Genomic DNA, 57671 nt, shown 5'->3' with positions numbered 1-57671 from the left:
TGTGCATGATGGCCTTTCACAAAATATTCCGATGCTTCAGCCATTTTCTTTTCTGCTTCATTGTACTTTCCTTTTCTGGCATCTCTTAATGCTTCAACGGCCAATGATTTGGCCATTCCAACATTACTGATTATACTAAAAGCAGTTAATTCAATTCCTTCCATGTGTAAATCTCCTATCTTGAATCTTTCGGTTTGTTCTCAGCGTAATGCAGCTTTTTTAAATCGCTTCTACTACTTCTTGTTGCTGTATTTCATTCTCCATTTCATTCTCCATTTCATCTTCAATAATCGCTGCTTTATTCGCTGCGATTACAAACGGCGAGTAAATTAATACACTCACCGCAAGACAGATGAATCCGACAAACAGTGCGACGATATTTCCGCCTGTACCCAAGAAAGGCATCAATGGTCCTGGTGTTGTCCAAGGAATACCAATCGTTACCGGTGGCATAATCTTAAGAATCATAACTGCGGTATAACCAATCATAATGTTAACCAGTGGCGCAATAATAAATGGAATAATATAAATCGGATTCAGAACAATCGGTAAACCAAAGATAACCATTTCGTTTATATTGAACAAACCGGGTGCCAAAGAAAGTTTGGCAATACTTTTCGATTCCTTATTTTTCGAGAAAATCAATATAGCAATGATTAGACCCAATGTCGCTCCTGAACCGCCATATTCAGCGAAAGCAGTAGCTAAACCACTGTACGTTATCGGATAAGGCGATCCCCATGTAGTACCGCTTTCAGCATAATGTAAGAGGTTTGCGTTTCCGGCTTCCGAGAACATGGTATCTCGAATAGCTGCAATCGTATTTGGTCCGTGTATTCCCATAGCCCATAGCGATTGAGATAAGAATGCTAAAATAAGCACTGAGAATAAACTTTGACTCATTCTGGTCAATGGTGTTTGAAGGATGTTATAAATTAATTCATGTAATCCGCCTGGTGCAGCCATTTTTACAAAGTAGTTGAGGACGGAGAAGAAAATCGTCGTGATGATAATCGGGATCAACACTTTGAAGGATCTTGCAACTGCTGAAGGTACTTGTTCTGGCATTTTAATTTCTAACTTATCTGATTTTGCTAATCTAGACATTAGTTCGCCGACCAAGAGCCCAACCAAAATTGCTACAAACAACCCTTGTGCGCCCATATATTGATTTGTTAGATAATTTACTCCTTCATTATTGAAATAATCAGGATAGATGATGAAATAAACAGAGATTGCGGTCAAACCTGTCAACAAATCATCGCCTTCCATTAGTTTCGCAAGGTTTCTGGCTATCAAAAACACAATCAAAATCGAGAAAATATCAGCTGAACCTTTAACAACTGGAGCGAACACTGCTTGGAATTTAACAATACCCGGAAAAAGTTTATCGAATTGCAAGATTTTAAACATGAATCCATCTGGTGACAAGAAAACATTATTCAATAACACCATCAATGATCCTGCCATCGTTAATGGGAATGATAAAATAAAAGCATCTCTTACTGCGCATATGTGTCTTTGAGCGTTCAACTTTGTAGATAAAGGCACTAACAATCTTTCTATAGCACTTTGAAATTTGTCCATAAAACTCATTTTTTTTAACCTCTTTTCCTAGTTTATTTTTTGTAAAGCGTCTTCTAAAATCGCTTTTCCATTCATCATTCCATACAGCCGCATGTCCATCACTTCTACGGGAATTCTGCCTTTTACAAGTTTTTCAACGTTCCCTTTCTGGAAACGCACTTGTGGTCCTAAAAGAACGATATCGACATTATCAACGACCGTACTTGCCTCTGCAACTGGAAGGGCATCTATTTCTACTTCAATTCCTTTTTCCTTTGCGGCGTTTCTCATTTTGCTCACAAGCAAACTTGTGGACATTCCTGCTGAACATACTAGTAAAATTTTTTTCATGGTCTATCTCTCCTTGTTTTTTCATATTCATTGATTGTGAACGATTCTTATAACTCTTCTCCATTGGTGCGAATAACATTTTTGTACCAATAGAAGCTGTTCTTTTTGATTCTTCTCAAATCTTTTTGATCATTTTCATCTCTGTCAACATACACAAATCCATAGCGTTTTTGATAACCATTCAACCAGCTTAACAAATCTGTAAATGACCACGTGCAGTAGCCTAGAAGATCAACACCATCTGTTATTGCTTCTTTACAAGCCTTGATATGTGCGCTCAAGTAATCGATTCTGTAAGCATCATTGACAGTGTCGTCTTCTTCAAGCTTGTCGAATTCTCCAAGCCCGTTTTCTGTAATAAGTATTGGAAGATTATATTTGCTGGTCAATCTTCTTAGTCCAATTCTTAAACCAGTAGGATCAATTGCCCAGTCCCAATTTGTTGTTTCCAGATGTGCATTTTTTGCATTTTTATAAACTCCGGGTAATCCACTTTCTTTAGTGGTGCCTTTTTTACCTGTGTTATTGATACTTTCAGATTGCCCTACTCCATCAAGCGGATTGAATGCAACTGTGCTTGTTTGGTAATAATTTATTCCGATAAAATCTGGTTTTACTCTTTCCAACAATTCAAGATCTCCATCTTCAATAGTGGGTGCGATTCCAAGTCTTTCGTAATATTTAAAAGCGAATACTGGATATTTACCTTTGCAATAAACATCGAGCCACCAATTGCAATTTAAATCCTCTGCATTTTCTGCGGATAAAACATCTTTTGGATCGCAACTGAATGGATAAACTGGTCCAAATGCAAAGCTTGGTCCAATCATACCGTCTGGAACATATTTTTTGAAGGATTCAATTACGGTAGCATTAGCTAAGTTCGCTATATGATTCGCCTCAAGCATTCTCTTTTGATCTTTAACAGCTGGCGGGTGCATAGCGGTTACGTAACCTAGTGTTACAAATATATTTTGTTCATTCAATGATACCCAGTGCTTAACTTTATTCCCAAATCTCTTGAATAACGTTACACAGTATTCATTAAAATCATGAATGATTTCTCTTGATTCCCATCCGCCGTACAAATCTTGAAGATGTTGAGGTAAATCCCAATGGTACAACGTAATGATTGGTTGGATATTGTTCGCGATAAGTTCATCTATCAAGTTTTCATAAAATTTTAAGCCTTCTTCATTTACTTCATTTCTTCCATTGGGATAAATACGTGTCCATGCAATTGAGAATCTATAAGCTTTCAATCCCATTTCAGCCATTAAAGCTACGTCTTCTTTGTATCTATTGTAATGGTCGACCGCGATATTCCCGTTTGTATTCTTAAATGTTGTCCCCGGTTGGCGGGTGTACACATCCCATACACTTTCCCCCTTTCCATCTTTGTCCCATGCTCCTTCAACCTGATACGCTGCAGATGCCGATCCCCATAGGAAATCATCTTGGAATTTGTCTAATTCTTCGTATATCACTGAATCTTATCCTCCGTTTTCAATATAAATTTATTTTCAAACATTCTTTCTTGAAAAAAAACTATTGTGTATTTTAGATAGAAGCTTTTATAACAGCACCCAGTATGTTGGCATCGTTATTATACTTGCATCTATTGATTTCGGTAGTAATAAAATCCGCTTCTAAATACTCCCTACAGGTTTTCTTATACGTTTCTCTTACTTTATCGATGAACCAGTTTTCTTCGGATATTCCTCCACCGATGCATATCACTTCAGGATTATAAAAAACGGTGATTACTATTAATTGGGCCACTATGTTTCCTATCCATTCATCTACTGAAGACACAGCTGATTCATTTCCGTTTAGGTACTTCTTGCAAACCTCATTTCCATACTGAACCTGCTCCTCCCGATTAACTTTTTTATTGTATAAATTAACCAATCCGGTTATCGAAGCATAATCACCCATCTTATCAAGGCCGCCTATCTCAGCGTTTACAAAAGGCATATTATGGAATTCCCCCGCAAACGAATCTTTTCCATACACAACTCCGTTTTCGTCGCATATGCATCCACCTGTTCCTGTACCTATAATCAAAAACGCTGAAGATTTGTATCCCTTTGCATTTCCAATTTTAAACTCACATAAACCTGCTGCTTTTGCATCATTGATTGCGGACACTTTTTTATTTGTCCTTTTGTTGATTTCATTATTGATATTTGTGCCGTACATTATAGCTACATTAGGAGCAGCATAGGATTTAACATTCGAATCTTCATCAATAAGGCCGGGTGCGCTTACACCGATTTTGTCAATTTCATCTACATTTCTTATATTTGAACATATATAATCGTAAAATTCGTCGGCTGTATTGTACTTAACCGTTTCGACTTTCCACTTCTCTTTGATGCGATGTTGCTTGTCTATTAATGCATACTTAATGAACGTCCCTCCTATGTCTATTCCTAAACTTATTTTCTCCATAACACTTCTCCTTAAAATGAAGGTCTTGCAGTTTGCCTTCTTATATTGCAGCTTGATTCAAACTCATAAACACGCGTTCATGATTTGTTAAAAAGAAAAACGATACGCTCATTTCCACCTTTTTTTATACGATGAACATCCCATGAACGCGCGTTTATAGATATAGCATACACTGAAAGCAATTACATTGCAATACTTTTTTTATTTCTTATGTGTAGTTTTTGTTTAAAAAGTACCTTTTAATTCCACCAATACTTAAAAATAAGGGAGCGATTTCATCTTCATTTAACCAGTTTTTTAAAGTACAGAGCAAATTTCTGGGCTATACTTTATTTTTTTGACTTCAAAATTGATAGAAATGAACATTTTGATTTTCATTATCATTTTTCAGAAAAAAATACCTTCTCAAGTTAATAAATCAACTTAAGCTGGTATTGCTTCTGTTCGTTCCTTTTACAATTGGTTTTTGCGACTGTACTACGGAAAATCCTTGAATACTTACTATCATACACTGTCAGTCATTGGAGAAAAGCTCAGTATTATTGAATTAAAAGTTCTTCAATCCTTGTTAGAAATAGATCTCTTTCAAGAGCTTTCCAGTCAATATCCTGTACTATTCCTAATCGATGATACGCTTCAGCCTAAGTATGGCAAAAAATTTGCACATGTTAAAGTACTTCACGACCACGCTTTACATATAGGGAAAGCTTATGTGAATGCACTCGATTTTGTCACTTTAGGTATTGCTTTTCCTATCCAGGGTAAAAAACAGGTAGAATACATCATGTTCCCTTTTTCCATGCGGATGTACATTCCTGGTGGTAAATCGAAGTTAAACTTGGCTAAAGAGATGGCTACCGCTGCCCTAATGGCATTTAAACCAAGCCAACACATTATTGCAGAATGTGATAGCTGGTATCCCAAAAAAGAGCTTTTAGATTTTGTCAAACTTCATCAGAACGTTGATTTTATCGCCAATATTCGAAAAGATACCGCGCTATTTGAGTTTCCAGAAAAGACTGGTAAGCGCGGGCGTCCACGTAAGTACGGAAAGAAATTCAGTTGTACAGATATAGCTTTTTCAGATAGTGATGGCACTTATGAGGTTGGCATGACGTATTGCCTAACTCATCTATTTTCTCTCCCAGTTTATGTCGTTCGAACAAAGAAATCTGACCAAAAAGGTGGAAGATTATTCATTTCTACGATAGATTCTGAGAAACTCTAAGCCATTACGCCTGAGACTCAGGGAATGTGGCGCATATTAGAATACTATGAACAGCGTTGGAAGATTGAGACTTACTTTTATGAAATCAAAACATTTTGGTCTTTTGGAAGTTATCAAGTTCGCTCCTATGAAGAAATTGAAGGAATGAATTTTTTAATCAATTTCACATATGGACTGGTTAAAATCTTGCCGTTGATAGATAGCCGCTTTTCTGCATTGATGTCACAAGGGACAAGTGCACGCAAAAATGCCTTAAGTCGCGTCATTCTTGAAGAACAAATTTTCCATACTTTGGGGTCAGAGTCCCAAAACGCCAAAAATAAACGCCCAAATATCAGGGCCTTATTTCGCATGCCCTTAAAAAAACGGATAGAAAACTATTTTTTGTAAAGTGCTGCTATTTTACTAAAGTCCATATTACAAGAACGGCTAGAAAAATCATCAGACAGACTTTTGGGTGAAGTTCCTTATTTTTCAAAAAAGTACGCAATAATCTTCATCTACAAAAATGCGAGAAAAACTTGATTTCATCAGGTTTTGACGTTTCCTTAAAATGCGCAACTGTAAAACTTAGATGTTGCTTGTCAATTTGAACAAAAAGTCATAAAATAAAGGTAAATCAAGGAAAGTGAGGGATTGCTCATGAATGAAGAATCTCATATCTTATTATCTACTGGTAATGTCAATCGGCCTTATATTGTCCGTGATATCGCCTTTGCTACGGAAACTTTCGATAGCGATGTATTCAACAAATCCGAGGACTTAAATGCTTTATTAGCAGGCGTCAAGGAACAATTAAAAAAACGTGCGGATGAATATGGTGCCAGTGCGGTAATCAACTGCCACTTTGACCACAACCACATCAACACGCCAGACGGTAAACAATATATTAAGATTTTTGCCTATGGAACCATTGTACAATACACACAAACAACAATTGGTTAATGTCTAAAAAACCAGAGGAGAACCCTGTAAATCGGCGTTTTCCTCTGGTTTAAATTTTTATGTTTTATAAAATCGGCCGTAAAACCACACACTCTTGAGTGTGTGGATGTAAGGCCTGTTGCATTTTTTAACCTTGGTTTTTGATATATGCTTCTATTGTTTTTTGTGACACTTTACCAATGCTACTAGCAAAATATCCTTCAGACCAAATAATTTTCTTTTTCCAAAAATATTGTTTTAAATAATCATTATATTTTAACCATAAGTAATAAGTACTTTGTTGTTTTAATATTTTTACAATATTTGAAATGGAGTCTTTAGGTTTGTATTCTAGTAAAATATGTATATGGTCTATATCTGTTTCCATTTGAATAATTTTATAATGATATTTTTTCGCTATAAAATGCATTATGTTTTTTAAATCTGTATTGAATTCTTGCGAATTAAATATTTTTCTACGATATTTTGTTACGAATATTAAATGCACGTTTAAGCTATATTTTTTATGAGCGGTTCGGTTGTAGTTATCCATGTTTTTCTAGCAGATATTCTTTGACAATTTTTTGTTTTTGGTGTTTTAAAGCCTTTCGGCATATGGTTAAAGGATATCTTTTCTCCGTAAATATTCATTAGTTGAATATATCCGGTTGTCATTCTTCCTTTAACGAAATATTCATTACCGAAATACCTTACTTTGTCATACTTTTTAAATCCATCAATTTTACCTTTTGGAATGATTTTTTCTGAACGAATACCTTTTGTACGTTGAAAATCACCTTTAGGAATACAACGTTTAATCATTAGATTACATGCAAAATTCACTTGATTTCCAGCAGTTGCAATGACTGCTGCGTCTACATAATGTTCTTTAGGTAATCCTAAATTTAAACGATTTGCTTTGGTGACATACCCAAATGTTTCAATCGCATCTGGATATAATTTTAAAAGTTGTACACGAATGCTATTCATCTGCGTTGCGTATTTCAAAGCATTTTTTAAAGAGCCTTCAAAATTTGGATGAATTAATCCTTTATGCAGTTCAACATGGCAACTATGACAAACTGTAACTAGATTGTTTTCTTCGTCAGAGCCACCTTGACTTCTAAAAATAATATGGTGAACTTCTAAACGTTCATTTTTAGGTTTTTTCTTACAGATTTGACAAGTATGATTATCTCTTGCTAAAATCCGTGCTTTCATATTTTCAAAACCGTAATTCGGACCTTGTTGATAACCCCATGGTTTTACTTTTAGATTCGCCAAACTAGGATTTTTCATTAAATGTGGGTCGAATGTTCCTGTTTCAAGAATTAACTTTGCAATAGGTAAAATGCTTTTAATAAATTCAATTTCTTTTTGATGACTATGTAATTTACTAGTCATTGTTGGACTAAAACGATTTTTACGTTTTGAGTTTTTACGATTGTTGAATCGTGCTTTACGGTAACGTGTTTTACGGTTTCGTCGATTGCGACGATACATCCGTCGTTGATCCATTTTCTTTTTAATTGAATGATTCTTATCTTCACGTAAAACTACTTCAGAAGTATAAAGAATATTTCCTTTTCCATTTGTAACGGCTGTTGCAAATGTTTGACTACCAGTATCAACACCTAATGTTAAAGGTTGTGTGTAAGTAGTTGTTTCGTACGTTAACTTAATCGTAAAAGGTTCTCGATATTTGACTTTTGCTTTTCCTTGTTTTAACAATAAACGCGCGATGACGTTGCTACAAGGCATTAAAGGTTCGTTATTGATAGATAAAACGTATACCATGAACCAGTCACTCCTTTAAAATAAAAATATTTAAAAACGCTGCTTAAAAGCAGGTAATGCGTACTCAAACTATATTGTTACCATATAATTTTTTCCGACCTCAACTCGACAAGGATAATTAAGCTTTTTAGATATACGCCACAAGGCTTTGCTTACTCCAACCTAACTTAAACGTATATGACAGAGCAATGGTCTGTTGCGTCAACCAAAGGTGTCATGACTTAACTATCGTAGTATATATTTCTATATACTGAGTCTGGTAAACTATTTAATGGAAGCCACATACCCTTGGGTATGTGGTAGTTCACCCTCATTATTTTTGATATAACGACTGAATTTGTACTATTGCAAAATAATTTGCGCGGCTAATAATCCCATCATCGCAAAGTAGTACCAGCGTCTATCTTCCTGAACCACACGATAGATGAGCAGCGTAATCATGATTTGAAAAAGCAGAATAGACAAAAATGACGAAAAGATTTGTTTTTCATGGCAACTTTCCCCTTTCTAAAATAAAACCGTTTTCAATATTATATCATAACTGCATTTTATCTGTCACTTTAAAACACAAACAGCTTTACACCATTGAAATCAGAGAAAATAAAAAAACAGAGAACGACCTGTATGATAAGGTCTTTCTCTGCCTTTTTTGAATGGAAAAATTGCCCATTCATTGATAAGAATGATTACCCTATGAATATACTGACTTTTCCTTTAAATGTCAAACCTATCTGAAAAATACCCGACAAACCATCTGTGCTTGTCTAGTGATTTGCGTTAAGGTGTAGTCTTTATCCATCGCCTGAGCTAACGGAACCAACTGCGAATGGATGCTAAAACTGGCCAAAAGTACCTCTGACATTTGCCCCAAATCTTCACCTAAAGCCCCACATAGCGCAATCGTAGGGACCTGGTATTGTTTGGCTATCTGTGCCACACCAAATGGAACTTTACCAAAAGCGGTTTGTGCATCCATCTTGCCCTCGCCAGTAATCACCAAATCAGCACCGGCAATGTGGGTGGCTAATTGCGTCAACTCACTGATTTTTTGAAAACCTGGCGTAATTTGACCGCCTAAAATCACCAAAGCACCTCCAAGCCCGCCTGCAGCTCCAGTCCCAGGAATTTGCTGCAAATCAATGCCTTTTGTTTGCTTAAGAAAATCAACTATCTTTTGTGCTTGTTGGGCTTGTTGACTCAAATAAGTCGGATTGCCCCCTTTTTGCGGACCAAATATCATACTAAAACCCGAACGTCCGGCATAAGGATTGGTCACGTCGGATAAAATCGTCAGCTGCACCTGGCTAAAATCTGCCATCTCGCTAAAATCCAGCTGCGAAAAAGCCATCAAATCCGCGCCCTTCACACCTAAACCAGCCAAAAGCCCCATCCCACCATCAGAAGTCCCACTACCGCCTAGACAAATGATGATTTCGCGGACCTTGCGTTTCAAAGCATCTAATAATAATGCCGCCAAGCCAAATGTACTGGCTCGTTGAATCGTGTCCATGCTTGGAGTAATTTTATCAATGCCAACTACTTCTGCCACTTCAATTACCGCGATATCTTGACTCAATAAATAGTTGGCCGTGATAGGACGGTTTAATAAATCCACCGTGGCCACTTGGATGAATTCACCGCCTAATGCCTCATAAATTGCCTGCATACTTCCTTCGCCACCATCGGCAATCGCTTGGCAAGTCACGCTTATTTGCGGATTATATTGTGCAATGCCTTGTTTGACCGCTGCATTTAATTCTGCACTCGTCGCACAACCTTTATATGAATCAATCGCCACTACAACTTTTTTTACCATCGCTATGTTCCTTTATCATTTATAATTTCTTCAAGGCTTCCCGAGCTGCCTCACAACCTTGATTGACGGTGTAAATCGACTAGCTACTTTGGCGTATAAGCCACCCCGTCTGGGAAAGTCTTAACTTTTGGGACTTTCCCGACGTGTTGGACAAACTTATCCTTATCGGTATCAATCAACTAAATACTCGGAAAATTCACCCTACTGCTTAAGAAAATCTCCTTTCATCCGATTTTCTAAGCAGTAGGTAACACATGAATTTTCTCGTATTTGCCCAAGTTGATTGATATCCTTTTGCTCGTAGCTGATCAAGTCGATTTACAACCTTATTAAAAAACGAGTATGTGTTTGGTTTTTGCCACATACTCGTCATTGTTTTTTTATAAAGTTTTCACTGGTTCAACCACTAGATAACGATAAGGTTCATCGCCTTCTGAATGGGTTTGAACATATGGCACATTGCTTAAAGCCGCATGAATTTGTTTTCTTTCAAAAGCTGGCATTGGCTCTAAGAAAACTGGACGTTGACTGCGTTTGACTTGTTGTGCGGTACGATCAGCCAAACGTTTCAAAATCGCTTGACGTTTTTCACGATAATCCCCCACATTTAAAACAACAGATAATTTATTTTTAGCAATGCGATGAACGTAAACTTGCACCAAATATTGTAACGCATTTAAAGTCTTGCCGTGTTTGCCAATTAAAATCCCTTGTTTTTTCGTATCTAATTGGAAAATCACTACACCTTCTTCGCGTTTCATACGTACTAAAGCAGGCGCCCCTAATTTTTGACTTACTTCTGTCACATAGATTGCCACTTTTTTCAAGGCTTCTTCATCGCTTAGACCATCGTTTTCCAATATTTCTTGGCTAGGCGCTGCATTTTCCTCAACTTCTTCAACGGCTACTTCTGCAGTTTCTTCTTGTACATTTTCTTCTGGAGTCTCCGTCATGACTTCTTTGATTTCTTCAATGATTTTTTCTGGTACCACTACTTCTTCTGTAGTTTCAGACACAACTGGCTCGATTTTGACTTGGGCATTTTTGCGGCCCATTCCTAAAAAGCCTTTTTTCCCTTCATCGATGACTTCAATGGCTACTTGCTCTTTGCTTAATCCTAAATCTTTTAAACCAATTGCAACTGCTTCATCTACCGTCGTTCCTACATAAACTGACATATGAAAGCCTCCTTATTTTTTCAATTTCTTCTTCATCGCTTTTTGTAAGGCACGTTTTCTCGCCCGTTCAGCACGAATTTTTTCCTCGCGCTCTTTTTTGATTTTGAATGGATTATTAATCAATAACGTTTGCACCACTTGGAAAGCATTGGAAACCGCCCAGTACAAGGCAACCCCACTGGCCAAGTTCACACCCATTCCCAAAATCATCAACGGCATGAAATACGTCATAATCTTCATACTTGGATTGGACTGCACTTGGCTCATGCTTGAAAGATACATACTACCAAATGTAAAGACTGCCGCTAAGATTGGTAAAATGTAGTACGGGTCTTTTTGTCCGAGATGCAACCATAAAAATTCGCCTTGTTGTAAAGCCGGCACACGTGATAATGCTTGCCACAATGCCGTTAAGATTGGCAACTGAATGACTAATGGCAAACATCCAAGGTAAGGATTCGCACCGTTTTCAGAATATAGTCTTGAGGTTTCTTCACGTAATTTATTTTGCGTTTCGATATCTTTAGACGCATATTTTTCTTGCAGTGCTTTTAACTGTGGTTGCAATTCTTGAACTTTTTGCATGCTCTTCATTTGCATACTCATCAATGGGAATAATAACAAACGGATAATCAAGGTAAAGATGATAATCCCTATTCCCGTATTGCCAAACGAAAGAAACTCAATCGCCTTAGCAAAATAATAAACAATATAACGGTCCCAAATGCCGGTACTATTGACACTGACTTCACTTGTCCCACAAGCACTTAGGAATAATACCATTGCTGCTAGACTCGACAGCAATATCATGCGCTTACTTTTTTTCACTCAATTTTTTCCACCCTTCATACAATTTAACACATCTTTTTATGCGTTATTTTCTTCTTGATAAATTTTGGCAAGTTTTAACACATGCTTCAAGTTGGAGTAAATCTCAGCAGATGGCAAGTCCGCACAACTTGCCCTGGCAATCACGATAAAATCGATATCGCTTCTCAACTGATCTTTCATTTGATAAATACTCGCACGAATTTTTCGCTTCACCGCATTTCTTGTGACCGCATTGCCGACTTTTTTACCAACGGATAGGCCGACACGAAAATGAGGCTGCTCTGGTTTTTCGATAAAATAAACCACAAAGCGACGATTCGCAAATGAAGCACCTTGATTAAAAACCCTTTGAAATTCGGATTCTTTCTTCACTCGATACGATTTTCTCATAATTCGTCTAATCAATTCCTTTTTTTCTTACTCACTTGACTATTCTAACATATTTTATAGACAATCTTCATCCTATTTATGTAAAAATGGGCAAAAAAAAAAAACCACTGTGTAATCCAGTGGCTTAAGCAGCTAAAACTTTTCTGCCTTTACGACGACGGCTAGCTAATACGCGACGACCGTTTTTAGTACTCATACGTTTACGGAATCCGTGAACTTTTTGACGTTTACGTTTGTTTGGTTGATAAGTTCTTTTCATATTTTACACCTCCAAAAAAGAGTCTTTTTCTGCTATTTATACGACATACTAACTTAGTATAACGAGTCAAACGCCATTTTGTCAACTAAAATTTGAGTTTTGCGCTTGAAATTTCTCAAAATCACTACTTACTTAGAAAAAAATGTTTTTTCATTCTTACCAAATGAAGACAACCGAATTCCTTCTAGTTTATCCACATTTTCGTGATTTACTGTGAATCCTCTGTGCATTTACTTTTTTCCACAAGCTAAAAATCCCCAGCCTTATCCACCACTTTTCCACAGAGTCACAGGTGTGGATGAATTTATTCAAGGTGTGGATAGTTTTTGTGGAAAAGTATCTCTTCCTTTTGCGTCCCTTAACTTCATAATTGAGGATAACTTTGTGTGAAACTCGCTACATCCCTCAAAATATCCACAAGGTTTTATCTTTTGTGGATATCTTTTTGTGCCTTTTGCGAATAAAGTTTTACACAGATTACAATTCTGTGAAAAAAAGATAGAAATTCGCGCTAGACTGTGGAAAACTTGCCGTGAAAATGTTAAAGTATAGTTATCCACAATTTATCGGGGTCTTTGCGCCCAATTTTAGTGAGGAGGTTTGGTCATGCCTTCTTTAAATGAGCTTTGGACACAGCTACAAAAAATTTATAAAGATGAGATGAGTACGGTGAGTTACAACACCTGGATTGAAAGTGCTCATCCTATTTCATTTGAAGGTAATGAACTATTAATTGAAGTTCCGAGTGCTTTACATAAAAAATATTGGGAAGACAATTTAGCGGGAAAAATCGTTGAAACTGGCTATCTATTATATGGTAGTGAGGTCATTCCTAATTTTTTGCCAGCCGATGAAAAACGTCAGCAAAAAACACAAGAGGCACAGCAAAAAGCAGAGAAAAAGGAACAAAACAAACAAAAAACACTCCTAAATCCGAAATACACCTTTGATACCTTTGTCATCGGGAAAGGCAACCAGATGGCCCATGCAGCAGCCTTAGTCGTAGCCGAAGATCCAGGTTCGATTTATAATCCGCTGTTTTTCTACGGAGGTGTCGGTTTAGGGAAGACGCACTTGATGCACGCGATTGGCCATCAAATGCTGTTAAAACGCCCAAATGCCAAGATTAAATATGTCAGCAGCGAAAATTTCACCAACGATTTCATCTATTCTATTCAAAAAAATCGCATGGAAGAATTTCGGAATGAATATCGCACCGTTGACCTGCTTTTAGTCGATGATATTCAATTTTTGGTCAATAAAGAGGGCACCCAAGAAGAGTTTTTCAATACTTTTGAAGAGCTTTACCGCAATAACAAGCAGATTGTCCTAACTTCAGACCGTCTGCCAAATGAAATTCCAACCTTGCCAGAACGTTTGGTATCGCGCTTTGCCTGGGGATTATCCGTAGACATTACGCCGCCGGATTTGGAAACCAGAACTGCGATTTTGCGTACTAAAGCCGAGGCCGAAAACTTAGAAATTCCAGATGATACCCTTAGTTACATCGCCGGTCAAATCGATTCGAACATCCGTGAATTAGAAGGAGCCTTGGTGCGGGTACAAGCTTTTGCGACGATGCAAAATGTGGATATCACCACCAGTTTAGCTGCTGAAGCCTTGAAAGCACTGAAAAATAGCCAGCCTTTAACGCAGGTAACGATTCAAGACATTCAAGAGCAAGTGGCGAAGTATTATCATGTACAAGTTAAGGATTTGAAAGGTAAGAAACGTGTCAAAACCATCGTCGTACCAAGACAAATCGCGATGTATTTATCCCGCGAATTAACCGATCATTCTTTACCAAAAATCGGAGCAGAATTTGGCGGCAAGGATCATACCACCGTCATCCATGCGCATGAAAAGATTCAGCAGCTTCTTGGCAGTAATACCCAACTACAAGAAGAAATCGCCGAAATCAAAAATGCGCTCAATGGCTAATGTGGATAATTTGTGTGCAAGATATAAAGCTTATCCACAAGTTTTCCACAGTAGATAAGCTTTATATCTCAAGGTTTTAGACCTAGTTTTCCACAATAGTAACAAGCCTACTACTACTATTACTTTATATTTAATTAATATAATATAAAATAAGCGTACCAGATTAATAGAAAAGAGGATTTTCAACTGATGAAAGTAACCTTAAATAGAAGCATCTTTATGCAAGAATTACAAACCGCATTAAGAGCCATCCCAGGAAAAGCAACCATGCCAATCTTAACTGGGGTCAAAATGGAACTTACCCCTGATGGTATCTACTTAACAGGTAGCGATGCGGATGTCTCTATTGAAACCTTTTTAAGTAAAGAGAGTGAAAAAGCCCAAATGCAAATTGAGCAAACGGGTTCTGTTGTAATACAGGCAAGATTCTTTAATGAAATCGTGCGTCGTTTGCCGGAAGATACGTTAACGATTGAATTATTAAGTAACCAACAAGTCAGCATCACCTCAGGAGAAGCAAATTTCGTGGTGGCTGGTTTAAGTGCGAGTGAATATCCACAATTACCAGAAGTTTCTAGCGCAACACCGTTGAAATTGCCGATTCCATTATTAAACCAAGTGATAGCCGAAACCGTATTTGCAGTCTCAACCCAAGAAACACGCCCAATTTTAACTGGGGTACATTTTATTTTAGAAGAAAATCAATTAACAGCTGTAGCAACGGATTCTCATCGCCTAAGCCAACGTGTCATTCCATTAGAAGAAGCAGCTGCCAACTTTGATATGGTTATTCCAGGTAAGAGCTTAGTCGAATTGTCTCGTAGTTTGCCTGAACATGAAGAATTTGTCGAAATTTCCATTATGGATAATCAAGTGATGTTTACAACCAGTACGATGAAATTCTACTCACGCTTATTAGAAGGCAATTATCCTGATACGCGTCGCTTGATTCCTACTAATTTTGAAACGAGCATTACTTTTAACGGACCACAATTTTTACAATCCGTTGAACGCGCTTCTTTGCTATCTAATGAAGGTCGTTATAGCATTATTCGTCTATCAATTACTAATGAAGGAGTGATGTTATATGGTCGCTCTCCGGAATTAGGGAAGGTAGAAGAACGCCTATCTTATGAAAAAGTCGAAGGAGAACCTCTAGAAATTTCCTTCAATCCAGAATATATGAAAGCTGCCTTACGCGCGTTTAAAGACAGCCAAATCGTGATCCGCTTCCTATCTGCAGTCCGTCCATTTATCTTAGAACCAGCAGAGGACAACGGCAACTTCGTCCAACTCATCACACCCGTCCGCACGAATTAAAACAAGGATGTGAAGCGACTCGGTAAGCTACGAGCGGATAAGTTTGTCCAGAGCGTCGGGAAAGTCCAAAAAGTAAAGACTTTCCCAGACGAGCTGGCTTATACGCCGAAGTAGCTAGTCGCTGAACACAGATTAAAAAAGGTCGCGAAGCAGCTTGATTAGACATGAAGAAATTCGTGTGTTTACCTCCCGCTTGGAAAATCGGATGAAAGGAGATTTTCTCAAGCGGAAGGGCGAATTTCACAATGTCTAGCTGCTGAGCGCCGTCAATGAAGGATGTGAGCTGGGTCGATCAGCTACAAGATTAGAAGTGAATAAAGCTAAACCCCAACTACGCCAAGCATCAAGCGTGTAGTTGGAGTTATTTTTTATAGGGTTGAATAAACACAAAAAGAATTAGGATATTTATCATCATCAGTATGTTAAAATAATAACGAGGAGGATGTAAGATGAATTGTTATAGACCTATTACTGATTTAAATGATGATTTTGACGATATTATGAATGCTGTACACGAGACGAATCAACCTATTTTTCTGACAAAGGAGAATAAAGTTGACATGGTTGTTTTAAGTATGGAGGCATTTGAAAACTTACAATTTTAAAGTGAAGTATACTTTAAGTTATAGGAAGCAGAAAAAGAAGCTGAACTAACAGATAAGCTTTATTCTTCCAAAGAGGTTATTAAGGCGATGAAGGACATTATCAATAAATGATGGAATAGCTAATAAAAAGGAGGATGATATATCGATGTCAATTAAAGTATTGTTATTTGGAGCAAATGGTAATTTAGGAAGTATGATAAAAAAATATTCTTTTGCATCTAACTCTGAAATAGAGTTGATTTCATGGACAAGAGAAGATGGCAATGTGACGCAGTTTGATTTAGTAAAAGAAAAATTGTTACAAATAAAACCTAATGTGGTTATTAATACAATTGCCTATAATGGTGTAGATGCCTGTGAAGATGATGAAAAAGAACAAGAAAATGCAAAGAAATTAAACATAGATTTTATTAGATTGCTATGTGAAATCTGCTTGGAAATCAACGCGCAATTCATTACCTTTTCAACAAATTATGTTTTTTCAGGAAAAAAAGAATATTATGTTGAAAGTGATTTAACAGATCCGATTAATTTTTATGGCTATACGAAAAAGATAGGGGAAGAAATAGTAACCGAGTATATCCAAAAAGGTCTTACAGCAAGTATTCTTAGAGTGGCGAATCTATTTGGTGAAAATGAAGTTGGCAAATCATCTAAGAAAAATTTTTTTGATGCAATTATTGAGGCTTCAATTAAACAAAAAAATTACACGTTGTAGATGATGAAAAATGCTGTTTTACTTACACAAAAGATGTAGCAAAGGTAATTGAAACTTTTGTGAATCGTCCTAATGATATGAAGGGTATACATCATGTAATTAATTCTGGTGAGGCAAAAACATGGTATCAAGCAACGAAGATATTGTTTGATAAACTAGATATTCATGTGGATGTTGAACCAATAAATGGTTTAGAACTTGCAAGAAAAGCTAAAAGACCTAGAAGTGCTGTTTTGAAAGTTACTAACTCAAACACCCCTATTTTAAGAGACTTCAATCAAGCATTGGATGAATATATATATTATTTGCAAATAAAGCTAAATGAATGAAGTAATATAAGCATATTGTATTTTTCTGTTTTTTTATCATTCCGTAAATTTTATCTTGTATTCAAAAATAAAAAATGTTACACTTACTAAACATTAAAAAAGTGAGAAAAGGGTGAGAAAAATGAGACAGAAAAATGTGGATTTGCAAAACTCGAATCGCATCATGCTGTCGAGTATTACTTCAAGGGTAGGAAATGCGGTATTTGATTATGCCAACAAGATGATTTTGGTCTCCGTTTTTGCGAGTAGACCGTTATTGATGTCCTTGTATCAGTCCTCAGAAACGATGATTGGGATTGTCTTTAATTTATTTGCAGGTGCCTTTGCTGATAAAGTGAACCGTAAAAAAATCTTGATCGTCACTGACTTTCTGAGTGGGATAACTTGTTTGATTGGCTTTTTATTCTTAGATACACCTTATTTGTACTTGGCGATGCTGATTGGTAATATTTTACTGGCGATTTTGTCCACGTATAACAGCCCGAGCTACAATGCGATGATTAAGGAAAGTATTACCGAAGATTATATTGAGACGCACTTTTCACGTTTTACACTGGCAAAGGAAATTTTCTCGATTGCCTCGCCAAGTATCGGTGTGTTAGTCTGGCAGTTGTTCGGCTTAAAAGTTTCTTACCTGTTTAATGCGGCAACGTTTCTGTTCTCGGCTTTCATCTCCAATAAAATCGTGATTCAACTACCACCCAAAGAAAAAAAGAAAAAAGAGTCGGTGTTCCAGCAAATTACAGAGGGTTTGCAGTATATGTTCAAGCACAAAACGATTATGTATCTGTTAATTATTTCGGCGATGGTGAATTTCTTTTTGAGTGGGTATAACTTAAGTATGCCTTATTTAAATAACTATTTTTCAAAAGAGATGAGTAACTTTTTCGGCGCGGCATTAATTGCTGAATCGGTTGGAGCGATTGTCTTTTCAGCTGTGAATACCAAACTTTCAAAAGAGAAGAAAAAAGAAGTTTCGCAAAATAAAATGTTATTATTCTTAGTTTTGTGTGGCTTATCAATTGCACTTTTACCTTTACAAGATGCTGTATTCAAAAATGCTTATCTATCACTGGTGCCGTTTGCTTTGATGGGTGGATTTTTAACCATGTTTAATATCCAGTTCTTTACGATTGTTCAAAAGAGTGTCGATAGCGAATATGTGGGAAGAGTATACTCTGTTATTTTCACAATTGCCATTCTCTTTATGCCAGTCGGATCGATTGTGTTTGGCTTTATCTTAAATCCGGCCAATCTGCTTGTGATGCTGATTTGTGGCATCGGTGTCATCCTTTCAGTGGTCTTATACAAACTGCTGATGATAGGCAAATAATCATGAAAAGTAACGTCAAGTAAGTGTTTCTTGCTTGGCGTGTTTTTTTGCTTTCAATCGGTGGGTGAAAGTGGCAAAGTAAGCTTGAGTAGTTCACAATAAACATAGCAAAAACAACCAAGGAAGAAGTGGGGATATGTTTACAAAGACAATAAATCAAGGAAATTCAATTATGGTAACTGTTCCAAAATCGTTCAATATTCCAAGTGGTGTTATGCTCGATGTTAAAAAAGTTGAAAATGGGATTTTGTATACTTTTGTTCAGGAAGAGTACGACTTTTTCGATTTTTCCACCGAAATCTTGAAAGATATTATTAAAGAGGGGTAAAGTGGCGAACAAATTGTCCAAGAATTTACACAAAGAAAACAAAGGCTTAATCATCAGTTGCATCAAATGGTAGATGAAACGCTAGCAACTCAAGCATGGATGACCAAAGAAGAATTGGCAAGAGAAATCGGCTTAAATAACTAAATCTCCCCTGGCAGCTGTTGGTGAAACGGCTGCTTTTTTGTTATGCTTTGGCTATTTTCAGAAAAGCTTTACCAAACGTACGAGCGGCTAGTTTTATGTTTAAGCAGATTTGGCCTAAAGCAAGCAAAAAACCTTAAAAGTACTAAAATAGCTGAAATCGAAAAATAACCGTTTAAAACTGGATATTCATTTGTTTTCTGACCGCAAAAAAGGTATAATATCTATGTACGCCTTAAAAAGAATTGAGGATGAAAATGAAACAAAAAATTTTCTTACAAAGTGAATTTATGACACTTGGGCAGCTATTAAAAGAAGCCAATATTATCGCAAGTGGCGGACAGGCTAAATGGTATTTGGCGGAAAATGCGGTGTATGTTAATGGTGAGTTAGAAAACCGCCGTGGCCGCAAACTTTATGCCGGAATGATGGTCGAAACAAGCGAAGGGACGTTCTTTATCAGCGCACCTGAGAAAAATGAGGAAGCAGATCATGTTTCTGAATAAACTACAATTAAAGCATTTTCGCAATTATGAGGAATTAAGTCTAGATTTCAAGAAGAATTTAGTGATTTTTTTGGGAGATAATGCGCAGGGCAAGACCAATATTTTAGAAAGTATTTATTGCCTGGCGCTTACCAAAAGTCATCGTACCAACAACGAACAAGAGTTGATTTCCTTTGAGGGCGATCAGGCTTATTTATTTGGTGAGGTCAAAAAAGGGCACCAGCAGATACCTTTAGAGTTATTTTTAACCAAGAAGGGCCGCAAATGCAAGGTCAATCATATTGAACAAAAACTTTTAAGCAGCTATATCGGACAAATGAATGTGATTTTATTTGCCCCAGAAGATCTTTCCTTAGTCAAGGGTAGTCCTCAAGTTCGCCGCAAGTTTCTCGATATGGAGATTGGCCAGATGAATCGGGTCTATTTATATGAGTTGCAACAGTATCAAAAAATCTTAAAGCAGCGCAATCAATACTTAAAACAAGCGGCTATCAATCAGAAATTTGATGCGGTTTATTTTGAAATATTGACCGAACAATTAATCACGCATGGTAGTAAGGTTTTGTTGACCAGAGCGCAGTTTACCAAAGAATTGGAGCATTGGGCAAATGGTTTGCATCAAAAAATCAGTCATGAAAAAGAAACCTTGACCTTGCGCTATGATAGCACGCTGAAATCATTGGATACGCTGGATTTAGCGCAAATTCAAGCGGAATACCAAGCTAAGTTAGCTGAACAACTCGACAAAGAGCGTCAACGCCAAAGCACGTTAATTGGTCCTCACCGTGATGATTTGTTATTCTTTATCAATGGCAAAAACGTGCAAAACTTTGGCTCGCAAGGTCAACAGCGCACCACAGCTTTAAGTGTCAAATTGGCAGAGATTGACCTGATGTATCAAGAAACAGGGGAATATCCGATTTTGTTATTAGATGATGTGATGAGTGAGTTAGATGATTTAAGACAGCTCCATCTTTTACAAACGATTGAAAATAAGGTGCAGACTTTCTTAACGACCACGACTCTCAATCATTTAAAAGATAAAATGACATTAGAACCAGAGATTTATTATGTTTCACATGGAACAATTCAAACCAAAGCAAGTGAAGAAAGGAGCGGACTTTAGATTTTTCTAGAGTCAAATGTGAGTAAATGGCAGATGAAAAGAAAGATTTAGCTGAATTAGCAAAAAAATATGATGCCAGCCAAATCCAAGTATTAGAAGGCCTGGAAGCTGTTAGAAAACGTCCAGGGATGTATATCGGCTCAACCAGTTCAGAAGGTTTGCATCACCTGGTCTGGGAAATCGTGGATAATTCCATCGATGAAGCCCTAGCTGGTTTTGCGACAAATATTCAAGTAATCGTAGAAAAAGATAACAGTATTACCGTAATTGATGACGGTCGGGGGATTCCTGTAGATATTCAAGAAAAAACAGGCCGTCCTGCAGTGGAAACCGTCTTTACTGTCTTGCACGCCGGTGGGAAATTCGGCGGCGGCGGATATAAGGTATCTGGAGGACTACACGGGGTAGGTTCTTCCGTTGTTAATGCCTTGTCTACTAGCTTAGATGTCAAAGTCTACAAAGATGGCAAAATTTATTATCAAGAATATCGCCGCGGTCATGTCGTGGATGATTTGAAAGTAATCGGTGAGACTGAGCGCCACGGGACGACGGTTCATTTCGTGCCAGATCCTGAAATCTTTACCGAAACGACGGAATATAATTTTGATAAATTAGCCACACGTATTAGAGAATTAGCCTTTTTAAATCGTGGCTTACACATTTCCATTGAAGATACTCGCCCAGAAGAACCTGAAAAGCGCGAATATTATTTTGAAGGTGGGATAAAGAGTTATGTCGAATATCTCAACCAAAATAAGACCGTGTTATTTGATGAACCAATTTATTTGGAAGGCGAGCAGCAAGATATTACCGTTGAAGTTTCCTTACAGTATACGGATGGCTACCACAGCAATCTTTTAAGTTTTGCGAATAATATCCATACGTATGAAGGGGGCACGCACGAGTCAGGATTCAAGACCGCTTTAACACGGGTGGTCAATGATTATGCCCGCAAGCAAAAGTTAATGAAAGAAAATGACGAAAACTTAAGCGGGGAAGATGTGCGTGAAGGGATTACCGCGGTGATTTCTGTGAAGCATCCCGATCCACAATTTGAAGGTCAAACCAAAACAAAATTGGGGAATTCCGAAGTTAGAGCTGTAACCGATCGTCTATTTTCTGAGCATTTATTGAAATTCTTGATGGAAAATCCAACGGTCGGCAAGCAAATCGTCGAAAAGGGCTTACTAGCTTCCAAAGCGCGCTTGGCAGCCAAACGTGCACGAGAAATGACACGTCGCAAGGGTGCGCTAGAAATCAGCAACTTGCCTGGTAAATTGGCGGATTGTTCAAGCAATGATCCAGAGCAATGCGAATTATTCATTGTCGAAGGGGATTCTGCCGGTGGTTCTGCTAAACAAGGGCGTAACCGAGAATTCCAAGCTATTTTGCCAATCCGCGGGAAAATTTTAAACGTGGAAAAAGCCAGTATGGATAAAATTTTAGCCAATGATGAAATTCGTTCGTTATTTACAGCGATGGGGACTGGGTTTGGCGAAGATTTTGATGTCAGCAAGGCTCGTTATCATAAATTAGTGATTATGACCGATGCCGATGTCGATGGCGCCCATATCCGTACACTTTTATTAACGTTATTTTATCGTTATATGCGTCCGGTGGTGGAAGCAGGCTATGTTTATATCGCGCAACCGCCTTTATATGGAGTGAAACAAGGCAAGAATATTACTTATGTTCAGCCAGGGAAAGATGCGGAAGAAAATCTGAAAAAAGTGATTGAAAGCTTACCGCAAACACCTAAGCCAAGTGTTCAACGTTACAAAGGGCTAGGGGAAATGGATGATCATCAACTTTGGGAAACTACGATGAATCCAGAAAACCGCTTGATGCTTCGAGTGAGTGTGGAAGATGCGATTGAAGCGGACCAAATCTTTGAAATGCTGATGGGTGATAAAGTCGAACCACGGCGCGCCTTTATTGAAGAAAATGCGCATTATGTACAGAACTTAGATATTTAATCAGGAGGGAAGAATCGAAAATGGAAGATAAAAATCAAAATATTCATGACGTCAATCTAGCCAGCGAGATGAAAACCTCTTTTATTGATTATGCCATGAGTGTTATCGTTGCCCGGGCTTTACCAGATGTTCGTGACGGATTAAAGCCGGTGCATCGTCGTATTTTATATGGAATGAACGAACTCGGTGTGACGCCAGATAAACCACACAAAAAATCAGCGCGTATCGTCGGGGATGTTATGGGTAAATACCATCCACACGGGGATAGTGCGATTTACGAGTCAATGGTGCGGATGGCGCAACCATTTAGTTATCGGAATATGCTTGTCGATGGTCATGGAAACTTTGGCTCGGTGGATGGCGATAGTGCTGCGGCAATGCGTTATACCGAGGCCCGCATGAGTAAACTCGCTTTGGAAATGATTCGTGATATTAATAAAAACACTGTTGATTTCCAAGGCAACTATGATGATAGTGAAAAAGAACCCGTTGTCTTGCCTTCTCGTTTTCCAAATTTATTGGTCAATGGGACGACTGGGATTGCCGTGGGGATGGCGACGAATATTCCACCGCATAACTTACGCGAAGTCATCAGGGCGTTGAATTTATTAATGGACAATCCTGACGTGACGACCAACGAATTGATGGAAGTCCTACCTGGGCCAGACTTTCCAACGGGTGGCTTGGTGATGGGCAAATCTGGTATCCGCCGTGCTTACGAAACGGGGAAAGGGACGATTACCGTTCGTGCCAAAGTCGAAATCGTGCAGATGCCAAACGGAAAAGAACGCATCTTAGTGACCGAGTTACCCTATATGGTCAACAAAGCCAAATTAATTGAACGTATTTCTGAATTGCATCGTGACAAACGCGTCGAAGGGATTACTGATTTGCGCGATGAATCCAACCGCGAAGGCATGCGAATTGTCATCGATGTGCGCCGCGATATGAGTGCTTCAGTGATTTTAAATAACTTATACAAACTCACTGCCTTGCAATCTTCATTTGGGATTAATATGCTAGCCATCGAAAACGGGGTGCCAAAGATTTTAAGTCTAAAACGCATCTTGGTTGATTATCTAGAGTTCCAAAAAGAAGTCATCACCAGACGTACTGAATTTGAAAAGAAAAAAGCTGAAGCCCGTGCCCATATCTTAGAAGGTTTGCGCATTGCTTTAGATCATATTGATGAAATTATTCATATTATCCGTAGTTCGAATTCCGATGATGAAGCGAAACAAACGATGATTGAACGTTTTGCTTTCAGCGATCGTCAAGCCCAAGCGATTTTGGATATGCGTTTGCGTCGTTTGACCGGTTTGGAACGTGAGAAGATTGAAAATGAATACCAAGATTTACTTGCTTTGATTGCCGATTTAGCTGATATCTTAGCTAAACCAGAACGTGTCGTAGAAATTATCAGAACAGAACTAGGTGAAATCGGTGCGCGTTTTGGCGATGACCGCAGAACCGAATTACTAGTCGGTGAAGTCTTGAGTTTAGAAGATGAAGACTTAATTGAAGAAGAAGAAGTTGTTATTACATTAACGAATAAAGGTTATATTAAACGCCTGGCGAAGAGTGAATTTAGAGCTCAACGTCGCGGCGGTCGAGGGGTACAAGGAATGGGCGTCCACGATGAAGACTTTGTGAAAACACTGGTCTCTTGTTCAACCCATGACACGCTCTTATTCTTTACTAACCAAGGAAAAGTTTATAAAGCAAAAGGTTACGAAATTCCAGAATACGGTCGTGCTGCCAAAGGAATTCCAGTGATTAACTTATTAGGTATTGATTCAAATGAGTTGATTCAAGCGATTATCCCCGTTAGCAGCCAACCAACAGCCGGTCGTTACCTATTCTTTACTACTAAATATGGTGTGGTAAAACGTACCGAAGTGACTGCCTTTTCAAATATTCGCAGCAACGGTTTGATTGCGATTGGCTTAAAAGAAGGCGATGAACTGGTTAATATTGTCGAGACCAATGGCGAAAATACAATTATTATTGGTACGCATGATGGTTATTCCGTCCGCTTTGAAGAAAGTCAAGTCCGTGATATGGGACGTACGGCTGCTGGGGTACGCGGAATTAAGTTGCGTGAAGGCGATTATGTCGTTGGAAGTTCAGTCATTAGCGATAACCAAGAAGTGCTGGTCATTACCGAAAATGGTTATGGTAAACGCACCGCAGCGAGTGAATATCCAGTCAAAGGCCGCGGTGGTAAAGGAATTAAGACTGCCAATATTACCGAGAAAAATGGCCCACTTGCTGGACTGACAACCGTTGATAGTAGCGAAGACATCCTATTGATTACCGATAAAGGGGTTATCATCCGCTTTAACGTTGATTCTGTCTCACAAACCGGCCGTGCGACTTTGGGTGTGCGTCTAATGAAGATGGAAGAAGATACCAAAGTTGTAACCATGGCAACCGTTGAACCAGAAGAAGACGAAGATGTATCAGAAGCTCAAGCAAATACTGAAAGTTCAGAGGCTACGGATAAACCAGACGAAACGGAATAAAAAGTTCCACGTGAAACAATGAAAACTCACAGCTAACTCTTGATTTGGAGGAAGTTGTGAGTTTTTTACGTTGTTGCTTGTTTTTTTCGAGTAATCTTGCACTTAGACAGGAAGCGTTTGATTGCCTATTTTTCGGATATTTAGGTTCAATTCATTGCTTTCAAAGGATTTTTTCGCGTATAATAAAGAAGTTCATGAAAGAAAGAAGGGCTGAAAATGGAAAAAGCAGCGTTACAATCCTGGGTAAAAGCGCAGTTTGAGATTGAAGGAGAGCGAGTCTTTCACAAACATCCGGAATTTTTAGTATTCAGACATGCTCGCAATCAAAAATGGTTTGCCTTATACATGAAGATTCCCCCTGAAAAACTTAGACTAGCAGAAGATGGGACATTTTTTCCAAAAGACTCGCTACTTGAGATTGTCAATGTCAAAGTCAATCCCGAGGAACGTGAAATCCTGACCAGTCAAACAGGGTTTTATCCTGGCTATCATATGAACAAAAAATACTGGATTAGCCTGGATATTCACAAAGTTCAGGAACCCTTACTCAAAGATTTAATCCAAGAAAGTTATCTGATGACCTTATGAAGAAAAAGAAAATATTACGTGTATTTATCGCTTTAATTTCGTTATTTTTATTTGTGTTTATTAGTTATTTAGCTTATCTCTTTTTCAGCTATCATCGCTTGCCAGATAATCAAGAAATAGCAATCGAACAAGCACAGGAAGCAACAAATGAAAATAACGATAAAAAGAAATATAAAATTACAACTTTTAATATTGGATATGCAGCCAACCCCCACAATTATAGCTTCTTTATGGATGGTGGAAAGTATGCACGTGGATTTAGTAAGCAAAATGTAGCACAAAATCTTGCGGGGATTATCAAGCAAGTCAAGCAAACCCAAGCCGATTTTGTACTCTTGCAAGAAGTAGATTCAGATGCCACGCGTTCTTATCATATTCCTCAAGAAAAGCAAATTATGCAAGCCATGCCCGAAATGAATGCCGCCTTTGCATTAAACTATGATTCGGCGTATTTGTTTTACCCATTTACCGAACCCATCGGCAAGAGTCAGAGTGGTTTGTTGACACTTAGTCGCGAAACGATTCATAATAGTACGCGTTATCAATTACCGATTGAAACCAATTTGAATAAATTCACCGATTATGACCGTGCCTTTACGATTAGCTTAATAGCTACCACGCCTAAACCACTGGCATTAATCAATGTGCATTTGTCGGCCTTTACTAAAGATCAGTCCATCCAAGCAGCCCAAATCAAAAAATTAGCCAAATACATGCAGCTTTATCAGCAAAAAGGCTATGCAGTGATTGTCGGTGGTGATTATAATCATGATGTATTAGGAGATACCCCAAGTCTGTTTGGCACGAAAAAACAAACACTGACTTGGACGCATCCCTTCCCTAAAGCCGACCTTCCAGCTGGTTTTACCTTGGTGAATCAAGATATTGTCGCCGCGAAAATTCCTTCCGTCCGCGCCAATGACCGCCCCTTTACCAAAGATAGCTATGTGAATTTGGTTGATGGCTTTATCGTGTCAGAAGATATTCAAGTCAATCACCTCAAAGTTTGGGACAATCACTTCCAATATTCCGACCATAACCCAGTCACGATGACATTTGAAATCAAGTAAAACTTCTCCATCTAGCTTTAACATAGTAGAAAGTTAGATGGAGATTTTTTGTAGGAAAAAATTTTTAAAATAAAAAAAGCTTTTGTCCCTTTTTCGCGTATTTATTAAGTAGCAAGGTAATTTATAAAAAATGCGTGAAAAACCTTTGCAATTCTTTGAAAATCTGTGTATAATAAATCATTGTGAGTAGCTAAGTCTGCTCTCTCTGCTCTTGATATCAATACAAGGGCCAAAGTCCATAGGGAGGTGAACATATCAATGGAAAATACGAAATATGAAATTCTTTACATTATTCGTCCAAACATTGATGAAGAAGCAAAATCTGCTTTAATCGAACGTTTCGATGCAATCTTAAAAGATAACGGAGCTGAAGTTCTTGAATCTAAAGATTGGGAAAAACGCCGTTTCGCTTATGAAATGAATGGATTCCGCGAAGGTATCTATCACATCGTTAAAGTATCTTCTCCATCAAGCGCTAGCGCTGTTAGCGAATTTGATCGTCTTGCTAAAATCAATGAAGACATCATTCGTCACATGATTGTTAAAGAAGAAGCTTAAGAATGTTTCACGTGAAACAAAAACGATGGGAGATGAATAGCCTTGATTAATAATGTTGTATTAGTAGGTAGATTAACAAGAGACCCTGATTTACGTTACACTTCTTCTGGTGTTGCGGTGGCTACTTTTAGTTTAGCTGTGAACCGTAATTTTACCAGCCAAAATGGAGAAAGAGAAACGGACTTTATCAATTGTGTCATTTGGCGTAAACCAGCTGAAACCTTAGCAAATTACGCTAGAAAAGGGACATTAATTGGTTTGACCGGACGTATTCAAACGAGAAATTATGAAAACCAACAAGGTCAACGTGTATACGTAACTGAAGTGGTTGCCGATAATTTCCAATTATTAGAGTCTAAAGCAGTCAACGATCAACGTCGTCAAGCTGCCGGAAACTTTGATAATAATGTCTCACAACCATTTAACAATAATAACAATAGCTTTGATCAGCCAGCTTCATCTCAACCATTTAGTGGAATGCCTGGCTTTGACCGTGATGCAAGTAACACACCACTTGGCGGATCAAGCATTGACATTTCAGATGATGATTTACCATTCTAATTAATTTTTGTAATAAGGAGGGAAATAGAATGGCACAACAACGTAGAGGCGGTCGTAAACGTCGTAAAGTAGACTATCTTGCAGCAAATCACATTGAACATGTTGATTATAAAGATGTTGAATTATTAAAGAGATTTATCTCAGAACGTGGAAAAATCTTACCTCGTCGCGTAACTGGTACTGGTGCTAAAAACCAACGTAAATTAACAGTTGCTATCAAACGCGCACGTATCATGGGATTACTTCCATTCGTTAACGAAGACTAATATAAACCCAAACACCTCAGAACCACTTCGAATGGCTCTGAGGTGTTTTTTTTTCGCTTTTGAGGTAGTTTTTGGGTCATTTAATCCTTATGTGAGAAATTCATCTATATTTTTTGGATAGTTTCTCCATTTTACTTAAAATCATGCTATAATCGTTCTTACTGAAAAAAATGAAACGAGGGATGCACATGGAAAATCGGCTAATTGCGCATAGTTTAATTGAAAAGAACGAGAAGTATTTGTTGATCAAACGCAGTGAAATCAAGCGCGGTCAGAAAAATTTTTATCCGGCTTATTGGGACATTCCTGGTGGGACGGTGGAAGATGGCGAGCTCCCTAGACAGGCGGCGATTCGCGAATGTCAAGAAGAGGTAGGCTTGAAGATTACTATTGACCAAATTATTCATGAAGATAGCAATGTAGATAAGGACAAGGTTTTTACGCGCCTGGTGTATCGTGGACAATTATTGGAAAATAGTGAAGATTTAGTGATTACTTTAGACCCGCAAGAACATACGGATTATCGCTGGGTGACAAGTTTAGCGGATTTACCTGGTGAAAAAATTGTGCCGTATTTGTGTGAAATATTAGCAGAAGGATAAAAAGCTTACTGAATGATGCTCAAATTTGCAAAATAGTTGGAACGAATACCACAAAATGCTAAAAAGAGAGATTTCTATTTGACTTACGGCTGGGCTTATGGTTCAACAGGAAAAGCACTGCAAGGGAAAGAAGTGCTCTTGTCTGTAAGTTTTGGTGCAGATAAAGGGGACTATACTTCACTAGGTAGATTCCATATTACAGTCGATGAAGTATTAAAGCCGATAGAAACCATTTCGTATTATACCGGCTTAAAGTTCCTGGATCCATTTGTCATTACCGGCGCGATGCAGTTAGATGAAGCAAGTCTAGTTGGACGAGCAAAAGTATTTGTAGAAAAACTAAGTGAATAATTCCTCTCCATTTTAAAGACTTCCATTCATGCTTGGTCAGTGATGGAGGTCTTTTATTGCAAAATATTACGGTTATTTAATATTAACTTGTATGGTAGAACTAAACAGGTTTACTTGAAATGAAAATAAAATAGCAAAATTATTTTCAGTATTCACACTTGAAAACGCTTAACCATATTGGTATACTCCTATTTGTAAAATATTTTATGAAAAGGAGATAACGCAATGAAGTATCCATTTGAAACCAGAGGACGATTTTCTATTCGTAAACTAAGTATTGGTGTGTGTTCGGTATGCCTAGGTTTTGCTATTTTAAATGCAGTCCATTCTCATCAAACCGTTTTAGCTCAGGAAGGGACTACAGATGCGCAACCGGCAGTGACATCTGAATTTTCGACTTATGATAAACCGGTAAATGAGGCAAATAGCCCTGAAAGTTCTACATTAACAAGTACAACAACCTCAGAAGGTGTAGAGACTACTCATGCAAATCTGGAGGTCGCTACTTCTACTGCTCCAACGTCAACTACGAGTGAATTAAGCAGTAATAGTCAACCGAGCGAAACAAGCCACTTAACAGCCAACGAAGGTTCAGCAAATCAAACGCAACCAATCTCTGAATCAGCTACCTCCAATGAAACGACTGAAGTAGCAAATACGCCTACTACATCAGCCTCTAGTTCGGAGCCAGCCAATACATCAGCTACGGAAGCACCAACGAGCGAAACAGAAAAGCAGAATACACCAGTGGCAGAAAATCTGGTAAAAAATGGCGACTTCACGCAAACTAAAGCCAAGACCGGCACATGGACAGCTGAGGCAGCAACTTCCTGGAATAATCCATGGATCCCAAGCAACATCACAGCATCTTCCAAGTCTAAAGCTCAATTAGCAGTGGTCGATGGCCGTTTAATGATTTCTGCTCCTGAGACGTTTAGAACCTCGATTGCGCAAGTATTAGAAGTCGATGCTAGCAAAAAATATGAAGTGAGCTATGATGTTGAAACCCAAAATGTAGAAGGAGCAGGCGTGCGTGTCCGTTTCTTGCCGGTGGATGAAAAAGGCGCCACACTAAAAACTCCAGAAGGCAAAACCGTGGATGCTCCTACGACAAGTTATGTGAACAAAACAAACACGAAGACTATTACCCAACAAGTTACCTTTGATCCAATCGTTAGTCGGGTAAAACTTGAAATCTTCTTTGAAACTGGCACAGGAACCGCGTATTTTGATAATATAACATTTAAAGAATATATTAAGCCACAAGAAGAAACTAAAGATGCCCCTAAAGCCGAAACGGAAGATATCCAGCTAGGGTTAAATAAATACTATCTACCCAATCTAAGCGATGCAACGTATACTGTTGAAAATCCAGAAATCGCTGAAGTGCGTAATCAAATCATTACGCCTAAGCAAACCGGTTCGACCAAGGTGACGATTACTAAAGAGGGGCAAACACTTGGCAGCTTCACCTTAAATGTTGAAAACCATGATGCAACCATTTATGATCAAATTTTGAATAGCTGGGAGAACGTGTCTTTAGGAAATGAAAATTATCAATCCGACAATCCATATATGCAAGAATTTTTAGCCAAAATCGAAAGCGGAGTCGAGGAAAGTTTAGCACATTGGGATGATGATGTTGCCAATCGTGAAAGCATTTTTGATGATGTGACTGACTTTACCAAATCTGCAAATATAACAAAAACTTATAGACGATTAGAGCAATTCGCCCAAGTTTTAGATAACAAATCATCTAAGTATTATCAAAATTATGACCTCGCAGTGAAGCTAAAACAAGGCATGGAATACTTATATAAACATGTCTACAACGAGCAAAAAGAAATCGTGGGCAACTGGTGGGACTACGAGATTGGCACGCCGCGAGCAGTGGTCGATGTCCTTGCCTATGCCAATGCCTACTTCACACAAGAAGAAATTAATCGTTATATTAAACCGATTGATAAGTTTGTAGCTGATCCAACGGTGATTCGTTCCACTACGACGATTCCAGTACCGGCAGTGGGAGGCAATCAAACCGACTTAAGTAAAGTAACCATTCTTTCAGGTGCATTAAAACAAGACAGTGCGCGCATCCAAGAAGGGGTAGATGGGCTGTTGACGGTGCTAGAATTTGTGAAAGAAGGTCAAGGATTTTATCGTGACGGTTCATTTATTGATCATACAGATGTTGCTTATACGGGAGCCTATGGGAATGTATTGATGGATGGTTTTTCACAAATTTTACCGATGATTGCCAACACCTCATTTGCTCTACCCGCTGAAAAAACTGCCATTTTGTATGAATGGATTGATCGCGCGTATTTTCCAATTATTCTTAATGGCGAATTGATGGATATGACTCGCGGACGGTCGATTAGTCGAGCTAGTGCGGAAAGTCATGCCGCTGCGATTGAGGCCTTACGAGGAGTTGTGCGAATTGCCCAAGCGAGTGATGAAGCGCAAAAAATGCATTTATTATCAGCGGTTAAAGGCCGTATAGGGGAAGATACCTTCTACGTTCCTTACCAAAATCTAAAATCCTATACCGACATTTCGTTATTTGAAAAATTGCTAAATGATGATACAATCCCTGCAGTAAAACCAGAGACATTTTTACATTCATTCCACAATATGGATAAATTTGTCTACAATAATGCAGAAAATCATTTTGCGATTGCGCTTAGTATGTATTCTGACCGGACACAAAATTATGAAGATATGAATAACGAAAATCGTCATGGTTGGTATACATCTGATGGAATGGTTTATCTATATAATAACGATTTAACGCATTATAGTGAAGGTTATTGGCCAACGGTGGATCCTTACAAGATGCCAGGAACGACCGAATTAGTAACAGCCAGAGAAGATGGTTCAGGTCAAGTGAATTTGCCAAGTCGTTTTGTGGGAGCAAGTAAATTTGACGAAAAAAATGCGGCTGTGGCGATGGATTTTACGAACTATAACGAAGAATTATCTGCCCGTAAAGCGTGGTTTATTTTTGGAGATAAAATCGTGATGTTGACGACCAATATCCAAAATAAAAGTAGTGATGCGAGTGTTACAACTATTGAGAATCGCAAATTAGTGCCTGATAAAAATACGAAAATTTATGTTAATGGTGAAGAAATGACTGCGGATAAAGTAACGAATTCTACGGTAGATACTTTCTATTTAGAAACAGCAGATCCAAATCAACGTATCGGTTATGCTTTCCTAACACCATTAAGTTTGGATATTGAAAAACAAGCACGGACGCATAGTTGGAGTGAAATTAACTATGGTCAACCAAGCGATCCAGTTACCAATACCTTTGTGACTGTGACCCACACCACGCAACAAAATGGTGAAAATCTGGCGTATGTATTGATGCCAAACCAAGATCAAGAAGCGTTAAATGCAGCTAAAGACACTGTGAAGGTTGTGGTTCAGAAGAATGATTTGCAAGTGGTTTATGATGAAACTAGCCAAACTTATGGTGTTATAAAATATACGGATACACCATATGAATTAACGGATAAAGTAACGCTGAGTCAATCTGGTATCTATATGATTAAAAAAACATCTGATGGATTTGATTTGAGTTTTGCTCATCCTAGAGACGATGCTAAGTTTTCGATGTTGGAAGGAAGCGCGGATGAGGTGAGCTTTAAAGTGTTGAAGACAGCAGATGAAGTGGACCGCACCACTAAGCTACATTTGATTTTGCCAACTGAAACCACAGACAGCAGTACACAAACGGACAATCCAAGCATGTCAGACAGTGGTACGCAAACAGACAATCCAAGCACATCAGACAGCGGTACGCAAATAGAGTTGCCTAAAGAGGAAGAAAAGCAGTCAAACAAAGACAATGTCAAAGAACAGCCTAAAAAAGAGCTAGGTTCTCAAGCAAAAAGAAACAAAAAAGTGAAAGAACAATCTTCTGTGCAAAGCGATGCTGCATCAGTTAAGCGATTACCTAAAACCGGCAATCAAGCAGACCAAGCGCTATTATTATCTGGTTTTGCAAGTATCGGTTTGTCTGCAGGAATCTTCTTCAAACGTAAAAAAGAACAATAGACACACATCAGGCCTTCGCTTTTCGGGGGCCTCTTGTTTCATGTGAAAATAATATAATCATAAACTAAAAATAACAAAATAATCCAATTAACCGATCTTTTGTGCAAAATTTGCCGCAGTGTGGTAAAATAATAGCATTAGGATTAGGAAAGAAGAGTGAAGCGTACTTAGCAGCAAGATTGTCACTAAGTACGAGTGAGGGTGAAAAATGACTGCAATAGGAATAATTTCCATCGATAATTATGACGATGTGATTGATAAACTAGATGATAAAGAAAGCTCGTATCTCAATACTTTGATTACTTCGGTGATTTCCGATTGGGCGAGTGAGCATGAAGTCTATTATCGTCGAATCAATGCTGAACGTCATTTATTTGTTGCTCGTGAAGCAGATATTGACCATATGAAGACGCAAAAATTTGATCTTTTGGCCACTTTTAAAAATAAAGCTAGAGAACGTGACTTGTTATTGACGATGAGTATGGGGATTGCGTATGGCCAGGCCTCACTCAAAGAAATCGGTGAAGTAGCACAAGATAATCTTGATTTAGCTTTAATTCGTGGTGGCGATCAAGTTGTCGTGAAGGATGCTGATCCAATGAGTCGTCCGCAATTTTTCGGGGGCGATAGTGATGCGACGATTAAAAGAACAAGAGTCCGCTCGAAAGCCATGAGTACCGCGCTAAAACGAGTCCTTTTAGAAAACGATAAAATCTTTGTTATGGGTCATCGTTTCCCGGATATGGATGCCTTGGGAGCGAGCTTTGGGATTGCTTATTTTGCCAAACTCATTCATAAAAAATGTTGGGTTATCATTAATCCTGAGGAAGTCACGCCAGAATTGCAGCGCGGACTGAGAGAAATTGAACAATATCCCGAACTTTCCAGTCAATTAATTACCAGCGAAGAAGCACTAGAATTATTAGATAACAAAAGCTTGCTAGTGATGGTGGATTATCATCGTCCGTCTATGTCGATTTCGCAAAAAGTTTATGATGCCTTTGAGAAAATTGTCGTGATTGACCATCATCGTCGGGGCGAAGAATATCCAGCCAAGCCATTATTAAATTACATTGAAGCCTCTGCATCTTCTGCTAGTGAGTTGGTTGCTGAATTGCTAGAGTACCAATTAAATAATGAAACACGTATCTCGAAGTTTGTCGCAACGATGATGTTGGCGGGAATGTACGTGGATACCAAGAATTTTACCTTCCGTTCCTCTGCGCGGACTTTTGATATTGCCAGCTTCTTAAAATCACAAGGTGCCGATGAAAGCAAAGTCCAATATCTATTGAGTTCGGATTTGGATTCGTATTTAGAAATGAGCGAGTTAATCAGCACTTGCCAAAATATCGCACCAGGCATTGTGTATGCGATGGGCAAAGAAAACAAAATCTATGGTAAGGTGACAACGGCTAAGGCTGCGGATACCTTGATTTCGATGATTGGTGTCGAGGCCGCTTTTGTGATTACCCGCCAAGATGAGGAAGTTATTGGGATATCCGCGCGCAGTAGTGGCAAGGTCAATGTCCAAAAAATTATGGAAGCATTGGGTGGCGGCGGTCATTTTACCAATGCTGCGACGAAAATTTTGGGCGAATCGCTTGAAAAAGTTGAAGAAATGCTTTTAAATGAAGTTAAGCAAATTGAAATAGAGTAGGAAGTGAAACAGATGAAAGTTATTTTTCTAGAAGATGTGAAGGGTAAAGGTAAAAAGGGCGATGTGAAAGAAGTCCCAACTGGATATGCCCAAAACTATCTAATTAAGAACAAATTAGCCAAAGAAGCCAATAAAGAAAACATGGCGGAATTAAAAGGAAAACAAAAAGCTCAAGCCAAACACGAAGCAGAAGAATTGGCTAAAGCAAAAGAATTAAAAGCTTTTATCGAAAAAGAAGAAACAGTGGTCGTAATCAAAGCTAAAGCCGGAAGCGATGGCCGTTTATTTGGCTCTATTCCTTCTAAACAAATCACGGATGCATTCTTTGATCAATACAAAATCAAGATTGACAAACGTAAAGTCGATTTGAAGCAACCAATCCGTGCTTTAGGTTTTACCAATGTGGAAGTAAAATTGCACCATGATGTGTCAGCGAAAATCCGCGTACATGTCGTGGAAGAATAATCTAGCATACAATGAAAAATTGGAGCGTCGATTGTATATGGGCGCTCTTTTTATGTTTAAGGAGCGTTAGATGAAGATTTCAGAACATTTTGGCGTTTACGGTGTCTGTATTCATAATAACAAATTGCTATGCGTAAAAAAAACATGGAGGTCCGTATAATGGACGCTATGATTTACCTGGTGGCAGTCGTAAAAATGGGGAAAGTTTGTTAGATACACTTTATCGGGAAATGAGCGAGGAAACTAGTTATCAAGTGAGTCAAATTTACGACAGTGCGCTCTATGACTCATTTGTAAAAATCAACGAGGATGAATTCAACCATCATATTTTTGGCCTATATAAAGTTGAGTTAGAAAAAGCCAATCATCAAGCAATAGAAAAATATCTTAACGGTAATGAGGCTAACGATTCTTTAGGTGAAGAATGGATAGAGTTGAATGAATTAAATGAACAAAATGCTTCTCCGCTGATCTTGAAAGTATTGGCAACGTCAGAAGATTTTCAAGCCAAGCGATATCCAGACTGGGAAATTTATTAAGATGTTTGTAAATTGGCAGTAGTACTCACGTTGCCGATTTTTTTGTTCACATATTTATACAAATTCCTGCTAATCTTTGCTATACTATTAGTTGAGACAAATTCAAAACGGAAATCAATTTAATGTTATTTTATAAATCTTTAAGGGGTGTTTTTGATGAATGAAATGTGGCAAGAAAATGTACCACCACAAGATATTGAAGCAGAACAAGCCGTCTTGGGTGCCATTTTTCTAGATGCGGAGGCCTTGGTCGAAGCGATGGCACAAATTGAGCCGCAAGATTTCTATCGACGCGCCCATCAGATTGTTTTTCGTTCGATGATTGCCTTAAATGATCGCAACGAAAATATCGATATTATTACACTAAAATCACAAATCGAATCTGAAAACACCCTGGAAGATGTGGGTGGAATTAGTTATTTAACCGAGTTATCGCAAGTCACGCCGACTGCTTCTGGGGTGGCGCATTATGCGAAAATCGTGAAGGATAAATCGACTTTACGGGAATTGATTCAAGCGGCTACCAAGATTGTCAAAGAAGGCTACAGTCAAGAAGGCAGTGTAGAAGAAATTGTCGAGGCGGCCGAAAAAGGAATTTTAAATGTCTCGGAAAAGCGTAATAGTACAGGATTTCAGGCGATTAGTGATGTTTTGAATAGCACCATGGAGCATATTGATAGGTTATCCCAACAAAATGAAGATATCACTGGTCTGCCAACGGGATATCCGGAGCTTGATAAGATGACTGCCGGCTTGCAACCAGAAGAATTGATTATTTTAGCGGCTCGTCCGGCGGTGGGGAAAACAGCTTTTGCCCTAAATATTGCGCAAAATATTGGTACGCGGACCGATCGCAGTGTGGCTATTTTTAGTTTGGAAATGGGGGCCGAGTCTTTGGTGAACCGGATGCTGTGCGCGGAAGGAACCATTGAGGCGAGTCATTTACGAACGGGACAATTGACCGAGCAAGAGTGGCATAACTTGATTATGGCGATGGGAAGTTTGTCGAATACGAGTATTTTTATTGATGATACGCCTGGGATTAAAGTTTCAGAAATTCGAGCAAGATGTCGGCGTTTAGCACAGGAAAAAGGGAATCTCGGTTTGATTTTGATTGATTACTTGCAGTTGATTGAAGGTTCTGGTCGAGAAAGTCGCCAACAAGAAGTCTCTGAAATCTCTCGTCAATTGAAAAAATTAGCCAAAGAATTAAAAGTACCGGTTATCGCCCTTTCACAGCTCTCTCGTAGTGTCGAGCAGCGCCAAGATAAACGGCCGGTATTAAGTGATATCCGTGAGTCGGGTTCTATTGAGCAAGATGCCGATATTGTAGCCTTTTTATACCGTGAAGATTATTATCAACGTCAAGGCACCGAAGAAGATAAAAATGAAGAGGAACAGGCTGTTGACGACGTGATTGAAGTCATTATTGAGAAAAACCGTAGTGGCGCGCGCGGTACGGTAGAGCTACTATTTAAAAAAGAATATAATAAATTCGCTTCTATCTCCAGACGTGATGATTACTAAAAAAGTCCAGCACAACCCAAGAAAAAAATGGGAAATGCTGGGCTTTTTTCTACGGTCCGGTAACACCACCCACACAAAAATACATAAACCCCACTCTTCTTACTTGAAAAACTTCAGTATATCCTTGCTTGGCATCATGGTAGGTCACTTGATAATTTTTTAAATGAATATAGGGATTATCAGAGGGTGTATATAGTCTATCGGTTGGCTCAATATTCATCATTATTGCATGGTAAACATCAAGTGTAAAAAAAGTAAATTCAGTACGTATCGCCATCTTCGCAGAGAGATGCGTCAGAAAGAACACCACAAAAAGCGTGATCAGTCCAATCTTCAAATAATAATCCAGCTTGTTTTCACGATTCAGCATACCTTTCCTCCGTATCCTTTTTCTACAGTATAACAAAGCCCTCCCTTAACATAAGAAACCCCTTACAAAAGTTATCGAAAACTTAAAAATTCAGTCCCAAAGCTCCCGTTAGCCTAAAAATCGCTATTTTTTCGTTTGTGAAGTGAACGTTTTGATTGGGCGAATCTTTCCTCTTCCATGAGCAGCACATCCATATCTCTTTTCTATGTAATAACAAGATTTTTTTATGTAAACTATCAAGAAAATCTATTCTATCTCTTCCAATCTTCAATTTGTGAAATAAAAGCGAAATCGGTTGCGCTAAACAAACCCATAATGTTATAAACAAATAAAGTGTTTACAAATAAAAAAATCTAGTATATAATCTTGTTAACGAAATCGGTTGCGTAAAGACAATCAGAAAAAAGAGAGGTTCTAAAATGAAAAAATTATTTAGTTTTGAGTTTTGGCAAAAGTTCGGTAAGGCCTTGATGGTGGTCGTTGCCGTGATGCCAGCTGCAGGTTTAATGATTAGTATTGGGAAAACCATTCCTTTAATTAATCCAAATGTAGCCGCTTTAGTCACAACAGGTGGTGTCATTGAAAACATCGGTTGGGCAATTATTGGAAACTTACATCTATTATTTGCCTTGGCGATTGGTGGTAGCTGGGCGAAAGAAAGAGCTGGTGGGGCATTTGCGGCTGGTATTTCTTTTGTCTTGATTAACCGGATTACTGGTTCGATTTTTGGGGTAACCAGTGAAATGCTCAATGATCCAAAAGCCTATACACATACGCTATTCGGTACAAAAATCATGGTTAAAGGTTTCTTTACCAGCGTATTAGAAGCACCTGCCTTAAACATGGGGGTATTCGTAGGGATTATCGCCGGATTTGTCGGAGCGATGGCCTACAATAAATACTATAATTACCGTAAATTACCAGATGCTTTATCTTTCTTCAATGGTAAACGCTTTGTTCCATTTGTCGTAATTTTATGGTCAACGATTTGTGCGATTGTTTTAAGTTTTGTTTGGCCAGTCATCCAAGCAGGAATTAACAATTTTGGTCTATGGATTGCTCAGTCACAAGATACAGCACCCGTTTTAGCGCCATTTTTATACGGTACTTTAGAACGTCTATTGCTACCATTTGGCTTGCATCACATGTTGACAATTCCAATCAACTACACAGCCTTAGGTGGCACTTACGAAATTTTATCTGGCGCACAAGCAGGCACAAAAGTATTCGGGCAAGATCCACTTTGGTTAGCTTGGGCCACTGATTTGGTGAACTTAAAAGGTGCTGGCGATATGAGTCAATATCAATACGTATTAACCCATTGGACACCAGCTCGTTTCAAAGTAGGTCAAATGATTGGTTCTACAGGTATTTTGATGGGGATGACTTTAGCAATGTATCGTAATGTTGATGCAGATAAACGTCATTTGTATAAATCAATGTTTGTTTCAGCTGCCTTAGCGGTATTTTTAACAGGGGTAACTGAACCTATAGAATTCATGTTTATGTTTGCGGCTGTCCCACTATATGTGGTTTATGCCTTTATCCAAGGGGCTGCCTTTGCAAGTGCTGACTTGATTTCGCTACGTGTACACTCATTTGGGAATATTGAATTACTCACTCGTACACCATTAGCCATCAAAGCAGGTCTAGGCGGCGATTTAATTCACTTTATTTTAGTATCCATTGGTTTTGGGGTATTCACGTACTTCTTAGCAAACTTTTTAATCAAGAAATTCAACTTTGCAACACCAGGACGTAACGGAAATTACGACTTAGATACTGGAGCAAGCGAGGCCTCAGAAACGAAAGCCGCGGTTCAAGGAAATGATCAAGCTTTTGCCATTATCAACTTGCTTGGTGGTAAGCCAAATATTGTCGATGTGGATGCTTGTATGACCCGTCTAAGAGTAACAGTCAAAGATAATGCCAAAGTTGGTAAAGAAGAACAATGGAAAGCAGTCGGTGCGATGGGCTTAATCGTAAAAGATAATGGGGTTCAAGCCGTTTATGGTCCAAAAGCCGACGTATTGAAATCTGATATTCAAGATATTTTAGACTCAGGTATGGACATTCCTGAAGTGAACGTCGCTGCCAAAGAAGAAACGAAAGCTAAAACGGCTGCTACAGGGGAAAGCGTGGATTTAGTCGCAGTGGCCAACGGAGAAGTCATCGCTATTGAAGCAGTTGCAGATCCAGTCTTTTCAGGTAAAATGATGGGTGATGGTTTTGCGGTGGAACCAACTGATGGCACAATCGTTTCTCCAGTAAATGGTACGATTAAGAGCGTCTTTCCTACCAAACACGCTATCGGAATTGAAACCAAAGAAGGGGTCGAAGTTTTAGTTCACATGGGAATTGACACAGTTAGTCTTGAAGGCAAACCATTTAGTGTTAAAGTCAAAGAAGGCGATCAAGTACAAGCCGGACAAGTCTTAGCACAAGTAGATCTAGAAGCGTTACAACAAGCGGACAAAAAAGCCACGATGATTGTCGTCTTTACCAATATGGACAAAATTCAAGCGTTCGAACTTACCCAAAAAGGCAATCAACAAGCAGGAAATACGATTGGAACATTAAGTATATAATCTAGGACAAAGCAAGTGGTAAGTTTTTTAGACTAGCCAGTTGCTTTGTCTTTTTAGTATAATTTTTAGCGTAACCTATTAAGAATTGAGGACATATATTATGAAAGCAATCACTTTAAATACCCATAGTTGGATGGAAGAAGAGCCTCAGGAAAAGTTAGCACAACTCGTGGACTTTTTGGCTACTCAAGAGGCGGATGTTATTGCCTTACAAGAGGTCAATCAATTAATCAGCGCCAAAGAAATCATTCCGGATGACTATTTTTGCCCGCAAGAAAATCAGCATCCTATTCGTGAAGATAATTTTGCCTATCTCATCGTCCAAGCATTGCGTAAACGAGGCTTGAATTATTATTGGAGCTATAGTTATGCCCACGTTGGCTACGATATTTATGATGAAGGCATGGCGATTTTATCCAAAGAAGCGCAAACACCTAAAGAAGTCGTTACCTCCAATGAAGAATATGTTAAGCACTTAACTCGTAAAATCTTAATTGCCCAAACCCAAAGTGCCATCGTGGTCTGCGGTCATTATTCCTGGGCGGGTGAACTAGGCTTTGATTACGAATGGCAAAAGACAATCGCAGCCTTAGAAAATGCACCATTACCAATCATTTTAATGGGTGACTTTAATAATCCGGCGGGAAGTTCTGAGCACGCGCAAATCTTAGCTTCTCCTTTGAATTTGCAAGATACTTTCTTACAAGCCAAAGAACGCTATGGTGAATTTACCGTGGTGAAAAAAATTGATGGTTGGCGTGAAAATAATGATTTATTGCGCATCGACTTTATTTTTGTCGCAAAAGAGTTTCACGTGGAACAATACCAAGTCATCTTTGACGGTCATCGTGGCAACGTAGTCAGCGACCATTTTGGGGTTCTTGCGGTTTTTGAATAAGCACAGAATAGATGAATTCTTGGCAAATCAAGCGAGGGTTCATCTATTTTTTTGATTTTTCGTCTTTTTATTCAAATTTAGAGGACTTAAAAATAAATGTTCGGTTTTTGGTCATAAAACAAAACAATTTTAAAATATTATTCGAATTTTCGTTGCAACTCCTTTGAAATCTTGTTACAATGTACATGAAGTGCTTTTTTGGCACAGCTAGGTTTTGAAGGATTCAAAGCAAACTTGCTAGCATATTTAGGAGGAATTCATATGTCATCTGTAGTGGTTGTAGGTACCCAGTGGGGAGATGAAGGAAAAGGGAAAATCACTGACTTTTTAAGTGAAAATGCGGAAGTGATTGCCCGTTATCAAGGAGGAGACAATGCCGGTCATACGATTAAGTTCAATGGTGTGACTTACAAATTGCACTTGATTCCCTCTGGTATTTTTTACAAAGATAAGATTAGCGTGATTGGTAACGGTGTGGTCGTCAATCCGAAATCATTAGTGAAGGAATTGGCTTACTTACATGAACGCAATATTACCACGGATAATTTACGTATTTCTGACCGTGCGCACGTGATTTTACCTTATCACATTCAGTTAGATGCCCTACAAGAAGAAGCAAAAGGCGATAAAAAAATTGGAACAACGATTAAAGGCATCGGACCTGCTTACATGGATAAAGCGGCTCGTGTGGGGATTCGTATTGCGGATTTATTAGACCGCGAAATCTTTGAAGAACGTCTGCGCATGAATCTAGCAGAAAAGAATCGTTTATTTGAAAAAATGTACGAGGCTGATCCAATTGCCTTTGAAGATATTTTTGAAGAATATTATGAATATGGTCAACAAATCAAACAATATGTCTGCGATACTTCGGTGATTTTAAATGATGCGCTAGACCAAGGTAAACGTGTCTTGTTTGAAGGAGCGCAAGGGGTTATGTTAGATATTGACCAAGGAACATATCCATTTGTTACGTCTTCTAATCCGGTTGCTGGTGGGGTAACGATTGGTAGCGGGGTTGGCCCATCTAAAATTAATAAGGTCGTTGGGGTATGTAAAGCTTATACTTCTCGTGTGGGCGATGGACCTTTCCCAACAGAATTATTTGATGAAATTGGTCACCAAATCCGTGAAGTTGGCCATGAATATGGGACTACGACTGGTCGTCCGCGTCGTGTCGGTTGGTTTGACTCTGTTGTGATGCGCCATTCTAAACGCGTATCAGGTATTACGAACCTTTGCTTGAATTCGATTGATGTCCTAAGCGGCTTAGAAACGGTGAAAATCTGTACCGCTTATGAACTAGATGGTGAATTGATTTATCATTATCCAGCAAGTTTGAAAGAATTACAACGCTGCAAACCAGTCTATGAGGAATTACCAGGTTGGTCTGAAGATATCACCAACTGTAAGAGCCTATCCGATTTACCAGAAAATGCGCGTAATTATGTCCGCCGCGTATCTGAATTAGTCGGTGTGCGCATCTCTACTTTCTCTGTCGGCCCAGACCGCACCCAAACCAACGTCTTAGAAAGCGTCTGGTCACAAATTTAACTTATCCAAATACAAATATCAAAGCAGGTATCGTGCATTAAGGCGGTACCTGCTTTTTTTGAGTAAAGAGGAAAATTCTTTGACAGTTGCAAGTCATAAAAACCTCTGCAAACCTTACGCGCCAATGGATAGATGGCTTTGATTCGTCTGAAAAAGTGTTGTATGTGAAAAGAAAAAACTCCGACAAAGTACCAGACTTTATCGGAGTAGCGGTTATGAAAAGATGTTTTCTTTTGGACGCTTGGGGATTTTGTAAAAGATGAGTAATACCAAGGCTACACTCAAAGTTAAGGCTGCAAGTGAAAACATCGCCTGATAATTACTATGTTCTAAAATCACGCCAAAAATCGTTTGGGCAAAAATAGAAGCCAGGTTGCGCACGGTTTGAATCAAAGCCAGTGCCGTCATTTGGTGTTTGGCCGGAATCAAGGTAGCGACCACTTTTAAGTTCATCATCACTACGACCATACCCGCAGGATGCTTGGCAAGAAAAGTCCAAAAAATTTGAATCGGCAAGTAGAGATTTAGCCCGAAACTTAAAAATTGCGCCAAAACAATACAAGTGGGCACGATTAAGAGAACTTTATTGCTGAAACGGTCCATAAATAAATAAGAGAAAAAGACTACCGGCACTTCACACAGAACCGCCCAAAATAAAATGTTAGACACTGTATGAATGGCTAGTCCCCGGGCTTGAAACATAGCTGGAATATAAGTGTTGGCCATGTTCATCAAGCTATAAAATATTGCACTAATGAACAGATACTGTACAAATAAGCGGTTTTTAAATAACGATAAAAAGTGACTATCTTCATGATTTTCTTCCGTTTGCTTGGCCTTTTCCAGAGCAGCTTGCTTGCGGTCATCTGGATGAGTGAGGGCCAGTCCCCCGATGGAAATCAGCATGGTTATCACAAAAGTAAAGAAAATTGCGCGCGGACTAATCCAATCATAGACTAGACCTGCCGCCTGCGAGCCCAGTGCATAGCCAATTGTTCCCCAAACTCGAATTGAACCGTATTTGAAAGGACTGATGGTGGCGAATTTTTCCAAAACAGGATTACTGCCATTAATCAGTGCCAAGACCAAACTATAGCCCAATATCAATTCCCACAGCGTGTCGGCATAAGCAAAACACAATCCGCCAACTGCTGCCAAGAAAAAAGTGACGCTATTGACCGATTTTAAGGAAAAGCGATCACTTAACGAACCGATAATCGGCTGGGCAATCATCGAACTCAAAAAAGAACCTGAAACGACTAGCGAAGTCTCACTCGCCGAATACCCCTTATCCATTAAATACACGGCAATCAAGCAAGAAAAAATCGCAAACGAGAAATAATAAAATAAATAAGCAACAACAAAACTCAGATAATTCCGACTGGTTTTCACAAAATAAATCCTCATTTCTAACATATTCTTCCTTCAAGATAGCATAGATTGAAAAAAAGCAAAAGCCCAAGATGTAACTAAATAGGATGGGGATTTTACTGTAAATAAAACAAACTCCGCCAGCAACATACTGACGGAGCTTAAAAAAAGGAGTTTGAAAATGAAAAAGTGTTTAATATTAGGGTTGTTTGTTTGGGATGCTTTTATAATAAGCGATGAATGTGAAGAAAGTTTGAAGTAACTAAGAGAAAGTTGTAAAAAAAGCACGAATCAAAGGTGAACTGGCTATAAAAACGTCAAAAAAGCTGGCAAACAACTTACCAGCTTAAAGTATGTTAAATATTGCGTCCGAGCATTTCTTTGACTTGGGCTTGGACTGTTTCATTTTCTAAAAATTCATCAAAGGTTGTTTCCGCACGATCGACTACCCCTTTATCAGAGACGACGATGATACGGTTCGCCAAGGTTTGGATGAATTGATGGTCATGAGAAGCAAATAGCAGTGAACCAGTAAAACTCATCAAGCCATCGTTTAATGCTGTAATGGACTCTAAATCTAGGTGGTTGGTTGGGTCATCTAGCACGAGAACATTGGCTTTAGATAACATCAACTTCGAAAGCATACAGCGCACTTTTTCGCCTCCGGATAAGACATTGACTGGTTTTAAGACTTCATCCCCAGAGAATAACATCCGCCCTAGGAAACTACGCAAGAAGGTATTGTCATCTTCTTCCTTGCTAGCATATTGACGCAACCAATCGACAATGGTTAACTCGTTATCGAATTCTTTGGTAGTATCTTTTGGTAAATACGCTTGGCTAGTTGTCACACCCCAACGCACAGAACCCGTATCAGGCGTGATTTCACCCATAATTACCTTAAATAGTGTGGTGGTGGTGATATCATTATTGGCAATAAATGCGACTTTATCATCCTTATTAAGGGTAAAGCTAATGTTATCTAAAATCTTTTTGCCATCGATAGTGACACTCACATTATCCACTTGCAATAAGTCATTCCCGATTTCGCGCTCTGGTTTAAAGCCAACGAATGGATAGCGGCGAGAAGAAGGTTGGATATCTTCTAGGGTGATTTTTTCCAACATTTTCTTTCTAGAAGTCGCTTGTTTTGATTTTGACGCATTGGCACTGAAACGCGCGATAAATTCTTGCAATTCCTTGATTTGTTCTTCTTTTTTGGCATTTTGTTGGGCTTGTAATTTGGCCGCTAATTGGCTAGATTCTAACCAGAAATCATAGTTCCCAACATATAGCTTAATCTTGCCAAAATCAAGGTCCGCCATGTGGGTGCAGACTTTATTTAAGAAATGACGGTCATGGGAAACGACAATGACGGTATTTTCGAAGTTAATTAAAAATTCCTCTAACCAACTAATCGACTGGATATCTAAGCCGTTGGTCGGTTCGTCTAATAGTAACACGTCAGGCTTTCCAAATAGCGCTTGAGCCAAGAGGACTTTCACTTTTTGCCCAGCCGCTAGTTCGCTCATCGTTACATGGTGCAGTTCATCTGGAATATTCAACCCTTGCAATAACACGGCTGCTTCCATTTCAGCTTCCCAACCATTTAATTCGGCAAATTCGCCTTCCAATTCTGCTGCACGAATCCCATCTTCATCAGAAAAATCAGGCTTCATATAAATGGCATCTTTTTCCTTCATAATGTCATAGAGACGTTTGTGCCCCATGATGACCGTTTCAATCACTGGATATTCTTCATAGTCGAAATGATTTTGTTTTAAGACGGCAAGACGTTCATCTGGTCCAAGCGTTACCACACCAGTTGAAGGTTGTAACTCACCTGCTAAAATTTTTAAAAAGGTAGATTTTCCCGCACCATTGGCACCGATTAAACCGTAGCAATTCCCCGGGGTAAACTTAATATTCACTTCATCAAACAATTTGCGATCTGAAAAATGTAAACTAACATCACTTACTGTTAACAAGGCATTCCCTCACTTTTTTATTTAGTCAATTCATTATATCGATGAATGCAAGAAGTTGCAATGAAAAGTAAGCGAAAAGCAAAGTAGAGGTCGATATCATGGGCAAAAAAGGGTTTTACTAACTAAAAAGAGTAAAATGAGGAGGGGATAAAAGATTGTTAAAAAGAACAATTATCCGTTTTTTATTCAACAGCTAATTGTTCTTTTTACTATGTGCGATATTTGTATAATAATGAATATCCTCTTGAATCATTTGACTTAATTCTACCAAACCAACGGATTCAAGGTACTGACAGTAAAGGGGTAAATTGGGATGAATCTGTTGTGTTTTTAGAATATCAGCTAAGTAGAAATGAATTTTTGCCAGAGTAAGCTCGAACAAGTTATTTTTTTGATAGGCAATGGCAATCGCTTGTTGAGCTATTTCTTGGCAAGTTTGATAGTCTAAATTCTTTAAATAAAAATCACTTAAGTTAATCAGTAGACGCAAGTATAGATAGGTATATTCATCTGAAGCATTCTTTTTATTCGCTTTTTTATAGATTTGCTGCGTGATAAGAGGTAAGGTGTCCATATCAAAAATAAATAGAAAATTAGCCAGTAAATTCAGTTCATACATTCCCCATTCAGATACTCTAGACAGATAATCTAAAATTTCTTGGTAACGTGTGAGATTCATGATTTGGTGATTTTGATGATACTCGATGAGGGCCTCTAGCAAAAGTTTTTCATGCCGCATTCGAACATTTTTTTCATCAACGATTGGAAATTCTGCCAATAAACGCTTCATCTCAGCAATATCATGTGCATTGACCGCAGCCTCAATTTTAATCTTTCGCCGGAAATCTTCTTGGTAAATGGATTCTTTTAAATAAAGGTCAAATTCGTGCAAACTGACATTTAATCTTCTGAGTAGTTGCAGAAATTTATCAAAAGAAACAGTAGTAGTTCCCGTTTTCTAATTCAGAAAGGTGCGATCTAGAAAGAATACCTGCTGAAAGTTCTTTTTGTGTCAATCCTTTTTCTAAGCGAATTCTCTTTAGTATTTTCCCATATTCTTCCATAAGCTCCTCCTTTTTTTTAGTTTAAAAGATAAACGAGTGTCCGTCAAATATACTCTCCAAAGACTCTTGAGTGTAATTGATGTCGGAATACGAGACAAAATATTTGTTTTTTTTGTTTTTTTAGTATAATAGAAAATATCTCAACTGATTACGAAAGAAACGGAGGAATGAAATGAAAAGGTGTTTTTTACAGCGTAAGGGACTCAATGTGTTGGTTATGTTGATGATTGTGACTTCCTCAGGCCTGAAAATTTATTCGGCTGTTTTATTAACAACGATTACGAATGAATTGCTTGCAAAACATTGGCGGCAGTTTTTGTTTTATTTGTTATTGCAAGGTGTGATTTATACTTTGGCTTGTGCAATAAGTGGATGGAACAGTTGGTTTCAAGAATATGTTATTCAAAAAATGATTAATGATTTGCGCATTCATTTAACGGAAAAATTGACACAAACCTCCTATCAACAAAATCAAGCAAAAGGTGCAGGGAGTTTTGTTTCATGGATGACGAATGATATGCAGATGATAGCCGATCAAGGATTTCCGGCTGTCTATCAAATGATTGAACATTGCACGATGCTGCTCTTTTCGATTGTAGTGTTAGTCAAAATGCATTATTCCTTAATGATTGTTTTTGCACTTTTAAGTTTATTCACCCTTTACTTACCACGATTAGCGAACAAACCACTCATGCAGCGTTTCCAAGAGTTAACCGTTGAAAACGAACATTTTACCGGCAAGATGAGCAATGTATTTCAGGGGTATGCCACGTTATATGTACTCAATGCGTTAAGTTATTTACCCAAAAAAGTGCAACAATTCAGTCTACAGTTAGCCAAACGGAATGTCCGTGCGGCAAAAGTGCATGCCTTTTCGACTTTTCTCAGTTCATTTGCCAATGTTTTTAGTCAAATCGTGATTACCGGATACAGTGGTTGGTTGATTTTTCGCAGCATTATTTCATTTGGCGCTTTTTTGACTATTGAAAATCTAAGTGCCAACGTGATGAATGCAATGGGGAATTTGGCGAACTGTTTGATTATGATTAGCAGTGTCCAACCTATTTTTGAAAAGTATGAACCGCTGCAACGAAAAGAAAAGCAGCAAATAATCAATCAAAAACTGCCCGATCATACTTTGCAATTGGAAAATGTTGATTTTTCATATGAAGATAATGTTATTTTTAACCGACTGAGTCTGACCTTTGAAGCAGGGAAAAAATATATTATAACTGGAGCGAGTGGTTCAGGCAAATCAACGTTATTTCATTTATTAACCGGTAAGATTTCACCGACAAGCGGCAAGTTGACCATTGGTGGCGTGGATTATGCGCAGCTATCTGCCAATCAAATTCATGAAGAAATTAGTTATGTTGACCAGGTACCTTATGTCTTTGAAGCGAGTATTGAGGAAAACTTAACCTTACTCCAAGATTTTAGTCACCAACAATTGCAACAAGTCTTAACCTCGACGCAATTCGCTCAGGTCACTACGCAATTACCTCAACAATTAGCGACTCAGCTTGGTCCTAGTGAATTAGAGCTATCCGGTGGACAAAAACAACGCTTGGCTTTAGCTCGGACTTTACTGCGGGATACACCGATTCTGTTATTGGATGAAACAACAGCTAATTTAGATAAAGACACAGCTGAACAAATTGAACGGTATCTATTGTCCTTGCCTAATCACACGGTTATTATGATTACCCATCATTTAAATCCCAAACTAGCTGGATTGTATGATGAGGTCATTGATTTAAGTAAATTATAAAAAGGAGTGTTGGAATATGGCAAAAGAAAATCAACAAAAGAAACACAGCATTGAAATTCAAGGGAGTTTTCGTTTTGGCGATGCGAAACAAACCATCCGCAAAGTGTTCAAAAAAATCTTCAAATTCTAAAAAAGCGTGTTGCCAAAGTGTATGGCAACACGTTTTTAGGTTTCTTTAATCAGTAATTTTGTACCGGTGATGATATTTACAGGCGTATTTTGTTGGCCATTCATAATACTTTGAATCAAAATGGCTCCATAAGTCCCCATTTGGCTGGCATTCAACTCAACGGTACTAAGTTTAGGGGTCATATAATTACCTACCTCTACATTACCAAAGCCAATGATTCGAACTTGTTCTGGACATGGAATTTGTCGTTCATTCAATGCTCGTAATGCTCCGATGGCCATAGTATCGCTATTGATAAAAAAGGCAGTAGGCAAATCCTCTTTTAGCGTATCGATTGCTTGAATCATTTGTTGATAACCACTATCAATGCTAAAATCTCCTAAGAAAATATAGTCTTCGTTTAATTTTCCGCGTTTTTTCATCTCGTCACGAAAAGTTTTTGCTCGTGGATCCATAATGTGATTTTTTAAACTATATTTATTCTTTCCTTCAATCATACCAATTTTTTCATGACCTTCTTGTTCGAAATATTCAATAATTTTTGTCACCGAATATTTGAAATCAATAGTTACGCAGCTGATATCTTCATAAAGCGTATCTTGATTGATGATAACTAGAGGTTTGTTTAAATTTCTTAATTGTTGCATATTCTTTCCGTGATATTCTCCAACTGCAATAATCCCATCAATAGTATTTTCATCCGGTAATGAATCATTAAAATCAGAACGAATAATTTTGTATCCGGCAGTTTTTAATGTACTTTCCAATCCCCACAAAATAGAGCGCATAAAGAGATCAGCGAGTGTAATTTCTTTTGTATACCAATTTGTAATGGCGATGGTACCAATAGCATTATTCGTATTTTTATTACTTTTTACTATATAATTGAGTTTTTCGGCAACAGCTAAAACTCTTTTTCGGGTCTCTAAACTGACTTGAATGCTTTCATCCCCGTTTAATATGCGTGAAACTGTACTGCTTGAAACATTGGCTAATTCAGCGATTTCTTTGATTGTCGGCATCATGATTCTCCTTTACAGCGTATTCATTTCCATTATATCAAAAAAATAAGTGTTGCTACAAAAAAATCTCAAATTGTTCAAACAAGCAATCTCCCGACTAAATATATTTACTAAAACTATTGAAATTTAGTAAATATAGAGTTAAAATGAAAATGAAAACGGAAACATGGTGCGTGTGATTAATAAAAGTTATGAGGGATAGGGCTTTTGGACGCTTCATGAAAAAGAGGTTAATGGGTGCAAAGATTGTGTGGTAAGCAAACAAAGCTTAATAAATTAAAAATGAGGAGGAGTTTTTGATGAGCGAAATATCCACAGTACAAATCATCTTGCTAACAATATTAGCAATGTTAGGAGGGATTGATCCATATATTTCCGGTTTACAATTGAGCAAACCCGCAATTGCAGGATTTTTAGCTGGAATTATCATGGGAGATATTCAAACAGGGCTTTTAGTTGGCGCAACATTACAATTGATGGTTTTAGGTGTAGGAACTTTTGGTGGTGCTTCTATCCCTGATTTTGGTACAGGCGCAATCATTGGAACCGCATTAGGAGTTGTGAGTAATAAAGGATTAGAATTTGCGATAGGGATTTCTGTGCCAGTGGGATTGTTATTGGTGCAATTAGATATTTTGGCTCGTTTTTGTGGTATCTATTTCTTGCACCGCGCAGATAAATATGTGGAACAAGGCGAATTTCATAAAATTAATCGCGTGGCTTGGCTGAGCTTATTACCTATTGCACTTTCAAGAGGGATTCCAGTGGGGATTTCATTGATTTTCGGTAATGCAGTTGTGAAAACCATCTTAACCTATGCACCAGATTGGTTAATGGGTGGACTAAAATTGGCCGGTGCAGTCTTACCGGTTGTCGGAATTGCCATTTTGTTAAGATACTTGCCAGTTAAAAAATTTGTACCATATTTGATTATCGGTTATTTATTAGCAGCTTACTTACAAGTACCGATGATGGGAATTGCCCTATTTGGTTTAGCATTAGCAATTATTTACTATAAGAAATTACAAGAAAAACGCCAGATCCAAGAAAAATTACAAAACTCAGTAGCTGTGGCTGTGGAAGGAGAAATTGACGATGACGAAATCTAATTATGAATTAACCCCACAAGATTTACGCCAAGTGAGTCTACGTTATATGTTTGGTGGACAACTAGGATGGAACTATGAAAGAATGATGTCAGTAGCTTATGCACGTGCGATTTATCCTGCCTTAGCAAAAATGTATGACGATAAGGATGAGTTAAAGGCAATCATGCAAACGGAGCTACAATTCTTTAATACGAGTCCTTTCCTCAGCGCTTTTATTATCGGTATGGACCTAGCCATTCAATCAGAAGAAGGAATTGAATCTAAAGAAACAGTAGCTGCCTTAAAGACAAGTATGATGGGTCCGTTTGCTGCTATTGGTGATGCTTTATTCGGTGCAGTAATTCCTACAATTTTAGGGTCATTAGCTGCCTATATGGGATTAGAAGGGAATCCATTAGGGGTTATTCTATGGCTAGTCGTTGCAGCGATTATTTTAGGCCTACGTTATTTTGAATTACCAATTGCTTATAAACAAGGAAAGAAATTGATTTCAACCATGAGTGGCTTGCTTCAAGATTTAACCGAGTCTGCTACGTTGTTAGGTGTGTTAGTCATTGGTGGTTTGGTACCGACAGTTGTAAAAGTAATGGTGCCTTTTAAAATTGTAATAGGTAAAAAAGACGTTTTATTACAAACGGATATGCTTGACAAAATTATGCCAGCGCTTGTGCCAATAGCGCTTGTAGGATTAGCTTATTATTTGCTAGGAAAGAAGAGCTTAAATTCAACACGAGTAATTTGGATTTTCTTGATTTTATCAATTATCTGCTATAGTTTGAAGATTTTAGCTATCGGATAATTTATTTAGAAAGGGAGGGTATTAATGTCAGATAGTAGACCAAATGTAGTGCTTATTGTTGTCGATCAAATGCGTTCAGATGCATTGTCTATCAATAGTGTGGATCAGTTCATCAGTACACCGACTTTAGACATGATGGCAAGTCAAGGTTATAACTTTGAAAATGCTTATTCTACCGTCCCAAGTTGTGTTCCAGCTAGAGTTGGCTTATTAACTGGATTAAATCCTGAACATTCTGGTAGAGTGGGCTATGAAGATGAGGTAAATTGGGATTATGAAAATACTTTACCTGCATTTTTTAGAAATGAAGGCTATCAAACGGAATGTATAGGAAAAATGCATGTCTATCCTTCTAGAAAACGGTTAGGCTTCGACCATGTTCGATTGCATGATGGTTATTTGCATGTGGATCGCAAGTATGATAAGCGATACGGGGAACAGTTTGAAAATAGTAGTGATTACTTGAAATTTTTAAAAAGCGAATTAGGTTTTCATGCGGATATGATCGATGATGGGCTGCATTGCAATTCATGGCAGGCAAGACCTTGGATGCATGAAGAGTATTTACATCCAACCAATTGGGTAGTTAGCGAGGCGATTGATTTCTTGAAAACCAAGGATCCCACTGTCCCATTTTTCTTGAAATTATCTTTTGAAAAACCACATGCCCCTTTAAATCCGCCGAAATATTATTTTGACCAATATATGCAAAGATTAACAGAAGATATTGATCTGCATATTGGCAATTGGGAAGAAAAACCTACAGGCGTACCAGATATTACAGCGCTAAAGGGATGCCTAAAACCCGACGCACAAAAGAGAATGCTTGCTGGCTATTACGGTCTTGTCTCACATATTGATGAACAGATTAATCGATTATTGATTGCTTTAAAAGAATTTCGACATGATAAAAATACGATTATTTGTTTTGTTTCTGACCATGGGGACCAGCTAGGAGAGCACTATCTATTCCGAAAAGGCTATCCCTATCAAGGAAGTATCCATATTCCCTTGTTTATTTATGATCCAGGCAATCTCATCGAAGCGCCGAATCATAAAATACGCAGATTAGTGCAATTACAAGATATTTTTCCGACTTTGGTGGATCTTGCATTGAAGAAAGAGGCAAAAACAGATGGAATGAGTATGCAATCTCTGTTGTTTGATTGTCATGCAGGTTGGCGTAAACAAATTCATGGAGAGCATAGTCTTGGGGAAGATTCAAGTCAATTTATTCTTACAGAAAAGTACAAGTTTATTTGGTACCCTGTAAAAAATGAATATCAACTCTTTGATTTACAGCTTGATCCATTTGAACAAAATAATTTAGTAAATATAGAACAATTTAGTTATTTAGTAAATGAATTCAAAGAAAATATGGTGCAGATTTTGCAGCATCGGGAAGAAGGATTTGTGCAGAATAATCAATTAGTCCAAGTACCATTGGCGCATATTACTGCCACATTAAAACACAGAAGCACAGCGAATGAATGAGACTCATACGAACAAAGGAGTGAATCAGCGTGAAACGGATTTCCATTTTGATTAAACCAGCTTCGTCGTTATGCAATATTCGGTGCAAATACTGCTTTTACGCTGATGTTTCCTCCTTAAGAGAAGTCAAATCTTATGGCAAAATGACCAAAGAGACGGTTGAAAAAATGGTGCCCAATCTCTTTAAAGACTTAAATGATGGGGATGAACTCCATTTGGCTTTTCAAGGGGGAGAGCCTACTTTAGCTGGATTGAATTATTTTAAGCATGTCATCCATTGTGTTGAGCAACAGACCAAAAAGGTGAATGTTAGTTATGCCATTCAAACCAATGGCATGATTATCAATGAAAAATGGTGCCAATTTCTCAAAGAAAACAACTTTTTGGTAGGTTTATCTATTGATGGGACCCCTACTTTTCATGATAAAAATCGCTTAGACGCCAAACAAAATGGGACTTTTCATCGAGTGTTACAGACAAAAAAATTATTTGACCAATATGAAATAGCCTACAATGTTTTATGCGTGGTAACGGAAGAATTGTCCTACCACGCCAAAGAAGTCTTTGATTTTATCCAGCAACAAGGGATTTCATACATCCAGTTTATCCCTTGTCTAGCAGAACTCAATGCGACAGAACCTAATTCATACGCTTTAACCCCTCAAGGATATGCTCGTTTTTATCGCGAAATGCTTTCGTACTGGCAAAAAGAATTAACTAAAGGACATTATTTCTCAATTAAGCAATTTGATGACATTATCAATTTATTGGTGCGCCATCAAGTTACTGCTTGTGGCATGCTAGGGAATTGTCAAATCCAATATGTGATTGAAGGCGATGGCAGTGTCTTTCCTTGTGATTTTTATGCTTTGGACGAATATTATTTAGGAAATATTTGTGAAATTGGACTAAAAGAAATGTTTTTAAGTAAGGTTTCCAAGAGATTCTTATGTTCTCGTCCAACGGCTACTTTACCTAAAATGTGTGAGTCGTGTCCGTTTTACCAAATGTGTAGAGGAGGATGTAAACGATTGAATGAGGCGATGTATGTAGATCAACAAAATCAATTTTGCGGATATCAAACGTTATTAGAGGAATTTGTCCCACGAATCAATGAGTATTTGTATCTGTTGGAAGGATGCCGCCTATGATAGGAATTATCTATTTTTTAGTTATCATCCTAGCCAATAGCGTGGGAGCTGTCTCTGGGATGGGTGGCGGTGTGATTATTAAACCGGTGATGGACTTTTTCCATTTCCATGATGTCGCTTCTATTTCCTTTTATTCTAGCTTTGCTGTTTTAGTCATGGCGATGGTTTCGACTTATCGTCAAATCAAATACGGTTTTGAAATTAAGTGGTCGAAAATGATGGCTTTGGCAGTAGGGGCTGTTTTAGGTGGTTATCTTGGCAATTTTGGTTTTTATTTTATGAAGTCATTTTACCATTCAGACTCAATCGTCAACGGCATTCAAATTATTTTAACGATTATTACTTTGGTGGCGGCGTTTCTCTATTCTTATCAGAGTAAACATTTTGCGTTTCATTCCCTTCTTAGTTTTGCCATTTGTGGGCTAGCTTTAGGTATACTTGCTAGTTTTCTCGGTATTGGTGGGGGCCCGATTAATGTTTCATTGTTGATTTTAATGTTTGGAATGCCGTTAAAAGAGGCGACGATTTACTCGATTTGTACCATTTTATTTTCTCAATTAACCAAGGTGATTACGGTTGGTGTATCTACCCATTTCATAGGGATTGATTTGAAAATGTTAATGTATATTATACCGGCAGCCGTTTTAGGTGGAATTATCGGAGCGTTTTTAAGCAAACAACTAAAAACAGCCCAAGTTAGAAAGGTGTATCAAGTGGTGGTTTTGCTTGTGATTACGCTGAATATGTATAATGGCATACGGTTCATTTAGGCGGACCATCTTAACAAATATTGATTCTTCAAGCATAATAGTAGAAAACGTTTGCTTAGAGAGTGAGGGGTTCGACATGTCATCAGAAAAGACGCCAGAACAGCGAAATCAAGAACAATTAACCACGGAAATGGGCCTCATTATTCATGGTGGAAATGCTAAAAGTTTATTCTTTGAGGCGACCTGTGCAGCGAAAAAGGGCGATTTTGAACAAGCGTATCAGAAACTAAAAGAAGCGGATGAAGAATTATTAAATGCACACCAAACACAAACCCAAATACTCACTCAAGAGGCAGCGGGTCATCCAATAGAGGTGCATCTTTTAACTACCCATTCTCAAGACCATCTCATGAATGCACTCACTTTTAGAGAATTGGCTGAATAAATGGTTGAATTGCATAAAGAATTAGCGCTGATTAAGGCACAACTTTAGCTAAAGTTCGGATATACAATCAACGAATATCAAAAACAAGTAGGTGTTTAGAGGCTCTTTGTCAAGTAGTGTTGTTGGCAATTAAGTCGATTAGAGAGAAAGTTATTTTATGAATGCTTTCTCTTTTTTTTTTATTTTCTTTTCTTTTTTCAATCGACGCTTATGTACGAACAGGTGGCTGAAGTGTGCAAGGGTGGACTTGTCTACTTGCGTAGCCCTTGCACAGCTGTTAAAGCCATCTGTTACCATGTGTGGGCGATTGAGGAAAGGCTTTAAGCAGTTTTTCTTCTACATTTTCGTTTCTTTGGTTTTTTTCGTTTGCCAATTTTCTTCGTATAAAAAGATTCTTCTTCGCATATTTTCAAGGTTTCTAAATCCAAAAGAAACTCGTTGAAGAACTTTGATTAAATTGTTTTTACCTTCTAGTTTTCCGTTTGAATAAGGCAGTTTTAGAGCATTCTTTACATTGCGCGTTTGTTTGGTTAAGTATTTAATTGACTTTTTAAAATCTTTATCTAAGTCTTGAGGTAAGTTATAGAGAATATTGAAAAATTTGTTGTATTCCTTGTCTTTGAAGTGTCCGAGCAGCGTTTGATAAATCTCGTAACATTGCTTGAAGCCTTCATCAAATGAGAGTAAGGTATCTACAACTTCTGTTTGAGTGACGAATTTTTTATCGAATAATGGGTACTGTGAACGTTTCACGTAATCCAGATTATCCTCGTATGTTAAAACGAATTTCCAATATCTTTTTAATTTCGTATAGTGACGAGATTCCTTATTTTTTTGTTCTTTCATGACTTGAATTCGTTTATTATTCAAAGCACGATTCAATTGTTGGACAATCTGGAAACGATCAATGATTATTTCTGCATTAGGAAATATTTCTTTGATAGCATAAGGATAAGAGGCATTCATATCCATTACCACATATTTCACACGGCATCGGTTCTCCAAGTTAAAGTGCAGAAAATAGTCTTTAATCGCAAAATCCCTACGATAATTTAGAATATCAATAATTTTCCCAGTTTCTCCATCGCTAAAAATATAGCATAATTTTGTATTACAATCTTTCGTTCCTTTGAATTCATCAACCAATAGGCATTCAGGTAATTTTGGTAGGTATAAGGATTCACCTCATAAGTGTAGGACTTTAGGATACGTTCAACCGTTTTAGGGGAAACGAAGTAACGATTAGCAATATCAGTCATAGAACATTTCTGCTTTAAGTCATTAAGAATAGCGAATTTCAACGCTTTTGAAAT

The 57671-nt window shown here is 38.1% G+C and carries 52 protein-coding genes and 3 pseudogenes (2 of these 55 running past the window's edge); 36 read left to right on the top strand and 19 right to left on the bottom strand.

The genetic code is table 11. The features are described 5' to 3' along the window. From I567_RS01505 to I567_RS01485, 5 genes are all read right to left on the bottom strand, one after another. Positions 1-164, bottom strand: partial view of a PTS lactose/cellobiose transporter subunit IIA gene (locus I567_RS01505; RefSeq protein ID WP_016250495.1) — the 5' portion only. It extends 151 nt beyond the left edge of the window; only the first 164 of its 315 coding nucleotides appear in the window; its start codon is at positions 162-164; its stop codon lies beyond the left edge, outside the window. Between the two features lie 55 nt (positions 165-219). Continuing rightward, positions 220-1596 (bottom strand): PTS sugar transporter subunit IIC, encoded by a 1377-nt coding sequence (locus I567_RS01500; RefSeq protein WP_016250494.1) that lies wholly within the window; start codon positions 1594-1596, stop codon positions 220-222. An 18-nt stretch (positions 1597-1614) separates the two neighbouring features. Next, positions 1615-1917 carry a PTS sugar transporter subunit IIB gene (locus I567_RS01495; RefSeq protein ID WP_016250493.1) on the bottom strand — a complete coding sequence of 101 codons (303 nt, stop codon included), beginning with the start codon at positions 1915-1917 and terminating at the stop codon, positions 1615-1617. 47 nt (positions 1918-1964) lie between these two features. Then, positions 1965-3404: a glycoside hydrolase family 1 protein gene (locus I567_RS01490; protein WP_016250492.1), complete on the bottom strand. Its 1440-nt coding sequence runs from the start codon at positions 3402-3404 to the stop codon at positions 1965-1967. Positions 3405-3477: 73 nt separating this feature from the next. Then, positions 3478-4371, bottom strand: coding sequence for an ROK family protein (locus tag I567_RS01485; RefSeq protein ID WP_016250491.1), 894 nt, complete (start codon positions 4369-4371; stop codon positions 3478-3480). A 433-nt stretch (positions 4372-4804) separates the two neighbouring features. On the opposite strand from I567_RS01485, the gene I567_RS01480 reads away from it, so the two are divergent. The 3 genes from I567_RS01480 to I567_RS01470 all read left to right on the top strand — a co-directional run bounded on the left by I567_RS01480 (position 4805) and on the right by I567_RS01470 (position 6544). After that, complete coding sequence (locus I567_RS01480) at positions 4805-5599, top strand: IS701 family transposase (protein WP_080648255.1); 795 nt, start codon at positions 4805-4807, stop codon at positions 5597-5599. Positions 5600-5623: 24 nt separating this feature from the next. Beyond that, a complete protein-coding gene (locus I567_RS01475) occupies positions 5624-5989 on the top strand; it encodes a transposase (RefSeq protein WP_016250489.1) in 366 nt (121 codons plus the stop codon). Positions 5990-6241: 252 nt separating this feature from the next. Continuing rightward, on the top strand, positions 6242-6544 hold the full coding sequence (locus tag I567_RS01470) for a heavy metal-binding domain-containing protein (protein ID WP_016250488.1): 303 nt from the start codon (positions 6242-6244) through the stop codon (positions 6542-6544). A gap of 127 nt (positions 6545-6671) precedes the next feature. Here the strand turns inward: I567_RS01470 and tnpA are convergent, their stop codons facing one another. The 7 genes from tnpA to rpmH form a co-directional block, all read right to left on the bottom strand. Continuing rightward, positions 6672-7076 (bottom strand): IS200/IS605 family transposase, encoded by a 405-nt coding sequence (gene tnpA / locus I567_RS01465; protein ID WP_016250487.1) that lies wholly within the window; start codon positions 7074-7076, stop codon positions 6672-6674. Continuing rightward, positions 7034-8320, bottom strand: coding sequence for an RNA-guided endonuclease IscB (iscB, locus tag I567_RS01460; RefSeq protein ID WP_016250486.1), 1287 nt, complete (start codon positions 8318-8320; stop codon positions 7034-7036). Before iscB ends, tnpA begins: the two co-directional genes overlap by 43 nt. A 727-nt stretch (positions 8321-9047) precedes the next feature. After that, on the bottom strand, positions 9048-10136 hold the full coding sequence (locus I567_RS01455) for a glycerate kinase family protein (protein ID WP_016250485.1): 1089 nt from the start codon (positions 10134-10136) through the stop codon (positions 9048-9050). A gap of 380 nt (positions 10137-10516) precedes the next feature. After that, positions 10517-11314: an RNA-binding cell elongation regulator Jag/EloR gene (gene jag, locus I567_RS01450; protein WP_016250484.1), complete on the bottom strand. Its 798-nt coding sequence runs from the start codon at positions 11312-11314 to the stop codon at positions 10517-10519. A gap of 12 nt (positions 11315-11326) precedes the next feature. After that, positions 11327-12142, bottom strand: a complete 816-nt coding sequence (locus tag I567_RS01445; protein ID WP_016250483.1) for a YidC/Oxa1 family membrane protein insertase — start codon at positions 12140-12142, stop codon at positions 11327-11329. Between the two features lie 39 nt (positions 12143-12181). Then, a complete protein-coding gene (rnpA, locus tag I567_RS01440; protein ID WP_016250482.1) occupies positions 12182-12535 on the bottom strand; it encodes a ribonuclease P protein component in 354 nt (117 codons plus the stop codon). A 124-nt stretch (positions 12536-12659) separates the two neighbouring features. Then, positions 12660-12794: a 50S ribosomal protein L34 gene (gene rpmH, locus I567_RS01435; protein ID WP_006703104.1), complete on the bottom strand. Its 135-nt coding sequence runs from the start codon at positions 12792-12794 to the stop codon at positions 12660-12662. A 606-nt stretch (positions 12795-13400) separates the two neighbouring features. Between rpmH and dnaA the strand changes: the two genes are divergently transcribed. From dnaA to dnaB, 23 genes and pseudogenes are all read left to right on the top strand, one after another. Continuing rightward, a complete protein-coding gene (gene dnaA, locus I567_RS01430) occupies positions 13401-14735 on the top strand; it encodes a chromosomal replication initiator protein DnaA (RefSeq protein WP_016250481.1) in 1335 nt (444 codons plus the stop codon). A 189-nt stretch (positions 14736-14924) separates the two neighbouring features. After that, positions 14925-16055: a DNA polymerase III subunit beta gene (gene dnaN / locus I567_RS01425; RefSeq protein ID WP_016250480.1), complete on the top strand. Its 1131-nt coding sequence runs from the start codon at positions 14925-14927 to the stop codon at positions 16053-16055. A 449-nt stretch (positions 16056-16504) separates the two neighbouring features. Continuing rightward, a complete protein-coding gene (locus I567_RS12260; RefSeq protein WP_016250479.1) occupies positions 16505-16660 on the top strand; it encodes a type II toxin-antitoxin system Phd/YefM family antitoxin in 156 nt (51 codons plus the stop codon). Positions 16661-16805: 145 nt separating this feature from the next. Further along, complete coding sequence (locus tag I567_RS13015; protein ID WP_016250478.1) at positions 16806-17378, top strand: sugar nucleotide-binding protein; 573 nt, start codon at positions 16806-16808, stop codon at positions 17376-17378. 41 nt (positions 17379-17419) lie between these two features. Continuing rightward, positions 17420-17707 (top strand): annotated as a pseudogene (locus I567_RS13010) (sugar nucleotide-binding protein); the annotation flags it as partial. 121 nt (positions 17708-17828) lie between these two features. Further along, complete coding sequence (locus I567_RS01410) at positions 17829-19040, top strand: MFS transporter (protein WP_016250476.1); 1212 nt, start codon at positions 17829-17831, stop codon at positions 19038-19040. 136 nt (positions 19041-19176) lie between these two features. After that, positions 19177-19512, top strand: a pseudogene (locus tag I567_RS12870) (AbrB family transcriptional regulator). A gap of 254 nt (positions 19513-19766) precedes the next feature. Further along, positions 19767-20015 carry a S4 domain-containing protein YaaA gene (gene yaaA / locus I567_RS01400; RefSeq protein WP_016250474.1) on the top strand — a complete coding sequence of 83 codons (249 nt, stop codon included), beginning with the start codon at positions 19767-19769 and terminating at the stop codon, positions 20013-20015. Beyond that, positions 20002-21141, top strand: coding sequence for a DNA replication/repair protein RecF (recF, locus tag I567_RS01395; RefSeq protein WP_016250473.1), 1140 nt, complete (start codon positions 20002-20004; stop codon positions 21139-21141). Before yaaA ends, recF begins: the two co-directional genes overlap by 14 nt. Positions 21142-21167: 26 nt before the next feature. Beyond that, a complete protein-coding gene (gene gyrB / locus I567_RS01390; RefSeq protein WP_016250472.1) occupies positions 21168-23117 on the top strand; it encodes a DNA topoisomerase (ATP-hydrolyzing) subunit B in 1950 nt (649 codons plus the stop codon). A gap of 20 nt (positions 23118-23137) precedes the next feature. Beyond that, positions 23138-25642, top strand: a complete 2505-nt coding sequence (gene gyrA, locus I567_RS01385; protein WP_016250471.1) for a DNA gyrase subunit A — start codon at positions 23138-23140, stop codon at positions 25640-25642. A 216-nt stretch (positions 25643-25858) separates the two neighbouring features. After that, positions 25859-26230: an MmcQ/YjbR family DNA-binding protein gene (locus I567_RS01380; protein ID WP_016250470.1), complete on the top strand. Its 372-nt coding sequence runs from the start codon at positions 25859-25861 to the stop codon at positions 26228-26230. After that, entirely contained in the window at positions 26227-27300 is a 1074-nt protein-coding gene (locus I567_RS01375) for an endonuclease/exonuclease/phosphatase family protein (RefSeq protein ID WP_016250469.1), read from the top strand. The genes I567_RS01380 and I567_RS01375 overlap by 4 nt, the downstream gene beginning before the upstream one ends. Positions 27301-27558: 258 nt before the next feature. Then, positions 27559-27858, top strand: a complete 300-nt coding sequence (gene rpsF, locus I567_RS01370) for a 30S ribosomal protein S6 (RefSeq protein ID WP_016250468.1) — start codon at positions 27559-27561, stop codon at positions 27856-27858. A gap of 42 nt (positions 27859-27900) precedes the next feature. Beyond that, the gene (gene ssb, locus I567_RS01365; RefSeq protein ID WP_016250467.1) at positions 27901-28419 is read left to right on the top strand and encodes a single-stranded DNA-binding protein; all 519 of its coding nucleotides are present in this window, start codon (positions 27901-27903) and stop codon (positions 28417-28419) included. A gap of 29 nt (positions 28420-28448) precedes the next feature. Beyond that, positions 28449-28685, top strand: a complete 237-nt coding sequence (gene rpsR, locus I567_RS01360) for a 30S ribosomal protein S18 (protein ID WP_016250466.1) — start codon at positions 28449-28451, stop codon at positions 28683-28685. Positions 28686-28873: 188 nt separating this feature from the next. Next, positions 28874-29287: an NUDIX hydrolase gene (locus I567_RS01355; RefSeq protein WP_016250465.1), complete on the top strand. Its 414-nt coding sequence runs from the start codon at positions 28874-28876 to the stop codon at positions 29285-29287. Between the two features lie 78 nt (positions 29288-29365). Further along, positions 29366-29638 (top strand): NAD(P)H-dependent oxidoreductase, encoded by a 273-nt coding sequence (locus tag I567_RS01350; RefSeq protein WP_016250464.1) that lies wholly within the window; start codon positions 29366-29368, stop codon positions 29636-29638. 225 nt (positions 29639-29863) lie between these two features. Beyond that, entirely contained in the window at positions 29864-33703 is a 3840-nt protein-coding gene (locus tag I567_RS01345; protein ID WP_016250463.1) for a YSIRK signal domain/LPXTG anchor domain surface protein, read from the top strand. Between the two features lie 208 nt (positions 33704-33911). Next, positions 33912-35363, top strand: a complete 1452-nt coding sequence (locus tag I567_RS01340) for a GGDEF domain-containing protein (protein ID WP_016250462.1) — start codon at positions 33912-33914, stop codon at positions 35361-35363. Between the two features lie 12 nt (positions 35364-35375). Then, positions 35376-35828, top strand: coding sequence for a 50S ribosomal protein L9 (gene rplI, locus I567_RS01335; protein ID WP_016250461.1), 453 nt, complete (start codon positions 35376-35378; stop codon positions 35826-35828). A gap of 206 nt (positions 35829-36034) precedes the next feature. Beyond that, complete coding sequence (locus I567_RS01330) at positions 36035-36367, top strand: NUDIX hydrolase (RefSeq protein ID WP_018345237.1); 333 nt, start codon at positions 36035-36037, stop codon at positions 36365-36367. A gap of 156 nt (positions 36368-36523) precedes the next feature. Continuing rightward, a complete protein-coding gene (gene dnaB, locus I567_RS01325; RefSeq protein ID WP_016250459.1) occupies positions 36524-37894 on the top strand; it encodes a replicative DNA helicase in 1371 nt (456 codons plus the stop codon). 49 nt (positions 37895-37943) lie between these two features. Here the strand turns inward: dnaB and I567_RS01320 are convergent, their stop codons facing one another. After that, positions 37944-38264: a hypothetical protein gene (locus I567_RS01320; protein ID WP_016250458.1), complete on the bottom strand. Its 321-nt coding sequence runs from the start codon at positions 38262-38264 to the stop codon at positions 37944-37946. A 419-nt stretch (positions 38265-38683) separates the two neighbouring features. Between I567_RS01320 and I567_RS01315 the strand changes: the two genes are divergently transcribed. From I567_RS01315 to I567_RS01305, 3 genes are all read left to right on the top strand, one after another. Continuing rightward, positions 38684-40852 (top strand): PTS transporter subunit IIBC, encoded by a 2169-nt coding sequence (locus tag I567_RS01315; protein WP_016250457.1) that lies wholly within the window; start codon positions 38684-38686, stop codon positions 40850-40852. A gap of 100 nt (positions 40853-40952) precedes the next feature. Then, positions 40953-41750 carry an endonuclease/exonuclease/phosphatase family protein gene (locus I567_RS01310; protein WP_016250456.1) on the top strand — a complete coding sequence of 266 codons (798 nt, stop codon included), beginning with the start codon at positions 40953-40955 and terminating at the stop codon, positions 41748-41750. A 261-nt stretch (positions 41751-42011) separates the two neighbouring features. Further along, positions 42012-43304: an adenylosuccinate synthase gene (locus tag I567_RS01305; protein ID WP_016250455.1), complete on the top strand. Its 1293-nt coding sequence runs from the start codon at positions 42012-42014 to the stop codon at positions 43302-43304. Between the two features lie 213 nt (positions 43305-43517). Here I567_RS01305 and I567_RS01300 read toward each other — a convergent pair whose 3' ends face one another. From I567_RS01300 to I567_RS12255, 4 genes are all read right to left on the bottom strand, one after another. Beyond that, a complete protein-coding gene (locus I567_RS01300; RefSeq protein WP_016250454.1) occupies positions 43518-44720 on the bottom strand; it encodes an MFS transporter in 1203 nt (400 codons plus the stop codon). A gap of 311 nt (positions 44721-45031) precedes the next feature. Then, a complete protein-coding gene (locus I567_RS01295) occupies positions 45032-46663 on the bottom strand; it encodes an ABC-F family ATP-binding cassette domain-containing protein (RefSeq protein WP_016250453.1) in 1632 nt (543 codons plus the stop codon). A gap of 193 nt (positions 46664-46856) precedes the next feature. After that, positions 46857-47555, bottom strand: a complete 699-nt coding sequence (locus I567_RS01290) for an Rgg family transcriptional regulator (protein WP_016250452.1) — start codon at positions 47553-47555, stop codon at positions 46857-46859. Positions 47556-47592: 37 nt separating this feature from the next. Continuing rightward, positions 47593-47727, bottom strand: coding sequence for a helix-turn-helix domain-containing protein (locus tag I567_RS12255; RefSeq protein WP_016250451.1), 135 nt, complete (start codon positions 47725-47727; stop codon positions 47593-47595). A gap of 172 nt (positions 47728-47899) precedes the next feature. Between I567_RS12255 and I567_RS01285 the strand changes: the two genes are divergently transcribed. Then, complete coding sequence (locus tag I567_RS01285; RefSeq protein ID WP_016250450.1) at positions 47900-49498, top strand: ABC transporter ATP-binding protein; 1599 nt, start codon at positions 47900-47902, stop codon at positions 49496-49498. Positions 49499-49663: 165 nt separating this feature from the next. On the opposite strand, the gene I567_RS01280 is transcribed toward I567_RS01285, so the two are convergent. Then, positions 49664-50650, bottom strand: coding sequence for a LacI family DNA-binding transcriptional regulator (locus I567_RS01280; protein ID WP_016250448.1), 987 nt, complete (start codon positions 50648-50650; stop codon positions 49664-49666). Positions 50651-50949: 299 nt separating this feature from the next. Between I567_RS01280 and I567_RS01275 the strand changes: the two genes are divergently transcribed. The 6 genes from I567_RS01275 to I567_RS01250 all read left to right on the top strand — a co-directional run bounded on the left by I567_RS01275 (position 50950) and on the right by I567_RS01250 (position 56358). After that, positions 50950-51759: a PTS mannose/fructose/sorbose/N-acetylgalactosamine transporter subunit IIC gene (locus tag I567_RS01275; protein WP_016250447.1), complete on the top strand. Its 810-nt coding sequence runs from the start codon at positions 50950-50952 to the stop codon at positions 51757-51759. Beyond that, a complete protein-coding gene (locus I567_RS01270; protein WP_016250446.1) occupies positions 51746-52558 on the top strand; it encodes a PTS system mannose/fructose/sorbose family transporter subunit IID in 813 nt (270 codons plus the stop codon). The genes I567_RS01275 and I567_RS01270 overlap by 14 nt, the downstream gene beginning before the upstream one ends. 24 nt (positions 52559-52582) lie before the next feature. After that, positions 52583-54052, top strand: coding sequence for a manganese-dependent arylsulfatase (locus I567_RS01265; protein WP_016250445.1), 1470 nt, complete (start codon positions 52583-52585; stop codon positions 54050-54052). A 29-nt stretch (positions 54053-54081) separates the two neighbouring features. After that, entirely contained in the window at positions 54082-55203 is a 1122-nt protein-coding gene (locus tag I567_RS01260; protein ID WP_016250444.1) for a radical SAM/SPASM domain-containing protein, read from the top strand. Then, positions 55200-55973 carry a sulfite exporter TauE/SafE family protein gene (locus I567_RS01255; protein ID WP_016250443.1) on the top strand — a complete coding sequence of 258 codons (774 nt, stop codon included), beginning with the start codon at positions 55200-55202 and terminating at the stop codon, positions 55971-55973. Before I567_RS01260 ends, I567_RS01255 begins: the two co-directional genes overlap by 4 nt. A gap of 76 nt (positions 55974-56049) precedes the next feature. Next, positions 56050-56358, top strand: coding sequence for a PTS lactose/cellobiose transporter subunit IIA (locus tag I567_RS01250; protein ID WP_016250442.1), 309 nt, complete (start codon positions 56050-56052; stop codon positions 56356-56358). Between the two features lie 320 nt (positions 56359-56678). On the opposite strand, the pseudogene I567_RS13140 reads toward I567_RS01250, so the two are convergent. Further along, positions 56679-57671 (bottom strand): annotated as a pseudogene (locus I567_RS13140) (ISL3 family transposase) (it continues 369 nt past the right edge of the window).

Source organism: Enterococcus cecorum DSM 20682 = ATCC 43198, from assembly GCF_000407565.1.
Taxonomy (GTDB): domain Bacteria; phylum Bacillota; class Bacilli; order Lactobacillales; family Enterococcaceae; genus Enterococcus_E; species Enterococcus_E cecorum.
This window is presented reverse-complemented; position numbering and strand designations above follow the sequence as displayed.

What these genes read in the sequence shown, in the direction of transcription:
- I567_RS01500 (WP_016250494.1), bottom strand. Translation starts at nt 1,596, where the DNA reads ATGAGTTTTATGGACAAATTTCAAAGTGCTATAGAAAGATTGTTAGTG.
- yaaA (WP_016250474.1), top strand. Translation starts at nt 19,767, where the DNA reads ATGAAACAAAAAATTTTCTTACAAAGTGAATTTATGACACTTGGGCAG.
- I567_RS01380 (WP_016250470.1), top strand. Translation starts at nt 25,859, where the DNA reads ATGGAAAAAGCAGCGTTACAATCCTGGGTAAAAGCGCAGTTTGAGATT.
- I567_RS01375 (WP_016250469.1), top strand. Translation starts at nt 26,227, where the DNA reads ATGAAGAAAAAGAAAATATTACGTGTATTTATCGCTTTAATTTCGTTA.
- rpmH (WP_006703104.1), bottom strand. Translation starts at nt 12,794, where the DNA reads ATGAAAAGAACTTATCAACCAAACAAACGTAAACGTCAAAAAGTTCAC.
- I567_RS01470 (WP_016250488.1), top strand. Translation starts at nt 6,242, where the DNA reads ATGAATGAAGAATCTCATATCTTATTATCTACTGGTAATGTCAATCGG.
- tnpA (WP_016250487.1), bottom strand. Translation starts at nt 7,076, where the DNA reads ATGGATAACTACAACCGAACCGCTCATAAAAAATATAGCTTAAACGTG.
- I567_RS01250 (WP_016250442.1), top strand. Translation starts at nt 56,050, where the DNA reads ATGTCATCAGAAAAGACGCCAGAACAGCGAAATCAAGAACAATTAACC.
- I567_RS13015 (WP_016250478.1), top strand. Translation starts at nt 16,806, where the DNA reads ATGTCAATTAAAGTATTGTTATTTGGAGCAAATGGTAATTTAGGAAGT.
- I567_RS01455 (WP_016250485.1), bottom strand. Translation starts at nt 10,136, where the DNA reads ATGGTAAAAAAAGTTGTAGTGGCGATTGATTCATATAAAGGTTGTGCG.
- I567_RS01275 (WP_016250447.1), top strand. Translation starts at nt 50,950, where the DNA reads ATGAGCGAAATATCCACAGTACAAATCATCTTGCTAACAATATTAGCA.
- I567_RS01305 (WP_016250455.1), top strand. Translation starts at nt 42,012, where the DNA reads ATGTCATCTGTAGTGGTTGTAGGTACCCAGTGGGGAGATGAAGGAAAA.
- I567_RS01315 (WP_016250457.1), top strand. Translation starts at nt 38,684, where the DNA reads ATGAAAAAATTATTTAGTTTTGAGTTTTGGCAAAAGTTCGGTAAGGCC.
- dnaN (WP_016250480.1), top strand. Translation starts at nt 14,925, where the DNA reads ATGAAAGTAACCTTAAATAGAAGCATCTTTATGCAAGAATTACAAACC.
- recF (WP_016250473.1), top strand. Translation starts at nt 20,002, where the DNA reads ATGTTTCTGAATAAACTACAATTAAAGCATTTTCGCAATTATGAGGAA.
- iscB (WP_016250486.1), bottom strand. Translation starts at nt 8,320, where the DNA reads ATGGTATACGTTTTATCTATCAATAACGAACCTTTAATGCCTTGTAGC.
- I567_RS12260 (WP_016250479.1), top strand. Translation starts at nt 16,505, where the DNA reads ATGAATTGTTATAGACCTATTACTGATTTAAATGATGATTTTGACGAT.
- I567_RS01475 (WP_016250489.1), top strand. Translation starts at nt 5,624, where the DNA reads ATGTGGCGCATATTAGAATACTATGAACAGCGTTGGAAGATTGAGACT.
- gyrB (WP_016250472.1), top strand. Translation starts at nt 21,168, where the DNA reads ATGGCAGATGAAAAGAAAGATTTAGCTGAATTAGCAAAAAAATATGAT.
- rplI (WP_016250461.1), top strand. Translation starts at nt 35,376, where the DNA reads ATGAAAGTTATTTTTCTAGAAGATGTGAAGGGTAAAGGTAAAAAGGGC.
- jag (WP_016250484.1), bottom strand. Translation starts at nt 11,314, where the DNA reads ATGTCAGTTTATGTAGGAACGACGGTAGATGAAGCAGTTGCAATTGGT.
- I567_RS01340 (WP_016250462.1), top strand. Translation starts at nt 33,912, where the DNA reads ATGACTGCAATAGGAATAATTTCCATCGATAATTATGACGATGTGATT.
- I567_RS01345 (WP_016250463.1), top strand. Translation starts at nt 29,864, where the DNA reads ATGAAGTATCCATTTGAAACCAGAGGACGATTTTCTATTCGTAAACTA.
- I567_RS01270 (WP_016250446.1), top strand. Translation starts at nt 51,746, where the DNA reads ATGACGAAATCTAATTATGAATTAACCCCACAAGATTTACGCCAAGTG.
- I567_RS01255 (WP_016250443.1), top strand. Translation starts at nt 55,200, where the DNA reads ATGATAGGAATTATCTATTTTTTAGTTATCATCCTAGCCAATAGCGTG.
- rpsF (WP_016250468.1), top strand. Translation starts at nt 27,559, where the DNA reads ATGGAAAATACGAAATATGAAATTCTTTACATTATTCGTCCAAACATT.
- I567_RS12255 (WP_016250451.1), bottom strand. Translation starts at nt 47,727, where the DNA reads ATGGAAGAATATGGGAAAATACTAAAGAGAATTCGCTTAGAAAAAGGA.
- I567_RS01410 (WP_016250476.1), top strand. Translation starts at nt 17,829, where the DNA reads ATGAGACAGAAAAATGTGGATTTGCAAAACTCGAATCGCATCATGCTG.
- I567_RS01485 (WP_016250491.1), bottom strand. Translation starts at nt 4,371, where the DNA reads ATGGAGAAAATAAGTTTAGGAATAGACATAGGAGGGACGTTCATTAAG.
- rnpA (WP_016250482.1), bottom strand. Translation starts at nt 12,535, where the DNA reads ATGAGAAAATCGTATCGAGTGAAGAAAGAATCCGAATTTCAAAGGGTT.
- rpsR (WP_016250466.1), top strand. Translation starts at nt 28,449, where the DNA reads ATGGCACAACAACGTAGAGGCGGTCGTAAACGTCGTAAAGTAGACTAT.
- I567_RS01495 (WP_016250493.1), bottom strand. Translation starts at nt 1,917, where the DNA reads ATGAAAAAAATTTTACTAGTATGTTCAGCAGGAATGTCCACAAGTTTG.
- I567_RS01355 (WP_016250465.1), top strand. Translation starts at nt 28,874, where the DNA reads ATGGAAAATCGGCTAATTGCGCATAGTTTAATTGAAAAGAACGAGAAG.
- I567_RS01320 (WP_016250458.1), bottom strand. Translation starts at nt 38,264, where the DNA reads ATGCTGAATCGTGAAAACAAGCTGGATTATTATTTGAAGATTGGACTG.
- I567_RS01265 (WP_016250445.1), top strand. Translation starts at nt 52,583, where the DNA reads ATGTCAGATAGTAGACCAAATGTAGTGCTTATTGTTGTCGATCAAATG.
- I567_RS01280 (WP_016250448.1), bottom strand. Translation starts at nt 50,650, where the DNA reads ATGCCGACAATCAAAGAAATCGCTGAATTAGCCAATGTTTCAAGCAGT.
- I567_RS01285 (WP_016250450.1), top strand. Translation starts at nt 47,900, where the DNA reads ATGAAAAGGTGTTTTTTACAGCGTAAGGGACTCAATGTGTTGGTTATG.
- I567_RS01300 (WP_016250454.1), bottom strand. Translation starts at nt 44,720, where the DNA reads ATGTTAGAAATGAGGATTTATTTTGTGAAAACCAGTCGGAATTATCTG.
- dnaA (WP_016250481.1), top strand. Translation starts at nt 13,401, where the DNA reads ATGCCTTCTTTAAATGAGCTTTGGACACAGCTACAAAAAATTTATAAA.
- dnaB (WP_016250459.1), top strand. Translation starts at nt 36,524, where the DNA reads ATGAATGAAATGTGGCAAGAAAATGTACCACCACAAGATATTGAAGCA.
- I567_RS01310 (WP_016250456.1), top strand. Translation starts at nt 40,953, where the DNA reads ATGAAAGCAATCACTTTAAATACCCATAGTTGGATGGAAGAAGAGCCT.
- gyrA (WP_016250471.1), top strand. Translation starts at nt 23,138, where the DNA reads ATGGAAGATAAAAATCAAAATATTCATGACGTCAATCTAGCCAGCGAG.